Here is a 57671-nt window from a genome sequence, read left to right as displayed (position 1 = left end):
AGTAGCAGAATGAAAAATAAGTAAAGTAAAAAGGAGTTTTTAATATGTTAGAAGCAGCCATGTGGGGGGCAATTGCTAGCTCTTCATTGCTTGCAGGTTCTGTCATAGGATTATTTCTTTCCATTCCAAAAAGAATTATTGCCTATTTTATGGCTTTAGGAACAGGTATTTTAATAGGTGCCTCTTCTTTTGAACTTTTAATTGAAGCTGTAAATAAAAGTGGTATGTTTACTACTGCTATCGCTTTTTTAGCAGGAGCATGTTTATTTACCATTATTGAAATTTTCCTTTATCGAAAAGGCGGATCTAATCGAAAACGATCACATAAAAATCCAGAGGGACATTCAGGTTTAGCGATTTTTGTCGGTACTTTAATGGATGCTATTCCAGAATCCATGATTATCGGTCTTAGCTTGTTATATACACAAAAAGTGGATCTCCTATTTTTAATAGCAATTTTCATCAGTAACTTTCCAGAATCTTTATCTTCCACAGTAGGATTAAAAAAAGATCAATATTCACATAAAAAAATATTAATGCTTTGGAGTAGTGTGATTGTCATTTCTGCTATTAGTAGCTCAGTTGGGTATTTATTTTTAGAAAATGCTTCCCCTACTATGCTTTCAAGCATTCAGTCATTTGGGGCTGGTGGATTAATTGCGATGGTTTGCTCAACTATGTTGCCAGAAGCATTTGAGCAAGGAGGATCTACCGTAGGATTTGTTGCATGTGTAGGATTAATTTTTTCATTAAGCATGAGTCATATTGGATAGCGGCTGCCGAAAAACATGCTATGTTTTTCGGCAGTTTTACTAGAGGTAAATATAATTAGTATTACTTTGCAATAGATCTTGATGTAGTTACATGTAAAGCAGGATCTTTTGCTTTTCCTTTTTTCTTAGGAAAAATATATAAGTTTAGTGCACCTACAAAGAATGCCCCTCCAACAATGTTACCAATCGTAACTGGGATGAGATTGTGCAATGCATTTGCAACGGTAATTGTTTCTGGATGAGGAACAATTAGAGAAATGGCGAAAAGAGCCATATTTGCAACACTATGCTCATAACCTGAAATCATAAAGGAAAATACAATTAATAATGTTGCAATTATTTTCCCGACATCTCCTTTAATATTCATTGGTATCCAAATAGCTAAACAAACCAACCAGTTACAAAGGATTCCTCTAATAAACAATTCTAGTGTTGTAGCACTCATTTTTGAATTGGCTACATCCATAAGCCAAGTTGTTTTGGGAGCTAAGCTAAATAATCCAGAATAAAAGATTAATAAAGCAAAAAATAGCGCGCCAACTAAATTACCAAAATACGTAGTAACCCAATTATAAATGGTATCCTTCCAACTTGTTGCTCCAGACAAGGTGCTCATTGCAAAAGCCATGGTGTTGCCAGTAAATAATTCACCTCCACCATAGGAAATAAGTACAAGAGCCATACCAAAAAATAAACTAGTCATCATGTATGTTGCAGGTGAATGAACATCAAAAAAGGGTTGTGCTAAACGATAACATAGCATTAAAGCAAATCCGATATATATTCCTGCTAAAATTGCTTTTACAAAATAACGGAAAAAGGAATCATCAATTGTTTCTTTCTTTTTCATCGCATAGTTGATCGCTTTATCGATAGGGTGTATATCCATTGTAAAACCTTCCTTTCTGTATATAATAATTATACAAAAGGGAAAATGAATTACATTGTGAAAATATGAACATTTCTTAACAATTCATTTATTCCAAAAAGGCACACCCAATACTTTCAATATGATATGTACTTTTTGACCACATCCACTTACACAGCATAAGTTATCTTGATTAGTGTGTCGTGGTTGTTAATTTATTGTTCTGTTGAATGGCTACAGAAAACTGAGATCTTGGCTTTGTAAAGCTAATTTTGATACCGGATTTTTTCATTTTATTTACCAATTCAACTAGCTGTTTTTTAGCCATAGTAACTACTCCTTTACTTCTTATAATAGTTTTAGTGTACTAGAAATTTATGAAGAAATTATGAACAAATCATAAATAAATTTAGACATTATTCTTGTTATTTTAAAAATTTCTTAACCAAGATAATACGTTCTATATTATACATTCTATCCTTGGAAAGAAAACCCTTTATTTTTTGATTATTTTTTACCCTATCCACCTATTATGATAAACATGTTTCCTTTTTTCCATCAGACATATTACATATTTTTATATAAGAAATTCCTATACCGAACCTGGAAACTCTAAAACCAATTGCAATTAGACGCACTTCCTCTAAGAATATATTATTCCCTACTGTTATTTAAATAGATAGAATAGAACGAAAGAACAATTTGATATGTAAGCTTATGAGTATGAGTAAAATGTTTGTGGGTAGAAAATAATTTACCCTCTGGTTTGGTTGGTGGTCGTTAGACCGCCAACCAAACGCAAGCGCGGTAGTATGAGCAAAAATAAAGAAAAAGGGACTTTCTTTTTGTATAGTAGTGTTTGCGGACAAAACATACAAAAGGAGAAAGTCCCTATGAAACAAAATACCATAAAACTACCTACATTAAAAGAAATAGAAAGTGATTTATTTAAAACATTACAGGAAACTTTTTCGGAAGTTCTCGAGGAGCTGTTAACTGGGTATGACAGAGAAATAGCTGAACAACGAGATAAAGGAAGATATCAACTCAAAGATAAGAGAGCGATTCAGATGGACACCTTATTTGGATCTGTTTCAATTAAGCGAAATTACTATTGGGATCGTATCGGCAACAAATATGTCTATTTATTAGATCAATATTTACAGTTTGAGGGCGGTAAAGGATTTAGTCCAGTTGTGGAAGAAATGGCGATGGAATTGGCGGTTACTGGGCCATCATACAGACATGCATCTTCTACGTTAGAAAAATTACTTGGATACTCTGTAGCTAGTCATGAAGCGATTCGTCAACATTTATTACAAACAGAAGTTGTACCGAGCTTGCCAATCGAACCAAAAAGAAAGGTATTATTTATCGAAGTAGATGGCTTATTTATTAAACGGCAAGGTGGTAAGAAGCGCGGACGAGAAGAAAAGATCGCAGCTATCCATGAAGGTTGGTCTATGAATGGAAAGAGAGCCAGTCTTGTGGGAAAACGGCATTTTATTCATAAAGCAGAAGCACCTTTCTGGGAAGAGTTAGAACAATTTTTAATGGATACGTATCATTACGATCCAACTACTCATCTTTTAGCTATCAATGGGGACGGAGCTAGTTGGATAACTGCGTGCAGAGAGTATTTTCAAAAGAAAGCTTTTTTCACGATAGACAGATTCCACGTAGCTCGAGAAATCCAACGTATTTTTAAAGAACATCCTAGATATAAAGCGATACGAAAAAAGCTAGCTAAGTATGATGGAGAGGGATTATTAGTAGAGTTAAATAGTGCAGTGGCGACCCTGGATACAGAGAAAAAAGAAGAACGATTAGAAGCATTAATTAACCAGCTTTCTCCATATCCCGAGGCACTTGGAGACTATAGAATTTGGTTACAGGAACAAGGAATAGATACGAGTGATATGCGTCCGATGGGCAGCGCAGAAGGAACCATGAGTGTGTTTGCCAAGCGTCTGAAAAACGGAAGGGCATGGAGTGAAAAAGGAATAGATGCATTTATTCGATTCATGGTTGGCTTAAAAGATGGATTAGATATTAAAACACTGATCGGAACAATGACGAAACGATTGGAAGAGAAGGAATCAAATCATATAAAACCAAAATACTACCGTGAAAAACTAACCAAAACAGCAGGACAGGCAACAAGACAAAACATTGCCTATTTGAGTCAAACAACAGGAAAGCCACTATATCATGCGTTAAAAGCATTACAAGGATTTTAAAAAGGATTGTCGACGTTTAACTGTAAACTGTATTCTAAAAGGTTATGGATTTTAACAACATAGAAAACGCAGAGTGGATTGGAGCGAAAGGCACTTGACTCCTGCGGGACATAGAGGAAAGGTCGAGACCCCACAGCCGGAACGGCGAGGAGGCTCGACTTCCTCCCCGCGGAAAGCAAGTGCCTGTAGCGGAAAGGAACGGTCTATTGATCCCAAAAAATTTTACGAAAACAGCCTGACTATAAATAGAGTAAGTATAGAAAGCGTTAACAATAGAGATAGCAAACACACTGAAAAAGAGAGAAATTCCGACGATAAAAAATTTCTCCCACAAATACTTGACTCAAACAGCTTATGAAAATAATTCGCGCTTCTATTCTAAAAATGATATAATTTGAAGGATATTGTAGTTTGGAGGATTTTAAATGATAACAGTTACGAATGTAGGTCTTCGATATGGTGATCGTAAATTATTTGAAGATGTTAATATTAAATTTACACCAGGAAATTGCTATGGATTAATTGGAGCAAATGGTGCTGGAAAGTCCACTTTCCTAAAAATTCTTTCTGGTGAGCTAGAAGCACAATCTGGAAATGTTTCTTTAGGTCCTGGTGAAAGACTTGCTGTTTTAAAGCAGAACCACTTTGAATACGAAGAACATGAAGTGCTTAAAGTAGTAATTATGGGTCATGCAAGATTGTATGAAGTTATGCAGGAAAAAGATGCTATTTATATGAAAGAAAATTTCACAGATGAAGATGGTATGAAAGCAGCTGAGCTAGAAGGAGAATTCGCAGAACTTAATGGTTGGGAAGCCGAATCTGAGGCTGCCATTCTTTTAAAAGGTCTAGGAATTGGAGAAGAACTTCATTCTAAGACAATGGCTGAATTAAACGGTTCCGATAAAGTGAAGGTCTTACTTGCACAAGCTCTTTTCGGTGAACCAGATGTTCTTCTACTAGATGAGCCTACTAACCATCTTGATATAAATGCGATTAAGTGGTTAGAAGAATTTTTAATTAACTTTGAAAATACGGTAATTGTTGTGTCCCATGACAGACATTTCTTAAACAAAGTTTGTACCCATATTGCCGATTTAGATTTCAGCAGAATTCAAATTTATGTTGGTAACTATGATTTCTGGTATGAATCTAGTCAATTAGCAGCTAGAATGGCAAATGATGCAAACAAAAAGAAAGAAGAAAAGATCAAAGAGCTTCAAAACTTTATTGCTCGTTTTAGTGCAAATGCTTCTAAATCGAAACAGGCAACTTCTAGAAAGAAATTACTTGATAAAATTTCGTTAGATGACATTAAGCCATCTTCTAGAAAATATCCATATGTCGCCTTTACACCAGAGCGTGAAATCGGCAATGACTTATTAAGAGTTGAAAACTTATCAAAAACAATTGATGGAGTAAAAGTACTTGATAATGTAAGCTTTATTATGAATAAAGATGATAAAATTGCGCTCGTTGGTCCAAATGAAATTGCTAAAACCACTCTTTTCCGTATTTTAGCAGGCGAATTGGAGCCAGATAGCGGCACTTATAAATGGGGAGTTACCACTTCTCAAAGCTATTTCCCTGCTGAAAACTCAGAGTACTTTAGCAATGATGATGCTACACTTGTGGATTGGCTCCGTCAATATTCTCCAAATGACCAAACAGAAAGCTTCTTAAGAGGATTTTTAGGTCGTATGTTATTTTCAGGTGAAGAAGTGTTGAAAAAGCCTAGTGTTTTATCAGGTGGAGAAAAAGTTCGTTGTATGTTATCTAAAATGATGCTAAGTGGAGCAAATGTACTTCTTTTAGATGAGCCCACAAACCACTTAGATTTAGAATCTATCACAGCTTTAAATAATGGTTTAATTAATTTTAAAGGTTCGTTGATCTTCACTTCTCATGACCACCAATTTGTATCTACAATCGCTAATCGTATTTTGGAAATTACGCCTAGTGGACTTGTTGATAAGCAAATGAATTATGATGAGTATTTAGAAGATGCCGATTTACAAAAAAATATAGCTGCTATGTATAAGTAATAAAAAAAACCGGGATTCCCGGTTTTTTTCTTATCCTCTAAAAGAATGTGTTATGCTCTTCTCTAATTTAGCTATTTACAAATGCCCTTGTTTCCCATACTGGTTATCTACTTTATTTAAATACTCAGGTGATATAGACACTCGAAGCGCCGAATAGGATACGAGCGATTACATATTATATTTGCTATTTAGTTTATTCTGCCTATCGAGGTTACCGTCTAATTGCTCTTCTCTTCATATAAAAAAGAAAGAATAACGCTAACGGAATAATAAAGACGATTCCGGGAAATGAAGATTTCTTCTCTTCTCTTACAGCTTCTTCAGGAATATCTTCTTTAAATGTTTCCTCTGCTGGCAACACTTTTGCTAATTGTATCGATTGTAGAATATCGCCTTTGTCATTTTCAATCATTAATACACCACTTGAGGATACTTCTTCTTCCCCATTTGTCCGAGCAACTGTAATTTTCTCCTCTTTCGTTGTTTCATAAGTTGTCCCATTTACAAAAAACGATTTTCCAGCAGGAATCACTTTATGTGTATATTGATTAAAACCAAAATCAAATAAATCCTCCGTATCATTATATACATCCCGCTTATAATTCCCTTTTAATACAATAGCTACTAGTTGTAGCTCTCCATTATCTGCTGTTGTTGCCAATGTTTGTTTCGACTCATTAACAAATCCGGTTTTTCCACCAGTAACCTTATCATATGGTCTAGACCCATTTACCATTTGATGATGACTAACTAAGGTCGTGTCCCAAGATAATCCATCCCATTTTAATTCATTTGTTCCAAATATCTCTCTAAACGTTTCATTTCGCATTGCATATTGCGTAATTAATGCTAAATCGTTAGCCGTTGTATAATGCTCTTTATGAAAAAGACCATTGGGATTTTTGAAGTTTGTGGAATGAACATTTACTTCTTCTTTTAAAAACTGATTTATATTCTTTTCAAAATTACTAATTGAACCATCAAGATATTCTGCAATAGCTACTGCTGCGTCATTTCCAGAATTAATTAACATTCCATCAAGCAAATGTCTTAATGTTACTTGTTCCCCTTTTTCTAAATAAACTCTTGTCCCTTCTGTTGAATATGCGTTGTCACTAACTGTAATGACATCATCCATATTACCTTTTTCTATTGCATAAATTGCTGTTGCTATTTTGGTTAAACTCGCAGGATACATTCTCTTATATCCATTCTTTTCATATAATACTGCTCCCGTATCACTATCTAATAAGAATGCCGCCTCGCTTACTAGTTCTGGTTCCCCATTTTCTTTTGCTTGACTTATTGTAGGAAGACATACTAGTAGTAATACGAAACAGATCGTGCTGATTGTTTCTCTCATTTTCCCCCACCTATTATTTTTCTGTGTTTAAATACCATGACTATTGTACCAAATAAATTTAAATAATAAAGAACATCTATCATTTTGTCACAAAGTTGAAATCCTTTTGTATTTTAAACAATAAATATTGATCTATACGTAAAGGGTACTACTCACTTGTTAAGCCCCTTAGAATAGCTGTTGCATTTTTCTTGATCTTTTTACTGACTTCCATTAAGAGAAGGAATACTGCCATTAAAAATGGTAGGAGATAATAGCCGACACGATACAAAAATAGGACAATTAGCATCTGTTCTGACTCTACACCTAATGATTCAATCCCCCATAAAAATATTAATTCAAAAGAGCCCATTCCCCCTGGAATCATACTGATAATGCCTGTACAGGCAGCAACTAAAAATAACAAAAAGAAATCCCCGACAGAGACAGGAAGCGCAATTAGTTTTGCAATTAAAAATAAATAGGAAAACAAGAAAATCCATTCCATGAGCGACACACATATTAAACCAATGATTTGTTCTCTTTCAAAAACAAAGTTATGTAATTTTACCTTCTGATAACTAACGACCAAAACAGGAAATATTAAGCCTACAACAATAATGCTAGCAAATATCCAAATATGTTCATCTATTAAATTTAATCTTTTACTATATAAGATAGCAATCCATGCCAAAATACTAATCCCTGTTAAATAAAATAAAGTTACAACAGCAATCCCTTTTAATAATTTCTTACGATCTGTTTCATATTGCTTGTAAAAAAAGTTTCGTAAAGCGATACCTATTAGTCCACCAAAACCAACTAAGTTAGAAATTGAATTGCTTATAAAAGAATATTTCCCTAATTCTACAAAGGGAATATCCTTCTTTAAATGCTTTGCAAGATAAAAATCGTAAAAAAACATTGGTAAGGTTGCCATGAACCCCCCTATCACAATATAAAACAAGCTCTGAATAGGGATTATCTGCAAGTATCCATATATAAGGTGTATATCTGTTGAAACAATCATATTCTTTATTTCTCGCACAACGATGATAAATAGGACAATTGGTAAGAGTATCTTAGCCATATTAATCCAGATTTTTTTCATACCGTTTGACATATTTACCACCTCTTACATGATGTTTGAATAATTCTATCCATTCTGACCTAGGATTAATCATATATTAAAAATATTAGTAAAGAAAAGGAAATTTTTAAAACTACTTTCTTTCTATCAATCGTTTATTTCTTATCAATAGTATGGTCAAAATGTAAATCACTATTCTATTAAAAGGAAAACTTCTCCTCTTCTCCAATTTTTACTGTATAAATTTTATACACCTTCACACTATTGTATAACAGTTTGATAAAATAACCAAAAAATTATATAACAGTTGTTTTCGATTTTTTTTACAACCCCTCCTTAACCATCTTTGCTTTTTCGTCTTAATCCCTTGATATTATTGATGTTCACATTTATGCCACAGAATATTCGCAAGATGTACACATTTATTGTGATAGTTATCACATAAAATCTGTTATAGTTAAAACAGAAAGAAAAAAGCTTTCTGTTATATATTTTTATTAAATCATGAGGTGATTATAATGGAAAAAGTAGAAACAACTAATTATTGGGAAGGCTTTAAAAAAGGTTCTTGGCAAAAAGAAGTAAATGTTCGTGACTTCATCTTAAAAAACTTTAATCCGTATTTCGGAGATTCTACATTCTTATCTGGTCCAACATTAGAAACTACACAATTATGGGAACAAGTAATGGAATTAAGTAAATTAGAAAGAGAAAGAGGCGGTGTTTACGATTTAGATACTGATATCGTATCAACGATTACTTCTCACGGTCCTGGTTACTTAGATAAAGCAAAGGAAAAAGTTGTTGGTGTTCAGACAGATGAGCCTTTCAAACGTTCTTTCCAACCAAACGGTGGTATTAGAATGGCAGTTCAAGCTTGTGAATCTTATGGCTATAAAGCAGACGAAGAATTAGAAAAATTCTTTACCGAACACCGCAAAACTCACAATGCTGGAGTATTTGATGCCTATACTGATGAAATGAGATTAGCAAGAAAAGCTGCAATCATTACTGGTCTTCCAGATGCTTATGGCCGCGGAAGAATTATTGGTGACTATCGCCGTGTTGCACTATACGGAGTAGACTTCTTAATCAACGAAAAACAAAAAGATAAAAAAGCTACAAGCTCCGTTATGACAGAAGAAACTATCCGATTAAGAGAAGAACTTTCTGAACAAATTCGTGCATTAAACGAATTAAAAGAATTGGGAGCAAGCTACGGATTTGATTTATCAAAACCAGCAGCAAATGCTCAAGAAGCTTTCCAATGGGTATATCTTGGCTACCTTGCAGCAATTAAAGAACAAAACGGTGCAGCAATGAGCTTAGGACGTGTATCTACATTCTTAGATATTTATGTAGAAAGAGATTTGGAGAATGGCACCTTAACAGAAAAAGAAGCTCAAGAAATTGTCGATCACTTTATTATGAAGCTTCGTCTTGTAAAATTTGCTCGTACTCCTGACTATAACGAATTATTTAGTGGTGACCCAACATGGGTAACAGAATCTATTGGTGGTATGGCTAATGACGGAAGACCTTTAGTAACAAAGAACTCATTCCGCTTCCTTCATACATTAGACAATCTAGGACCTGCTCCAGAGCCAAACTTAACAGTTCTTTGGTCCACTCAGTTACCTGAAAACTTTAAAAAATTCTGTTCTCAAATGTCTATTCAAACGAGCGCTATCCAATATGAGAACGATGATATCATGAAACCTCAATGGGGAGATGATTACGGTATTGCGTGCTGTGTTTCCGCAATGGCAATCGGTAAGCAAATGCAGTTCTTCGGTGCACGTGCTAACCTTGCGAAATGTTTATTATATGCAATCAATGGTGGTAAAGACGAGAAATTTAAAATCCAAGTTGGTCCTAAATTTGCGCCAATAACTTCTGAATATCTAGACTACAAAGAAGTAAGTGAAAAATTCGATAATATGATGGAATGGTTAGCTGGACTATATATTAACACATTAAACGTTATCCATTATATGCATGACAAATACAGCTATGAAAGAATAGAAATGGCTCTTCACGACACAGAAATCCTTCGTACAATGGCTACAGGTATTGCAGGATTAAGCGTTGTAGCAGACTCATTAAGTGCAATTAAATATGCGAAAGTAAAAGTTATCAGAGACGAAAATGGTCTTGCTGTTGATTTTGAAACAGAAGGCGATTTCCCTAAATACGGAAACAATGATGATGCGGTTGATAGCATTGCGGTTGGTATTGTTGAAAGCTTTATGAAAAAATTACGTAAACATCAAACATATCGTAATTCTATGCATACTATGTCTATCTTAACAATCACTTCAAACGTTGTGTATGGTAAGAAAACTGGTAATACTCCAGATGGACGACGTGCAGGTGAACCATTTGCTCCAGGAGCTAACCCAATGCATGGACGTGATACAAAAGGAACTTTAGCTTCTCTATCTTCTGTAGCTAAATTACCTTACGATTACTCATTAGACGGAATTTCAAACACATTCTCTATTGTGCCGAAAGCATTAGGTAAAGAAGATGATATCCGTGTAAATAACTTAGTATCTATCCTTGATGGCTATGCAACAAAAGCGGGTCACCACTTAAATGTTAACGTATTTAACAGAGAAACATTATTAGATGCTATGGAACACCCAGAATTGTATCCACAATTAACTATCCGTGTATCTGGATATGCAGTAAACTTTATTAAATTAACACGTGAGCAACAACAAGACGTTATTAGTCGTACTTTCCACGAATCTATGTAATGTAAGTTTGGTCGAGGGATTATTCTTAATCCCTCTTCCCTACCTCTTACAGTATTACTTCGAAATTCCGTGGGTCTATTATAAGGAGGAATTAATCATGAACGGCAATATACATTCAATTGAAACATTTGGAACGGTAGATGGTCCTGGTATTCGCTATGTTGTGTTTACACAAGGCTGCTTACTTCGCTGCCAATTTTGTCATAACGCAGACACTTGGGAAATTGGTACTGGGAAACAAATGTCGGTTATGGACATTATGAATGATTTAAAAACATACCTTCCTTTTATCGAACCTTCTGGTGGAGGTATTACTGTAAGTGGCGGGGAACCGTTACTACAAATTCCATTTTTAATCGAGTTATTTAAAGAATGTAAAAAACTCGGTATTCACACAACCATTGACTCTTCTGGCGGTTGCTATTCTAAAGCTCCCTTATTTCAAGAACAGTTAGACGAATTAATGAAATATACCGATTTAGTTTTACTCGATTTAAAACATATCGACCGTAGAAAACATATTAAACTAACAGGAATGGGCAATGATCATATATTAGATTTCGCCAAATATTTATCAAACAAAAAAATCCCTATCTGGGTAAGACATGTATTAGTACCAACTATTAATGATACGGAAGAAGACCTAACAAGATTAAGTGATTTTATTGCCACATTAGAAAACGTAGAAAAAATCGATATTCTTCCTTACCACAAATTAGGTGTCTATAAATGGGAAACACTAGGACTAGAATATCCTCTACAAGGAATTGAACCACCTACCCAAGAATCTGTTGAGTTCGCTACTACTATTCTGAATAGAAGCATGTAGATAAAGCTTAAATAAAAGAGGCATGGTTTTGAACTGACCTAGCCAAATGAGACATATATAAAACACCTATCCATATTAAATTTAACACTTTTTCATTAATTTGATATTGGTTCTTTACTGGAAATAGTTCAGGCACTTTGTCACTTTACTTGGAGCCTCTGCGGGCATAGATTCTTTAGCCAGGAAGCCAGATATCTCAAAGAGAATCTGGCTTAGCCATAATAGGCTATCATGCCCGCATCTCCAAATAAAGTGCATGTCTTTTCTACATGCAAAGTGGATAACCCCGAAATCCTTTAAGCTGCCTTTAATCCAAATTCTATTGGAGTTAAGTAGCCTAATTTTGCTTGAATCCTACCCTCGTTGTAATGATGAATGTACCCATCTATTCTAGAAATAACTTCTAAATTAGCTAGGGTATTAAACTTACAATATTGGAATTCCTCTGTCTTTAAATTTGAATGAAATGATTCAATCACCGCATTGTCCCAACAGTTCCCTCGTCTGGACATACTACCTACTAAATGATGTTCCTTCAAATAATTTTGAAAAGTATACGATGTATACACACTCCCCTGATCGGAGTGTATAATAACTCCTTCTGGCTGATTGCGTTTATCCAAAGCATCCTGCAGTGTATCAATTACTAATGTCGTTTGTTGATGATTATAAATCTTATAAGCTACGATTTCATTATTATACAAATCCATAATCGTAGACAGATATAATGTTTCGCTGCCATACTGGATATACGTAATGTCCGTTACCCACTTCTCATTTGGTTTACTTGCACTAAAATCACGATTAAGAATATTAGGTACAATGACTTCACTTTCTCCCTGCGATTTCCACTTGCGTTTTGGTTTCACCTTACACTGCAAATGATGCTTCTGCATAATGTTTTGAACTGTGTTCCTATTAAGATGAATATGATGTTCTCGCTTTAGAATAGCTCTAATTTTCCTATGACCATTTCTATATTTAGTAGCCTTACAGATTTCAATAATTAAATCTTCATGTTCATTCCGATATTCACCAAACCCTTTAGTCCAACGATAATAGCTAGCACGTGGAATCCCTAAAACTTTTAAAATGGAAGTAACGGTATATTTTTCACGAAATTGTTCAACCAATTGTACTACTAGCCCTTTATCGACTCCTTTCTCATCGCCATATACTTTTTTAGAATTTCATTCTCCATTTTTAGGTGAGTTAGTTGATTACTTATTCGCTCGTCCTTACTTAAAGAATCGGGCCCATGCCCAAATGTATATTGTTTACCAATTGGCTGATCAAACCGATACATTTCTCCATTTTTGTACCATCTCATCCAAGTTTCAATTTGAGTTTTATTTTTGATTTTGTATTTGTTCATAATTTCCCGTGTTGTTAATTTTCCTTCAAGCTTATCTCTTACTACCGCCCATTTAATCTCTTTTGTATATACAGTTTTTTTGCCCACGCAAAAACACCTCCGAATAATGTCACAATACTTATCTCAAGTATTGCCATTTTGGAGGTGTTTTATATTGTCTCACTATTTTAGGTTAGTCCAGTTTCACAGCATGAAACCATACCTCTTTATTATTCCTCTAATTAAACATTTCTGTTTGCATATGGAGGATAGGGCGGAAATGGTGGCTGCGGTCGGTTACCATGGTGTTTTTTTCCTATCTTAAATTCATATTCAAAGGATACAGGAATATTTAAAAAAACAAAATCAACATCAAAACCAAAAATTTTAAACATTTATTTCCCTCCTTTTGATTTTTTCGTACAATATATTATCATATTTACATATTTTGTACTTTCATTATAGAATATGCTAAATCTAAGGACATGCTTGTGCAAAGTTCTTATATTGATAAAGAAATAATAGGATAAATTGCTTTTTATTAAAAAAGGAACCGAATAAATATTCGACTCCTCGTTTTTTCTATTATGCTTTCCACCATTCGTCAAACATAGAAACTGGAACTTGTCGTTTATGCTCTGTTACTAAATAGCGTGCTTCTATTTTTTCAGCAACGTCTGAACTAACTTCTTTTCCTTCTAAATAATCATCTAGTTGATCGTAAGTTATTCCAAGCTCTGTTTCATCAGCTTGTCCCGGTTTATTGTCTAATAAATCAGCTGTTGGAACTTTTAGATAAATTGCTTCTTCTGCATTTAATTCTTTTAATAGTTGCTTCCCTTGTCTTTTAGACAAGCCTGTTAAAGGTAGAATATCAGCACCACCATCACCATATTTTGTAAAGAAGCCTGTAACAGCTTCAGCTGCATGGTCCGTACCAATAACAAGTAGATTCTCCTGGCCGCCAATTGCATATTGAGCAATCATACGCATTCTAGCCTTTACATTTCCTTTATGATAATCGGATAATGATGTTTCACTCATTCCATCAAATACTTCTTTTACACCATCGACCGGCGTTTTTACATTAAATACATATTCTTTGTCCGCTTTGATAAATTCTAATGCACGTATCGCATCTACTTCATCTGCCTGAACTCCATATGGTAGTCTTACCGCAATAAAGGTTGCGTCATATCCTTCCTCACGTAATTGTTCCACTGCAAGTTGTGCTAATCTCCCAGCTAATGATGAATCTTGACCACCACTTATTCCTAAGACAAAGCCTTTCGCTTTCGCTTTTTTTGCATAATCCTTTAAAAACTGGACTCTTTTTTCAATTTCCTCTTTCGCATTAATTTCAGGTTGGACATTTAAATCCTTCATAATTTTTTGTTGTAAGCTACTCATGATTTTTCCTCCTTATTTTCGATTTTGAATAGTTACCTTTACTTTTTCTAAAAGATTCATTTTATTTTCCCAACATAATGGGCTTAAATCTACAGGGTATTCTTCTGGATTTAAAGAACGCTTATATTCATCCCATAGTATTTCTAAGCTTTGCTGTGAATACTTTTGAATCGCAAAGATATCAGGCGTATCATATACTAATTTTCCATTTATAAATATATCTTGGTGAATATCTACAGCTGTAAAATTCGTAACGAATTTACTGATATACGTATGGGTTGGATGGAACATCTTTAAACGCTCTTCCGTTTCTGGATGTTCCGATTCTAAACAAATATAATCCCCTTCTGACTTCCCATTTATATCGTTTATAATTCGATATACCCTTTTTAGCCCAGGTGTAGTCACTTTTTCTGGGTTGCCACTAATTTTTATTGTATCTTGCATCGTACCATCCTCGTCTTCTATCGAAACAAGTTTATAAACACCACCAAGAGCTGGTTGATCATATGCAGTAATTAATTTCGTGCCAATTCCCCAAATATCTATTTTTGCACCTTGTGCTTTTAAGTTAATGATTGTATATTCATCAAGATCATTACTTGCAACTATTTTTGCATCTGTAAAACCTGCTTCATCGAGCATTTTCCTTGCTTCTTTCGATAAGTAAGCAAGGTCTCCACTGTCTAAGCGAACACCGCGAAAATTAATGCTTTCTCCTAATTCTTTCGCCACTTTAATTGCAGTTGGCACACCAGAACGCAAAGTATCATAGGTGTCTACTAAAAACACACAGTCCTTATGTCTTCTTGCGTATTTGTGAAAAGCAATATACTCTTCATGATATGCCTGAATCATGGAATGGGCATGTGTTCCAGAAATAGGTATTCCAAATAGCTTCCCTGCTCTAACATTCGAAGTGGAACTAAAACCGCCAATAAAGGCAGCGCGTGTACCCCAGAGGGCTGCATCTAACTCATGGGCACGTCTGCTTCCAAACTCCATTGCTATTTCATCACCAATCACATTTTTAATTCTTGAAGCTTTAGTCGCAATCAATGTTTGGTAATTCACAATATTTAAAATAGCTGTTTCTACGATTTGTGCTTGCGCAAGAGGTGCTTCTATTCTCATTAATGGTTCATTTGCAAAAACAACTTCGCCTTCTTTAACTGAACGCAAGCTGCCAGTAAACTGTAAATCCTTTAAATAAGCAAGAAAATCCTCTTTAAACCCTTCTTGTCTTAAATAGTCAATATCATTTTCTGAAAAATGGAGACTCTCTAAATACTGAATAACTCTCTCCAGTCCTGCAAATACGGCATAGCCATTATGAAATGGTAATTTTCTAAAATAAACTTCAAAGACAGCATTCTTTTCTGCAATACCATCTTCCCAGTATGTTTCTGCCATATTAATTTGGTATAAATCGGTATGTAACATTAAACTGTCATCTTCATAATTAAAACTCATTATAATCCTCCTGCAACCCTTAAACGACTAAAGGATCCTTGCTCCTAGTACATTTTTAAAGTGCTCCAATGCCCACTGATGGCCAATTTCATTAAATGTTGCTACGGCATTTTCATATATATGGATATTATACCCATGATTATAAGCATCAACAGCAGTATGCAATACACAAATATCTGTACAAACGCCAACTAGATAGATATCTTTTATTGACCTTTCTTGCAATTTAATATGTAAGTCTGTGCCAGCAAAAGCACTGTATCTAGTCTTATCGATCCAATAAACATTGGTTAACTCTTTATTATTTTCATATGTTTTTTGAAGTGCTCCATACAACTCTCTTCCCTTGGTTCCAGCTATATTATGAGGTGGGAAAAGCTTAGATTCTGGATGATAATTATCATTTAATGTATGCAAATCAATGGCAAACACCGTATAATCTCCATTTTCGATAAAACGCTCTGTTATACTCACAATTTCTTTTTCTATCGCAATGCCAGGTATCCCACATGGTAAATTGCCCTCTACAAAGTCAAAAGTATAATCAATATTAATTAGAGCTTTCATTAAATCCCCCTTCATCTTCCACTTATGATAATAAAATAAGATGATTTCGCAAATTTTGTTTTATCTGAACAAATGGGAGTATATCTTATAATTGCTGATAGTTGATGCACTATTTAATAGTTACATCTATTACATCAAGTTCAGTAATAAACGAATTTATGAAACATCCGCGGTTTTATTTAAACTATCCTTTATTATACCATTCATTTTATTTTTTCCTATTGTAAATACTCAATTCTTCTGATTTTATTGAAAGGAAATCCTCCGCTTTTTATAAAATGGTAAATAATCACATTGTTTTTGTGTTACTAATAAATTGTCATAAATATTTCATAATCTCTTTAAAATTCTACTATAGTCCCAGTTGCAAATTGCTTTTCAACGGTGATTTCGATATAATTTTATTGTTCACTAATAATGAGGTGTATAAATGATTGATTTATTATTAGACTTTACATTTTTTCCTAGTTATCAAACGGTTTACTATACATTTTTAGTAGGTCTAGTACTGAAATACTTATGGGATTGGAATATAAAGACTACCATCCAACAGGAATTCTTTGCGACAGAACAGAAATTGTCGCTAGATGTTTCAATCACAACAATAAATATGAATGTTCAAAAATATAATACTCCTATTTTGCACTGGATTGTTAAAAATATCCGTAAAAGAATAGAGAGTTCTCATGATGATCCTGAAAAACCTAATTTCTCCATTGTTATCTAATATTTAACTAACAATTTGGAGGAATTACATTGAAAAAATTATCTAAAAACACTTTATTAATTATGCTGTTAAGTTTTTCAACTATTTTACTGAGTGCATGTTCATCTTCAACAACAGGAAATAATGATGGGTTTTTCCATAAAATATTTGTTGAACCTTTCATTGCAATTATTCATGGTACAGCAGACATCTTTGCTGGAAGCTATGGTCTTGCGATTATTCTTATCACATTAGTGATCCGCTTAGTCCTTATGCCATTAATGCTAAAGCAATATAAAAACCAACAGCATATGAAAGGAAAAATGGAACTTATTAAACCTGAAATGGATGCTATCCAGAAAAAAATCAAAAGCACAAAAGATCAAAAAGAGCAGCAAAAACTACAAATGGAAATGATGGATTTATACAAGAAGAATAATATTAATCCCTTAAATATCGGTTGTTTGCCTATGCTGATTCAAATGCCAATTTTAATGGGTTTCTATTATGCAATCCGCGGTTCTCATGAAATAGCTAGCCATTCTTTCTTATGGTTTAATTTAGGTCAATCTGACCTTATTTTAACTGCATTAGCAGGAATTGTTTATTATCTGCAGTTTAGAGTTTCTCAAAGTACTATGACACAAGAACAAAAAAAGCAAATGCGCATAATGGGATTACTATCTCCTGTCATGATCGTTATGGTTTCTTTAAATGCACCTGCAGCTTTACCGCTCTATTGGACTGTCGGCGGTATCTTTCTAACCTTTCAATCCTTGTTAGGGAGAAAGCTATATCCTCCACAACCCATTAACGCAAAAGTAGTTACAGAGAAATAATGATAAAGGACAAATTTTACTGAAAGCTATTCTAGTAAAATTTGTCCTTTTTCTTTCTTCCTATTTGAAAGACTTATTTATAAGATTAAAGCAAGTTTCCAACCTGCTAGACAAAATAAAATCCCTCCAAAAAAGGTTCCTAAAGAATAAAGGAAAAAAGCTCCATTTTTCTTTTCTCTCATTAATGTTACAGCTTCAACTGCTAATGCTGAAAAGGTTGTATATGCTCCCAAAAAACCAACTGCCATAATAAAATATATACTTGTATATACCTTCAATCCCACTAGTAATCCTAATAGGAACGATCCACTAATATTTACAATCATTGTTGGAATAGGGATACTTGACTGTATTCTTTTTTTCAATTCATTAATAAGTGCAAATCGACTGATGGCACCAAGAAATGCCCCCAACCCGATTAATAGAAGGTTATTAAGCATTTGATCGACTCCACTTTCTTTCTCCCAATTTTAATCCTATAACTGCAAACATAAATCCGAATACAGCACTACCAGCTACGTAAAATGTTGCAAGTAAATAATTCCCTACAGCTACTAACTGTACAGCATCCATGCTAAGAGTGGATAAAGTAGTAAAAGAACCAATCATTCCTGTTCCAATCGCTGTTGCATATACTGATTTAATCTTTTGTTTTTTGATAATTGCACTGGTGAACCATCCTAAAACAAAAGAACCAATAGTATTTATCACCATTGTCTGAAAGGGAAATTCATACGGAAAAGGAACTTGGCCAACTACATATCTTAATATACTTCCAATTACTCCACCAAGCCCAACATAAAAATAACTCATGATTTATTCATCCTCTTGACTATTATATAAATTATAAAAAGGGTTGTATTGAAAAACAAAAAAGATGTCTCTAAAATGATATTCGTTATGTTTAAGGAGAGGGATTCTATTAGCGAATTGGTCCTCCTATTCATAACTGAATTGCTCATTTAAGACATCTAATCTTCTTATATTGTTTGAAAGTAATCCTTGTAAAATCCGCCGACTTTACCGGTATTATCAACTACAAAGTAAAATTCCTCTGTTTCGTTTTTCACTTCATATTCTTTTCCAACAGTTAACACTCTATTAACAATGTATTTGCTTGCATCGGTATGTATACATTTTACTCTTTTAATGGTTTGTTTATTTTCCCAATTTTGATGTATCATTTCTTTGCTCCTTTCATTCTAGTACTATCCTAGTATAAAGGGAAACCGATACATAGTGCAACATGTTCTCATTATGAGATTGAGTCAAGTTTTTGTGGGAGTTTTTTTTAGCTCCCTTTTTATAAAGTAAAACTTTTAATTTTGTATCCGTTTTCTAAATGTTTTCTTTCATCAAAATTTCGTTTTTTTCTTTTTTAAAAACCTTTTAATCCCTGTAAGGCAAAGTGAATGGGTTTTCCAATCGCTTGATTTAAGTATGGCAGGTTCTGACGCACGGTTTCTGTTACTAATTTTGTGGGTATTTTTCTTTTCGGTCGATGTTCTTTCTTTGATGTATTTAGGCTTTTTTCTTTTTCCCATTTCCCATATATCGTTTGGATGGATAGGTCATCCTTCAATCCAATCCACAAGCGCGCCATGCTCATGACCCCTTTTTTGCTCCATGCTCTTCCATTTTTTAATCGTTTGGCTAATTGATTCATCATCGCCTCTGCACTTCCCATTGGACGATACGCTGTCGTGTCCACACCTTTTTCCTGTAACCAACTACGGTAATCTTTTATGGTTTCCTGATGATGCGTTAAAAAGCCGAGGAAATGCTCTAGTTTTTCTTCTTCTTCTGGTGTATCCATTGTTCCTACTGCGCTATTCAACTCTAGAAGTAATGTTTCTACCTGGTAGTTTTTTAACGCTCTTTTCATGTAGCGGTATCGAGGATGGCTCTTCATTAGTTGCTTCATCGAACGAGCGACATGAAAACGGTCCATGGTGAAAAAGGCGCGTTCCCGAAAATACTCCCGACATGCCGTTATCCAGCCTGCTCCATCGCCATTAATAATAAGCAAGGTTTGGGTAGGATCATACGCATAATGATTCTGTAAGAACGTTTCAAAGGCTTCCCAAAAGGGTTCTTTTCCTTCATAAAGAAAATGCCTTTTATTTCGGAGCCTGACTCGCTTTCCGTTTTCTTTCCATCCCTCGTGTACAGCGGCGAATTTCAACTCCCATCCACGCTTTTTCTTTTCTTGACTCTTCACATATAATCCATCTACTTCTACAAACAATACCTTTTGAAAAGGGCGTTTTTCCTTAGCGGGAAGTACGCTTGTTTGAAGAAGATGTTGCCGTAATGCTTCGTGGCTCATCGCCGAATAGCCTAAAAATTGTTCGAACGTTTCCACCGCCTTTCGATAGGAGGAACCATTCGTCGCTAGTTCTAACCCCCATTCTTCTAGTAGCGGACTAAATCCCTTATTCCCCTGAAACTGTAAATAGTGATCTAATAGACAAATATATTTTTTGGTCACACGATCAAAATAATAATTACGCTTCAGCTCCACAGCTCCAAACGCTGTATCTACTCGTATTTCTCGTTTATCACGTAAAGCAAATCTTCTTTTGTCTCGTTGCTGGGCAATCTCTTGATCCCAATTTTCTAACGTTTGAACAAGGATTTCTTGAAACGTCATTTGGAGTGTTCGAAATAAAGTCTTTTCCAATTCTTTTAATGATGGCATTTTTGTGTTACATTGATTCATGAGAGCCTCTCCTTTTCGTAGTGTTCTAGGCAAACTCTACTTTACAAAAGGAAGCTCTCTTTTTTAATACTTAATTTTTTCCAGCTACCGCGCTCTCGCTTGGTGGCCTTTTTGTCTAGTTGGGGGACTCGTCCCCCAACTAGACAAAAAGGATATTTATTCTCCCACAAACATTTTACTCATACTCATTATGAAACTAAATTCTCTTTTTCCTTTACCATCCACTTAATCTTATTTCTTTCAAAAGTAAACCATTTTCCTGTATATGCTTGTAAAAAAGTCACATAGCAAACGCCATTTATCCAATCTAAGCGTTTGAAATCCATTGCATAATAGGATGTATGATCATACTTGATAACATATAAATTATTATGTTCTTGAATATACATATTATGACCTTCTTTCTATGATGTCGATAATAATCTATACCACAGAAGGAGTATCCATTAAACCAAAAGAGTTATTATGTTAGAAACATTTTTTTGACTGTTTGTTTCTATATGCTCGCCAACTTTCCTCTGTTATTTCTTGTTGCAGCATTTCTTCTTGATTACAGACATATACAAATGCTTGCCAAGTTTCATTGTCCCTATATACTGTCACTTCTTTCCGTACATAGAGATTATCCTTTCCTTCAGGCTCATAATCTTCAAATGCATCAAGTAAAGATACTTCTTCTACTGGGACTTCGTATAATTCGCCATATACTTTTTTATGATTATCTATGATTAAAAAAGGATATTCTAAGCTAGCATCATATAATCTCCCGTAAATCCAAACGTCTTCAGCAACACATGTATAATTTGTCATCATAGAATGATTCAATTCATTCTTTAACAAAGAGCCATATACAAAAACTAGTACGGTGTCATTGTCTTTCATAATCTACTCCTTTCTTTTTAAAATTTTAGATGAAAAATTATTCAAGTATAAAAAGAATACAGGTGGTTTCTTATGTGAAAACCACTTGTATCTATTTAAATCATTACTTATGCTTCAAATAATAAAGATTCTGGATCCTCTAGTAATGCTTTAATTCTGGCTAGGAAGGTAACGGCTTCCTTCCCATCGATAATTCGATGATCGTAGGAAAGCGCAAGATACATCATTGGACGATTTTCCATTCTTTCTGCATCAATTGCGACAGGGCGTAATTGAATTTTATGCATTCCGAGTATTCCAACCTGTGGCCCATTAAGAATTGGAGTAGATAACAAGGAGCCGAACACACCACCGTTAGTAATGGTAAATGTACCACCTTGCAAATCGCTCAAGGAAAGTTTATTATTTCTAGCTTTACTAGCAAAACCTAAAATTTCCCCTTCAATTTCTGCGAAGTTTTTTCGGTCCGCATCTCTTAATACAGGTACAACAAGTCCTTCGTCTGTTGAAACGGCAATACCAATATCATAATATTTTTTCAATACGATTTGATCGCCTTGAATTTCTGCATTTAGTAGCGGCGCTTTCTTTAAAGCAGCTACAACAGCTTTTGTAAAGAAAGACATAAATCCGAGCTTCACATCATTCTCTTTTTGGAACGTATCTTTCCGACGATTTCTAAGTGCCATAATATTTGTCATATCTACTTCATTAAAAGTAGTCAGCATTGCTGTATTTTGTTTTACTTCTAATAGGCGATTAGCAATAGTCTGTCTTCTTCTTGTCATTCTAACTCTTTCTACTCGGTTATCTGTTTCAACGGCAGGAGTGGATGTAGCTGCTTTGGGAGCTTGTGATGGCTGAGCTGCTGGAACTTCAACTTGCTTTTGCTCAAATGCTGCTACATCTTGTGCTCTAACTCTTCCTAACGGATCATTTGTTTTTACAGCAGCTAAATCAATTCCTCGCTCACGTGCCAATTTGCGAGCTGCTGGAGAAGCAATCGGAAGTTGTTTCGTACCCGATAAATCTTCTTGTACCTTAGGCTGTTCTGCTTGTGGAGCTTCTGTTATTTCCTCTGCAACTTGCTTTTCTTCTACTACTTCTACTGCTTTTGGTTGTTCAGCTGCTGCCCCTTGTGCATTTACAATCGCAATTGTTTCCCCAACTTGGACAGTGTCTCCTTCACTTGCTTTTAATTCTTGAATAATGCCACTTTCTTCCGAAATAATTTCCACATTTACTTTATCTGTTTCTAGTTCAACAATATAATCTCCCTTTTCTACGTACTCCCCAGTTTTCTTCAACCATTGTGCTACTGTTCCCTCTGTAATGGATTCAGCTAATTCTGGTACCTTAATCTCTGCCATTTTATTTTTCCCCCTCAATTCATTCCATTGTCAATCAATGCTTCATTTACAATTCTTGCTTGATCTTTACGATGAACATTTGGATCCCCTTCAGCAGGACTTGATCTTCTTCTTCTACCAACATATTGCAAGGAAACAGAATTTGGAATCAGCTTTCTAATTCTTGGTTCCATAAAGCTCCATGCCCCCATATTTTTTGGTTCCTCTTGCACCCATACAATTTCTTTTAAATGAGGAAAACGCTGAATAATTTCTGCTAGTCTTTCTTCCGGGAATGGGTAAATTTCTTCTACTCTTGCAAGATGAATGGCATTCGCGTTTTCAAGATTCTGATATGCTTTATATAAATCAATGGAAACTTTCCCTGTTGACAGAACTAATCGAGTAACAGCTTTTTGATTTTCCAATCCATCCTCTACTTCCAAAATAGATTGGAAAGCTCCATCACTGAATTCTAAACTATTTGAAGCAACATCTGGATTACGCAACAAGCTTTTTGGTGTCATAATAACTAGTGGGCGAACTTCTTCTTTTTTTAGAATAGCTGCCTGTCTTCTTAAAATATGAAAATATTGAGCTGATGATGATAAATTTGCCACTGTCCAGTTGTTTTCTGCTGCTAAAATTAGGAATCTTTCTAGTCTTGCACTGGAATGCTCTGGACCCTGCCCTTCATATCCATGTGGCAAAAGCATAACTAGACCGGATTTTTGTCCCCATTTCGCTCTGCCTGCTGCAATAAATTGGTCAAACATTACTTGAGCCGCATTTGCAAAGTCGCCAAATTGTGCTTCCCATAACACAAGCGTTTCTGGTGCATGAACATTGTAACCGTACTCAAATCCTAAGACGGAACCTTCTGACAATGGACTATTATGAACAGCGAACGATGCCTTTGCAGTTGATAAGGTATGTAATGGTGAATACTGCTCTCCTGTCTGATAGTCATGTAGGATAATATTACGATGAGCGAAAGTACCACGTTCCGAATCTTGACCAGATAAACGAATAGGTGTCCCATCCTCCAAAATCGTAGCAAATGCTAATGTTTCTGCTAAAGACCAATCAATTTTGCCATTTCCCTCTAACGCATCATTTCTTCGTTTTAATACTTTTCCTAATTTATCAAAAATTTGAAATGGAGGAGGATAAGAAAGCAATTCATTATTAATATGTTTCAGTTGTTCAATCGAAACAGCTGTGTTTATTTGTGGTAATTGTCGTTCCACTGAATTAGGTGGATTTGTAATGATTGGATCCTCATGCTGTTTCGGCACTCGTTCATGTGCTTCTTTTAATTTTCCAATCACTTCATCCTTGATAGCTTGAACTTCCGTTTCTTGCATAATATTTTCTGTGACTAGTTTTTCACCATACAGCTTTGTAATAGTAGGATGTTCATGGATTAACTTGTACATTAATGGATTTGTTGTCATTGGTTCATCCATTTCATTATGCCCGTATCTTCTATAGCCAATTAAATCGATTAAGAAATCCTTTTTAAATTTTGCTCTATATTCACATGCGAGCTTCGCAGCTTTAATACAAGCCTCTGGATCATCTGCATTGACATGAATAATCGGTATTTCGAACCCTTTTGCTAAATCACTTGCATAGCGAGTAGATCTAGAATCACTCGATTCGGTCGTAAAGCCAATGGTATTATTGGCAATGATATGAATGGTACCTCCAGTTCGATATCCCTTTAATCCTGTAAGATTTAATGTCTCAGAAACAATCCCTTGCCCTGGAAATGCTGCATCCCCATGAATTAAGATAGCTAAAGATTTGTTTGAATCTTCTTCTGGAAATCCTGGTTTCGTTCTATCATCCTGTGAAGCACGTGTGAAGCCCTCTACAACTGCACCAACAAACTCGAGATGACTCGGATTATTAGCAAGTGTTAAACGGACATTCGACACATTATTCGCTTTAATTTGGCGATCTAAGCCTAAATGATACTTAACATCTCCTGTCCATCCAAAACTGATTCCGATGGATCCTTCAGAAGGAACTAATTGCTTATTTGGAGCATGCTGAAATTCAGAAAAAATCATTTCATATGGCTTTTCTAAAACATGTGCCAAAACATTTAATCGACCTCTGTGTGCCATTCCTATATTAATATTTTGTGCACCATTGATCACTGATTTTGAAATAATCTCATCAATCAACGGTACCATTGCATCAAGACCTTCAATAGAAAATCTCTTTTGCCCTACATACGTTCTATGTAAAAAACTCTCAAATTCCTCTACTTCAATTACTCTTTTTAATAATTTCTTTTTTAATTCCTTATGACACGCAGGCTTTAGGCTTCCAGACTCCACTTTTGCCTGCAGCCAATTCTTTTCTTTAATATCATTAACATGATAGTATTCAAACGCAATCGTCTTCATATAAATATCTTTTAAATACTGAACAGCCTCAAAGCCATTAAATACATGCTTTGGTGCGTCTGGACAAATTAAAGAGGCTGGAATTTTTACTAAATCTTCTTTTGTAAGATTAAAGCGCGATAGTTCAAATAAATCATATTCTCTTTTATGGTCCTTTAAAGGGTAGATATCTGCGGCTAAATGTCCATAAGCCCTTATCTTATTTACTAATGTAACCGCTGCAATAATTTTCTCAACTTGAACCTCGGATTGTAAAGATAAATGATTTGTGCTAGTTTGTTCTTGATGATCAATCGGGGGACCCCATTGATCGAAGTGCTTTTTCATTTCTTCATCAACTGAATTCGGATCTTGAACATATTGCTCATAAAGCTCCATTACAAGCCCTAAATTGGGCCCGTAAAACTTTGGTTGGTATGAGACTGTACCACCAGATGGCTTCTCCATGAAAATTTCCCTCCACCACTTTTAATATCATTTTTATCTTCCCTTTGTTATTGCACAATACACCTTTTATTAAAAAAACTTTTTTAAAACGTTTACATTACTATTCTATCATGGTTTAATTACAGCTTCAAAAGTTTTACACATTTTTATAGTAAAAAAATTAAAAATATTTTTTGCCGCTCCTATCTTGGCAAAAAAAACAATCTTACTAGTAATCTTATGCGGCTTTCATCATTACATGACAAAGGAAAAAAGGAAGTTCAAACCACGTATTTTACACGGTAGAACTTCCTTTTCTTCTATATATGAAATCGAACCATGACTTTTGTCCCTTGTCCAACTTTACTTTTAATCGTTATCGTTCCTTTATACAATTCTACAATTTTCTTAGCTATAGCCAATCCAAGACCTGTTCCGCCCTGCTCTCTGCTTCGGGCTTTATCTACACGATAAAACCGATCAAATACTTTATCAATGTCTTCTTTCGGGATACCAATTCCTTGATCACTAATCTCTAGAACAAAATGGTGGTCTGTTTCATACGTATGAAGAAAAATATTTTTTTCTTGAAAAGAATATTTCACCGCATTATCCATTAAAATTGTAATGATTTGCTGTAAATGCTGTTCAGACACTTTATAAAGATGAAGGGAATCAAGCTTCATTTGAAAGGTAAAATCCTGATGGAGCATTGTAAAATCACGGATTGTGTGTTCTAAAACCAACTTTACTCTTTCCGGCGTTAAATCGGATTCTCCTCTATTTTGTTCTAATCTCGATAAGTCTAATAAGCTGATGATCAATTTTTTTAATCTAGTTACTTCCTCGGTAGATGCCACAAGGGACTCTTCTAAAATGTCTTTATTATTTTTTCCCCATCTATTTAGCATAGAAAGATGTCCCTCTAGCACAGAAACTGGTGTTCTCAGCTCATGGGAAGCGTCTTCAATAAATTGTTTTTGTTGCTGAAAGGACTGTTCAATCACATCCATCATCTCATTAAAAATAATCGTTAAATCGGATATTTCATCTTTTTGACGATAAACAGGCATTCTTTCTTTAAAGCCAGTATTCTTAATTTTTTTCATGGTTTTTGTCATGGAGTTGACAGGTCTTAATAATAAATAGGAAATAAAGTACCCAATAAGTCCACTTATTAATAACGCAGCAATTGTAAACAACATCATGGCAAAACGTAAATGTTCACGAACCTTATCTAATGATTGCAGAGATCTTATGATTTCAACTCTTCCTTTAAATGATGGCAGCTTTAATTCCTTACTGTATACTATTGAGTTCTGCTCACCAATAGAAATATAATGAAATTGCTCATCATTGTATATCTGATTAGGTTCAATGATGGGGAAATCACCATTCATATCAGAAAGGATGGCATGTCCATCATCATCCAATACACGAATAAGCTGATTGTTATTATTTAATTTCTCCAATAAAGCAATATTATCTGTCAGTTCTTCTTCTGTAAGATCTCTTTCCTTTATATTCAGCTGTTGGACGACTTGCTCCATCGCTTGCTTCATATCTGTTTCTTCCTGATTTAATAACCAAGAAGAAACAGTATGGAACTCAAAAAAAGAAAAAATAGAATAAGTTAAAAAAATGCTAACAGATAATGCTAGTGTTAATTTCCACTTCCAAGGTAAAAGAGACACTTTTTTTATAAATTTCATCTCATCACATATCCTATTCCTCTGACCGTTTCTATATATACTTCTTGTCCAGATGGATCAAGCTTATTTCTTAAATATCTTACATATACATCAATCACATTTGTTTCTACTTCTGATTCATATCCCCATATCTTTTCTAATAATTTATCTCTAGATAAAACGATATTTATATTGGTCATAAACATATAAAGTAAATCATACTCTCTTTTCGTTAAGGATAGAAGTGCTTCGCCTTTTTTGGCAATATGCGACTCCACCTCAAGCGTAATGTCTTTGTATGTTAGCTTTGTCACTACTTTATTGGAAGAATTACTTTGTGGATCAATTCTGCGAAACAACGCACGGAGTCTTGCAAGTAGCTCTTCAATAGCAAATGGTTTAATTAAATAATCGTCTGCGCCACTATCTAATCCAGATACTCTATCTAGAACACTATCTCGTGCAGTTATCATTAATATAGGGGTGTTTTTTGTTTGGCGGAGTCTTCTGCATACCTCAATTCCATTTAATTCTGGCAGCATAAGATCTAATAAAATGATATCCCAATCTTCCTCTAATGCCTTTTGAAGACCGCTTCTACCATCTGAACAAACCTCTGTTTTGTAACCTTCATACGTTAATTCTAATTCAATAAATCTCGAAAGATTTTTTTCGTCTTCAATTATCAAAATTTTTTTCATCATACCACGCTCTCTATATGTACATAGGTATCGTTATAAGCGTAATGTTGAAATTTGGGAGAAAAAAATTTCAACAAAACAGCTTTAACTTACCTAAAGATATCGTTATTTTATCATGTTAGAAGCTTGATATACAAAAATTGTTTACGACATTTAATTTTCTTTTGAAAACATAGAATCCATAATTGCGTGCGCTATTTCAACAAATTGAAAGCCAAATAAAGACGCAGCAGTTATGGAACTAAATACGATCATTGCGATGCGAAGAAAATTCATGTTTCATCTCTCCTTTTAATGAAATTTTTGCTTAATGCAATAAGGATATTTCCTATTTACCCATTGCAATGGGATAATTAAGCAACTATATTACTTCTGTTGATAATATAAACATATTTTTCAATGTGCTTAAGTGAATAAAACAAATGGTATACCTCTTTTTGTAAAAAGGCATGAAAGAAACATTAAAATATGATGAGAAGAAAAAATCGGGCATAAAATTTTAGAAATTTAGCCATTATAAAGAAAGTATTATTCGTTCTTTAGAATAATTTGGAAAAAATAGCATAAGAAAATAGGTTTTTTTTAAACTGGTATGTCTATTGTTTTAATTTATTATTTAAGATGAAAGTATTATTAGGAAGTTTAGGAGGTTTCACAATGAATATTGGACGTGCGATTGAAATTATGAATGCGGCGGATATTGTGGATGTTAGTTATCAGGGAGAAAAGATAATCATTCAAAACGTTGATGAGAAAACGAAAAAAGCAAGAATATATACGAAAGCCAATCCTGATTATGAATTAGATGTAGATGTATATCAGCTTATTGAAGAAATATAACTTTATTTTCCGCTTATTTAAAATAAGAAGAATAAAGATTCTTTTCAGAAATAAAAAATAATTGTTGCTAACTTTTAAAATATATAGTAAATTAAGAAACAATTACATAAGTAATTCTTATCAAGAGAGGTAGAGGGAATGGCCCGAAGAAACCTCAGCAACCTTCAGTACCCTACAAAATACTGAAAAGGTGCTAATTCCATCAAGCATAATGGCTTGAAAGATAAGAAGAAGGACCAATAAATAATCAAAGTCTTCTTCTTATAAACGAAGGAGACTTTTTTTATGGATTTTTTCTTCTATTCTTTCTTGGTACGTACTTATTACATAAAAAATCCACATAAAAGAATAGGAGAGTTATAGAATGTATAATTTAGAAACGAAGTTAGCACAAATTGGAAATCGCAGTGAAACAACAACGGGTGCGGTAAATCCACCTGTCTATTTTTCCACCGCTTATCGTCATGCCGGTATTGGAGAGTCAACTGGCTACGATTATACTCGTACTGGAAATCCAACTAGAGAAATTTTAGAAAGAGCGATTGCTGATTTAGAAGAAGGAGATCAAGGATTCGCTTGTAGTTCAGGAATGGCTGCCATTCAAACAATCCTTTCTCTTTTCCAAAGTGGTGATGAGTGGATTATTTCCAAAGATTTATATGGAGGAACATACAGACTGCTAGAACAAGGCTATAAAAAATGGGGTCTGCGATGTACTTACGTCAATACCTCAGATACAAATGCCCTGCGTGCGGCAATATCCCCTAATACAAAAGCGATCTTCCTTGAAACTCCTACTAATCCTTTAATGGAGCAAACGGATATTTCTGAAGTTGCTTCCATTGCAAAAGAAAACGATATTTTACTTATTGTAGATAATACTTTTTATACTCCTATTATCCAACAGCCGATTCGCTTAGGAGCTGATATCGTCATCCATAGTGCGACAAAGTATTTGGGCGGTCATAACGATGTCCTTGCAGGTCTTATTGTAGCTAAAGGAGAAGCACTTTGTAAGGAGCTTTTTTTACATCATAATTCCGCTGGTGCTGTTTTAAGTCCCTTTGATTCTTGGTTATTAATGAGAGGAATGAAAACATTAGCGTTAAGAATGGAGAAACATGAAGAAAATGCAAAAACACTCTCTTCCTTCCTTCAAGAACACGAAGCTGTTGTAGATGTTCTCTATCCTGGTCGAGGTGGAATGATCTCATTTAGAATTCAAAACGAATCTTGGGTAAATCCATTTCTGCAAAATTTAACTCTCATCTCTTTTGCAGAAAGTTTAGGTGGTGTGGAAAGCTTTATTACCTATCCAGCTACACAAACCCATGCTGATATTCCATTAGAAGTAAGATTAGAAACAGGTGTTGATAACCAGCTATTGCGTTTTTCTGTAGGTATTGAAAATGTAAATGACTTAATAAAAGATTTGGATAAAGCATTTTCCATTGCAAAGGGAATTGCCAAGGAGGTAACAATATGAGCACACCATATACATTTGAAACGAAACTACTTCATAATAAGCATAAATTCGATCCAGAAACAGGAGCCGTTAGCGTGCCAATTCAGCACGCTTCTACCTTCCATCAAAAGGATATAGATGAATTTGGCAAATATGATTATAGCAGAAGTTTGAACCCAACAAGGGAAGCCCTAGAAGAAGTCGTAGCAGAATTAGAGGATGGTACACATGGATTTGCCTTTTCTTCTGGAATGGCTGCTATTTCAACTGCCTTCCTCTTATTATCACAAGGTGACCATGTTGTGATTTCGGAAGATGTTTATGGCGGTACTTATCGTATGGTTACAACTGTGTTAAATCGCTTTGGCATAGACCATACCTTTGTTGATATGACAAATTTAGAAGCTGTTGAAGCAGCGGTTTTACCAAATACAAAAGTTTTCTATGTAGAAACTCCTTCTAATCCGTTGTTAAAGGTTACAGATATTGAGGCAATTAGCCTTCTAGCAAAAAAGTACAATGCGTGGACATTCGTTGATAATACCTTTTTAACACCAGCCCTACAAAAGCCATTAACACTTGGAGCTGATGTCGTCTTACATAGTGCAACTAAATTCTTGTCTGGACATAGTGATGTTATTGCCGGCGTTGCAGTTGTAAAGGATCCATCCCTTGCCAAACAAATTGGCTATTTGCAAAATTCCTTTGGTGCTGTTCTTGGTGTACAGGATTGCTGGTTACTGCTTAGAGGAATCAAGACTTTACATGTCCGCATGAAGCATTCAAGTGATGGTGCTCGAATTATTGCAGAGCATTTACGAAATCATCCTTTAATCAAAAAAGTACATTATCCTGGATTTGAAGACCATCCACAATATGCCATCCAGCGAAAACAAGCGTCAAATCCAGGTGCTGTATTTTCCTTTGAGTTACATTCAGAAGAAGCAATGCGGACATTTGTTGAAAATGTGAAACTACCGGTTTTTGCTGTAAGTCTCGGTGCAGTCGAATCAATTCTTTCGTATCCTGCAAAAATGTCTCACGCGGCAATGGATCCTGCTGCTCGGGCAGAACGTGGAATTACAGATGCTCTTCTTCGCCTTTCCGTTGGACTAGAAAATCCTCAAGACTTAATCAATGACTTTGAGGCTGCATTGAAAAAAACAGCGGAGCTACATTATATTTAATGGAGGAATATGATGAGTTTTCTTGATCGACTAAAAAGCGAAATTTTAATAGCGGACGGTGCTATGGGTACCCTCCTCTATTCTTACGGAAAGGATACTTGCTTCGAAGCATTAAATATTTCTCATCGAGAACAAATTGAACAGGTTCATCAAGCATATATCCATGCAGGTGCAGATATTATTCAAACAAATTCATATGCTGCCAACTATTTAAAGTTACAAAGATATGGGCTTGAGGATAGCGTAAAGGAAATAAACAGTACTGCCGTTAAAATTGCCAAACAATCTTCAAAAGATAAGAATGTGAGTGTTTTAGGCACAATTGGCGGAAATAGAGGAATGAAGCCTCAAGCCATTAGCTTAGAAGAATTAAAGCGAAGTTTTCGAGAACAGCTTTATTGTTTACTTCTAGAAGGTGTCGATGGTATTCTCTTAGAAACATTTTATGATATGGAAGAATTAGAAACAGTATTACAAATTACAAAAAAAGAAACAGACCTTCCAGTCATAGCGCAGGTCTCCATACATGAAATCGGCGTGTTGCAAAATCAGTCGCCACTAAAGAATGCCTTTGAGAGATTAGAAGGTTTAGGAGCAGATGTCATTGGGCTAAATTGCAGATTGGGCCCACACCATATGATTGCATCACTCGAGCAGATTCCACTGCCAAAGGATGCCTATTTATCAGCATATCCAAATGCTAGTTTACCAACTTATATTGACGGAAAATTCGAATATAAGGACAATGCGGAATATTTCAGAAAATCAGCTGAAGAGTTCCGTAAACAAGGGGTTCGGCTATTGGGAGGATGTTGTGGAACAACACCTGAACATATAAAAAACTTCGCGGAAGTATTGAAAAATGCTTCCCCTATTACAGATAAACCTGTTACATCTAACAAAGCTATGGTAGATTCTATTGTCCTTCACTCCCCTCCCCCACGGGAATTCACACCCTTGGAGGAAATTGTAAAGGAAAGAGCTTCGGTCATTGTAGAATTAGATCCGCCAAGAAAATTAGATACAACACGTTTTTTTGAAGGAGCAAAAAAATTAAAAGAAGAAGGCATTGACGCCATTACGCTTGCAGACAATAGTTTAGCATCTGCTCGTATTTCCAATACAGCAATCGGTACATTAGTAAAGCAGAATATTGGCCTACGTCCCCTTATTCACATTGCTTGCCGGGATCGGAATATGATTGGATTGCAGTCTCATTTAATGGGATTACATACACTTGGCCTTCATGATGTCTTAGCAATTACAGGCGATCCTGCAAGAGTTGGCGATTTTCCAGGTGCTTCTTCCGTTTATGATATGACATCTTTTGATTTAATTTCGATGATCAAGCAGTTAAATGAAGGTCTCTCATTCTCTGGAAAAAACTTAGGACAAAAGACAGCTTTTTCTGTCTCTGCGGCATTTAATCCAAATGTTCGCCAAGTGGATAAGGCTGTTAAAAGACTCGAGAAGAAAATTGCCTGCGGAGCTGATTATATTATTACACAGCCAATTTATTCAGAAGAAAAAATAGTTGAGTTATATGAAGCTACTAAACATATTGATATACCAATTTATATCGGCTTAATGCCTTTGACGAGCAGCAATAATGCCGAATTTCTTCACAATGAAGTACCTGGTATAAAAATAGAGGATTCGATTCGTCAGGCAATGGCAAATTTAAAAGACAATCCAGAAAAAGCAACACAAGAAGGTTTAACTATTACAAAGTCGCTAATTGATACTGCATCCACCTTCTTTAACGGTATCTATTTAATAACGCCTTTTTTACGATATGAGCTTTCAGTCGAATTGGCTCGCTATACTAAGTTACGAACTGCTGCAACTAGGAGGAAATGTGATGCAACAAATATCATTAGCTGACAAACTCAAACAAAAAATCATGATTATGGACGGCGCAATGGGCACAATGCTCCAACAAGAGGATTTAACAGCTTCCGATTTTGGTGGCGAGGAATTAGAAGGTTGTAATGAAAATCTAACATTAACAAGACCAGAAATCATTTCCAAAATTCATGAAGCATATCTTGAGGCTGGCGCTGATATTATTGAAACAAATACATTTGGCGCAACTAAACTTGTCCTAGATGAATATCATCTAGGACATCTTGCTTACAAACTGAACATAACTGCAGCAAAACTCGCCAAAGATGCTGCTTTGAAATATTCAACTCCCGATTGGCCGAGGTTTGTCGCAGGTGCAATGGGACCTACAACCAAAACATTAAGTGTTACTGGTGGCACTACATTTGATGAGCTTATCGCATCATATGAAGAACAAGCAACTGGTCTTATTGATGGAGGCGTAGATATTCTCCTCCTAGAAACAAGTCAGGATATGTTAAATGTAAAAGCTGGCTTTCTCGGAATTAAGCAGGCCTTTTCAAAGACAGGAAAAGAACTACCGTTAATGATCTCAGGCACAATTGAACCAATGGGAACAACCCTAGCTGGCCAGTCTATCGAAGCTTTTTACATTTCTGTTGAACATATGAATCCAATTGCAATCGGATTAAATTGTGCGACAGGGCCGGAGTTTATGCAGGATCATATCCGCTCTCTTTCTGGTCTTTCAAAGTATGCCGTAAGCTGCTATCCTAATGCCGGCTTACCGGATGAAGAAGGACATTATCATGAAACAGCATCCTCTCTTGCGAATAAATTAAGCGGTTTTGCAAAAGAAGGCTGGCTAAACATCGTCGGTGGTTGCTGTGGGACAACGCCAGAGCATATTCGAGCAATATCGGAAAAAATGAAGGAGATTTCCCCTCGGAAAGTAGCGGAAACAAACTATCATATGGTTTCTGGAATTGAGCCATTCATTTATGATGACCCTACATTAAGACCGATAATGGTTGGAGAACGTACAAATGTCATCGGTTCCCGGAAATTTAAGCGGTTAATAAATGAAGCGAAATTTGAAGAAGCATCAGAAATTGCAAGAGCCCAAGTTAAGGGCGGAGCACATGTTATCGATATATGTTTAGCAGATCCTGATAGAGATGAACTGGAGGATATGGAGCTTTTTATGAAAGAGGTTGTAAAAAAAGTGAAGGTGCCTCTTGTCATCGACTCAACTGATGAAAAAGTAATTGAAAAAGCCCTCTCCTATTCACAAGGTAAGGCAATTATTAATAGTATTAACCTAGAAGATGGGGAAGAAAGATTTCAAGCCATTGCCCCTCTCATCCACAAATATGGTGCCTCTGTTGTTGTAGGAACAATCGATGAAGATGGAATGGGAGTAACAGTGGAAAAAAAGTTAGAAGTAGCAAAACGCTCTTATGAATTATTAACGAACAAATATAAGATAAATGGCCAGGATATTATTTTTGACCCCCTTGTTTTCCCTGTAGGTACTGGCGATGAACAATATATTGGTTCTGCTAAAGCTACTGTAGAAGGAATCAAACAAATTAAAGAAGCTTGTCCAGATGTTCAAACGATTCTTGGAATAAGCAATGTTTCCTTTGGTCTCCCTCCTGTTGGCCGAGAAATACTAAATAGCGTCTTTCTTTATCACTGTACGCAAGCTGGTCTAGATTACGCCATCGTCAATACGGAAAAGCTAGAAAGATTCGCGTCCATTAGTAAAGAAGAAATTGAGTTAGCTGAAAAGCTATTATTTGAAACAACAGATGAAACATTAGCAGTTTTTACCGATTTCTATCGGGATAAGAAAAAAGAAAAGGTTAATTCACTAGAACATTTAACATTAGATGAACGATTGGCTTATTATGTCGTGGAAGGAACAAAGGAAGGTTTACTAGATGATTTGGCAATTGCGCTAAACAACTATAGTGCACCATTAGATATTATTAATGGACCGCTAATGAACGGAATGAAAGAAGTCGGTCGCTTGTTTAATGATAATCAGTTAATTGTGGCAGAAGTTCTCCAAAGTGCAGAAGTAATGAAAGCATCTGTTTCTTTTTTAGAAGGCTATATGGACAAAAACGTTTCAACCTCAACGAAAGGTAAAGTTATCTTAGCCACCGTAAAAGGAGATGTTCACGATATTGGGAAAAATCTTGTCGATATTATTCTCTCAAATAACGGCTATGATGTCATTGATCTAGGTATAAAAGTTCCACCAGCAGAGTTAGTTTCTGCAATTAAAAAGGAAAAGCCAAACATTGTTGGTTTATCTGGTCTCCTTGTAAAATCAGCCCAGCAGATGGTTTTAACAGCAGCCGATATGAAACAAGCAGGAATAGATATCCCTATATTAGTCGGCGGGGCTGCTTTATCAAGAAAATTTACTGATACGAAAATTACAAGGGAATATGATGGATTAGTACTTTATGCAAAAGATGCCATGAATGGACTCTCACTTGCAAATCAACTTACAAATAATGAAGAAGTGCTTTTACTTAAAGAAGAACATAACAGAAAAAAACAAGCACTTTTAACAAAGCCAATCAAGGACCCTGTAAAACCTATTATCACAGGCATAAAAAGAAAAACAATAAATCAAAATGCGCCTATCTTCATACCACAGGATACCAAAAGGCATTTATTAACCAATTATACACTTGGGCATATTAAACCATATATTAATAAACAAATGCTGCTAGGACACCATCTAGGTTTAAAAGGAAAAGTAGAAATGCTACTCTCTGCTAAAGATGAAAGAGCGGTCCAACTAAACAATATGATTGAACAGCTTTTACAGGAAGCAGAACAAAATAACTGGATATATCCTAAAGCCATTTACCGCTTCTATCCTGCTCAATCGGATGGAAATAAAATATATATTTATGATCCAGAGAATGCATCTAAGCTATTGGAAACCTTTGACTTTCCAAGACAAGAAAGAGAACCATATCTTTGTCTCGCAGACTATCTAAAGCCAGTCGAAAGCGGAATGATGGACTATGTTGCCTTTTTTGCAGTTACAGCTGGCACAGGAATACGAGAAGCAGCAGAACAATTAAAGCGGGATGGAAGATTTCTTGAATCCCATGCCCTACAATCACTAGCCTTAGAAACAGCAGAAGGTCTGGCAGAATTAATTCATCGCCAAATTAGAGATAGATGGGGATTCCCTGATCCAGCAACCTTTACGATGAAGGAACGCTTTGCTGCGAAATATCAAGGGCAACGATTTTCATTTGGATACCCAGCATGCCCTGAACTAGAAGACCAAAAAAAATTATTTGGACTACTTTCTCCAGAGGATATTGGCATTACTTTATCGGAGGAATGTATGATGGAACCAGAAGCATCTGTTTCTGCAATGGTATTTGCCCATCCAGATGCAAGATATTTTAATGTATTATCTAGTTCACTGTAATTTAGTAGAATGACCTTTTCTTTATTTGATATGATCGGTAATGAAAACCAGCTGATATTGTTGTTTCAGCTGGTTTTTATTTGTGTTTTGTCTAGACTTTTTTAAACTCCCTTTTTAGAATATATCTTTGGAGTTGTAATTTTTTTGATGTGGATGTTATATTCGTTGGTTTATTTGCATGTGGATTTTATCGCTTGTTTTTAATATTAGTTTATGTTGGTATTGTTGCGGTTTTGGTTTTCATCTTGCGGATGAACGCCATTTTCTTTGACTCCTACTGCTAATATGGTGTTCATCTCCCTAATGAACACCACTTTCCACGCTTCTACTGCTAATGTAGTTTTCATCCCCCCCTCTTGACGCCACTTTCCTTCCCTCATCCAAGCAATACTATCCAATCTCTTTACAAAATCATTAATAAAACAATTCTTAACTCTATTTAAATTCTAAATATTATGGTAAACTTACAAATAATTATTTTATAGACAGAAAGAAGGTTACATAAATGATTCGAGAACTTACAGAGAAAGATCATTCCATTGTCATGGAATTTTTGTTCCAGAATCCTTCAATCAATCTATTTATTATTGGCGATATTGAAGCGTTCGGCTACCATGCAACATTCCAAAAGCTTTGGGGAGAATTTAAAAATGGGGAAGTAACTGCAGTTCTGCTAAAATACTTTGAAAGCTATATATTTTATTGTCAAGATAAGGACAATTTTGATGTAAACGGCTTTGCTACAATTATGTATTCTAATAACAAGCCTGTTACCTTGTCTGGTAAAGCTGAGTTAGTGGAGAAATTTGAAAATCACCCTAACATTACATTAGGAAAGAAAAGAGTCACATATTTTGCACAATGTGGAACAAAAAGAGAATTACAAGCAACCGAAACAATCAAAAACGCAACGATTGTTGATATTGACAGAATTGTAGCATTACAGCATTCCATCGATGAATTTAGCACGACAGATGAAACAAAAGAAATGTTAAAAAAAGCAATTGAATTTAAAACCGGACGCACATATTTTCTTGAAAATGATAGAGGAAATATTATTTCAACTGTTTCAACTACAGCCGAAAATTCCCAATCGGCAATGATAGTCGGTGTATGCACACACAAAGATTATCGGAATAATGGGTATGCTAGTAAGTTAATGACAGCACTTATTAATGATGTATTAGCTGAAAAACAATATGTCTGCTTGTTTTATGACAATCCAGAGGCAGGAAAGATTTATAAAAAAATCGGATTTGAAGATATTGGATTATGGACGATGTATCGTTAAATTATAAATAACAACAAATCCCTTTTGCTGATGTTAAAAAGCAAAAGGGATTTCTCAGTAATTTCCTATTAATTTTATAAGGCTGTTTTCGTAAAGTTTGTTGCGATTACCCGCAGCCGGAATAAACTTCGCTTTCCGTGGGGCTAAGCTTAAGCCTCCGGGGTCTCAGACTGTCTCGCTAATCCCACAGGATTCTTCATGTATTCCGGCTGCTAATTGTTTCCAACTAATTCTTTTTTTCCTATTGAAAAAACAATAATCCTTTAGAAAACAGCCTTTTATAAAAATAAGAACATCAATTTCCCCACTGATATGCTTATCTCCACTACTTAAGCAGCAATTCTAAATCTGTAAAAAGGGAAATGATTTTCTGTAAATGTCTCCATTCTTTTGATTGTATATTTACTAAATCAACAGTGTAAGAGGCATTTACAGTAACTAACCGAACTGTACATTTAACTGAATCAATTCCCAAGAGCTCTTCTTCCCAATTCCAAATTTTCAATCGATATAATTCCATCTTTAAAGCATCGTATTCGTATGGCTCGATTTTATTAAAAACTGGTGGAATGACAATTGGAAATTGACTCCATTCTTGAATTAAATAATTGTGAAGGTCAAAATCGATATGAATACTAAAAGAGTGTTCTTGATTAACCTTATATTCAACAATTAATTTTGTAATTTCTTTATCTGGATGAATCGATACAATATCATCACAAACCTCGAATAAGTCTTTCTTGCGAGAAAGGACAGACTTAATGGAGGACATTGAAATCGGTGTATCATCCTCTCCTAAATAGCGATTTAATTCATTATAAATGACGGAAAGGGTTGTTGGTCCATTAAGCTGCAAAACATCAATTATTTTTTCATACAAAGTATTCATCCGTTTTTCCTCCACTATTTAAATCGATGTATTGATAACTGTTTGTCTCTTTATCTTAAAGCAATATCCAATAATATTCCACAGCTAGTTTTGCTAAATAATGGATAGATAGGTTAAAACGAAAAAGTCCGAATGCTATTAGGATAACTGCTCTTTTTGTCCACCAGTTAAGCGCAGCATTTCTTCAAAAATAACATTACTCATTTTTTTATAACCCGCTGAATTTAAATGAATGCCATCATCACTAATAAAATCAGCAATATTCCCAGCTTTTATAAGAGCTGTTCTTACATCAATGCTAGGAAGATTTAATTGTTCAATTAAATTATTCAAATGAAAATTATATAAACCATGCCAATGTTCAATGCCTCCACAGCAACTTATCCAATGACTAATGGTTGTCCCATATCGATCAGCAATAAACTTATAATAACGTACTGGATCGAGCGGTGGTAATGTTAACAAAATTGGCGTGATATTAGATTGTTTCATTTTCGCTACCATATTGCCGATATTTTCAATGTATTGATTAATTGGCACAATTGGATCGTGGTTACTATCAGGATTTTCCGCCACTTCCTGCCATTTAAAATTGCAATCATTTCCGCCAACATTTAACAATACATAATTTGGTTCTTCTGAAAGAACATCTTTCTCCAATCGTTTCATTAATAAATCAGAATTATCATTAAACACACCTTTATTTAAAATAATGGTGTCTTCTGGATTCCTTACAGAAAATAATTTTTCAAGTATAGCGGGATAATTATCTTTAATGATTCTTACCCTACCTTTTACAAAGGAGACACCCCTTGTTAAGCTATCTCCAAAACAGATGATTTTCATTTAGCATCCCTACTTTTTTTCATTCAATTACTATAATTTATTATAACAGAAAAAAGGTTGTGCGAAAAAAATTTCGATTGTAACAAATTTTTCATAATTATTCTAAATAAAAAGGCTGTATCCAATTAATTTGGATGACAGCCAATATGATTCTTCTTAAGAGTTTTGTATATCGAGTACTTTATCTTCTTCTTTCTCCTCTTTAGGAGTAGCCTGATTTGTTGTACGTAGCGGGATTTCTTTTAAGAAAAACACTAATAAAAAGGCTACCACTAATACGATTGTACCTGTTAAAAATACAGTTGATAACGTATCACCTAAAGCGTCTCTAATACCCTCAATCATTTTTGTAAAAATCGGTTGAACATCTGCAGGTAGACTTGCTTCTGTTTGTTCAAGTAATGGCTTATTCATTAGAGCTTGCGGATTTGCAAAGCCAACAATTTGTTCAGTAATCTTAGGATCAACAGTTGCTAAATCTTTTACTACTGAAGAATTTTGCATCGTATTCTCCAAGTTTGTTTTTAAATTGTTGGACATAACTGTTCCCATTACTGCAATCCCGATTGTACCACCTAGGTTTCGGAATAGCTGTGTAGAAGCAGTTACTACACCTAATTCTTTATGAGACACAGCGTTTTGTGTTGCAATCGAGAATACCGGCATTCCTATACCAAGACCTAAGCCAAATACTATCATACTTAAAATAGCCATTGGTACACTATTCATAAAGATCATAATCGCCATACCAGCTATCATCGTTGGTACTCCAATTAATGCAAAGCGTTTATATTTCCCTGTTTTCGAAATTAATTGACCAATGATAGTACTTGAAATAACCATTACAATAGACATTGGCATTGTTACATAACCAGCATAAGTCGGTGAAATACCTAAAACTCCTTGAACGAAGAACGAAAGATAAATCATTGCACCCATCATCCCAAAGTTCATAATAAAGCCTATTATATTTGAAACAGTAACGATATTATTTTTGAATAAATGTAACGGTAATATTGGATTTTTCGCATTTTTTTCTACCAACACAAATACAATGGCGAAAATGATACTAGCAGCAATTAATCCAAGGATTTGAACAGATCCCCATGCATAATCTGTTCCTGCCCATGAAAAAGCTAACAATAATGGCACAATTGCAATCGTCATAAAGAACGAACCAATATAGTCGATGCTTTGTTTGCCGCTACCCTCTACTTTAGGGAATAATACCATAATCATTCCAAATGCGATAATACCAATCGGTAAGAAGATCCAGAATAGCCAATGCCAATCTAGGTGATCCACTAAATATCCACCTAATAGAGGTCCAAGCACACTGGAAAAACCAAATACTGCTGTTAATAAGCCCATCCATTTTCCACGCTCGCGTGGCGGGAATAAATCTCCAACTGCTGTGAAGGCTGATGATTGAATTATTCCGGCTCCAATCCCTTGAATACCACGGTATGCGATAAATTGAAATACATCATTAGAAGTACCCGTTAAAAAAGCACCAACCATAAATAATAAAATACCAATCAATAAGAATGGCTTACGGCCATACATATCAGATAGCTTTCCAACTAAAACGGTAGCAATAGTGGATGTAAGCATATAGATATTGATCGTCCATGTATAATAATCCATACCATCTAGTATAGATATAATTTTTGGCATTGCAGTACTTACGATTGTTTGGTTAATCGCTGCAAAAAACATCGCTGCCATTATGGCAATCATAATCGACAGTTTTTTCTTTTGTGTTAAATGTTCCATTGCATTCTCTCTTTTCTTTATGAAATTATTAGAAATTCTCGTTTAATAGCTTGAAAATTCGTTTTAAGTGTTGAATATCTTCCTCCGTTAACTTTCGGAAATGTTCCTTCATCTTATTCTGCTGCTCTTTTTTCATATTATTTACTATCTTTCTTCCCTTATCGGTAATAGTAATATTGACCACTCTTCGATCAGTCTTTGATCGATCTTTAGTAATATAATCATCGGCCAATAATTGATCGGTAATAGTGGTAACTGCAGCATTTGTAATGTGTACGCTTTTCGCAAGATCTGAGACATTTTGGGCGCCTTCTTTTTCTAAATGAAAAAGAAGTTTATATTGTGTAATATTTAAATCATTGCTATTTTTATTAAAATCACTTGTTAAATTTTTTATAAATGTGCCAAACATTGCTGCGACTTCAAAAAGCTCTTCGCCATTATGCACTTATCCCCCGTCCTTTCTGTAATTAATTCACAAATAAATAATTAAGAAGTTAATTATTAAGCAATAAATAATATATAACTTAATTATTTACATGTCAATTATTATTTTTATGTTTGTGGCAAATTCTTTTTAGACTATATGAGGAAGGGGACTTCCATTAAAATGATTTGCTCCTTAACTAAGTTTTTTAGTACATAGACACAGAGAAATTCACCGTTACGGAAAAACAAAAAAATGTCTTATTTAACCATCGATTAGAAGCGGGATGTTTATCCCTCTCCATCAATAAATTAGATAAGACATAACGAATTTTATTTAGTTTTAAAAGGGTTTTTCCATTCCATTAAAACTGCATGATTCATTGATTCTTCGTCTTCCAAATATTGTGGCAATATGGTAACAGGTGTTCTTCCACACCGCAATAAAAACGTAATAACAGGATCTTTTACATGACCTGCGAGAACCTGCTCCAAATATTCCTCTGGGGAGAGCTCCTTTCTATACCTTTTATAGCCAGGCATCCTTCCCCCTCCAAGTAATCGGTCTAATCTTAATTCAATAGTTAAGTAATAAGCATGTTGCAAAAGTATCTTTCCAAAACCGAGTTTTCGGAATTTTGGGCGAATGCTGATATCCACCACATATAAGGCATCTCCATGTTCATCATTTGTAGTAATATATCCATTGTCCGTTATTTCTTCCCATGTATGATAAGGCTGATTTGGATTATAAGCGACTTGAAGACATGTTAAGGAACCTGCAAGCTCCCCATCCACTTCCACACAGATTGCTCCTTCAGGAAAATGAGAAAGATGACTAGATAATTGCTCAACATTCCACCATAGCTCCTCTGGAAATGGTGGTGGGAAGCATTCTGATTGAATAGCAATTAATTCGTGAAAATCTTTTTCCAGATAATTTCTGACCGTACATGGAATTGGCTGACCTGTGTCAAAAAGATAAAATTCACTATGAAGCGTCATAATTAGCCTTCCACGGTAGAATTCCAGTCAGGATAAAGATCTGTTCTTCTATCTCTCCAAGTTGTTACAGAACCTTTTTCTCTTACTTCATACAATAAAGACAAATCAAGGTCCGCTGTTACAACCATATCATTATTAAGTTCACCCTCTACAAGAATTCCTTTTGGTGGAAACGGGATATCATTAGGCGTAATGACTGCTGCCTGCCCAAAATTTGCACGCATAAAGTCAACATTTGTAAGCGTGCCAATTGTTCCAGTTACTACAACATATACTTGATTTTCAATTGCTCTTGCATGGCAAGTATAGCGTACACGATGAAAACCGTGGCGATCATCCGTACATGATGGGCAAAAAATCACATCTGCTCCTTTTGCCTTTGCCATACGAACGATTTCAGGGAATTCAATATCATAACAAGTTAAGATGGCAATTTTTCCTTTCTCTGTATCAAATATGCGAAAGGAATCCCCTTTTTCCATATTCCATTCATATTCTTCTGTAGGCGTGATATGAAGCTTTGCCTGCTCTTCTATTCTTCCATCTGGATAAAATAGATGTGCTACATTATACAATTTCTCTTCTCTGCGAATGACATGAGTTCCACCGATAATATGCATTCCAGTTTGAACAGCAAATGACCTGAATAAATCTTGATATTGCTCTGTAAATCCAGGTAGTTCATTAATCGTTAACGCGTTCGTCTCATCCCCCATTGATAAAAGCTGTGTTGTAAAAAATTCAGGAAATAAAACAAATTCCGCACCAAATTCACTTGCTGTTCGAACATAATGCTCACATTGTTTTGCAAATGCTTCAAAAGACTTAATGTTTTCTAATTTATACTGTACGGCAGAAACTCTTATTTTCATTTTCCATCTCCCTTTATATAGCGTATTTTTTTATCCCCAGCCCAATGTTACAACTAACCATTACTGGGATTTTAAAAAAGATCTTCCCCTGCACTATATCCCGATTAACGGGTAATATCACTTCTAATGAATTAGAAGTGTTTTTTATTAAAAGAATGTTTCAAAATAAGATTATGAGTTATTTTTCTATATTTTTCAATGGTTTCACACCAATTTTTTTATGAATTTTCTTTTTATATTTATGTTCTGAAAAGTGAAGTTGTTCATATTATTTTATAATCGATCATTGTTTACATTACACAAAAAAGAATAGAAAAGTAGCTGAAGATTTAAGGAGGGAAATGAATTTGATTGTTTTTATTTATACTTTCCTTGGTTTGATTTTGATAGAAGAACTAGTAGTTATCGGGCTAAAAAGATACATAAATGGATCGTTTAGAATGGAAACATATTTCCGTCATCTTTATCGAACATACAAAGTAAGAGCTGATTTAAAAAAAGTGAGTTAAACCCTGGTTTCTGAACGAAATCAACAATGAAAAAAAATAGCCAAACTACCTTATCAAGTAATTTGACTACCATTATTTAAAGATTGCTCGTTGGCAATCTTTTTTACTTGCTTTCGTTCATTTCATTTCATTTAGTGATTTTACTGTGAGCTGTTCGATTGTCATATCGTCCATTGGTGGATTATGTAAGCCTGCTCGTACGTCTCGGTAGTATCTTTGTAGTGGGCTTTTTGCGGACAAGCTACGTGCACCGACAATGCGCATGGCGATATCGACTACTTCGATTGCTATGTTTGTTACAACTAATTTCACTGCACTTAATTCTGGAAGAAGATGAGATTGCTGTTCTACAGATGATTCATCCCATTTTTTACTTACAGAATATAAAAAGTGTTTCGCTGTTTGCATTTTCAATTCCATTTCCCCAATTTTTGCTCGTACACTTGGGATATCGCTAATGGTTCCGTTTATACTATTTGGAGAATAATTTTTCGCAAAAGTCACTGCTTCCGTTTGTGCAGCTCCTGCGATTCCTAAATAGCATGCTGGAATATGCAATAGCCATGGATTAACTTTTTTCCGTCTTTCCAATTTTTCCACAAAATAATGTGCAGGAATTTCTACTGCTTCAAAATACACATCATTGCTTCCAGTACCCCTTAAAGCAATGCTATCCCATGTGTTTTCTATGCGTATTCCATTACAATCCTTTGGTATCAAAAAATTGCCTACTTCGTCTGTACCCTTGATAGATGCAGTAACAAGAAAAAAATCCAATACAGGAGACATAGTGGTAAAGGATTTATGTCCATTAATCACCCAATTTTCTCCATTCTTTTCGGCAGTAGTTTGTGGTTTTCCACCTCTTGTTGGACTTCCTGTTTGTGGCTCTGTTGCGGCACCATTTATTAATGCACCATTTAGCAATTGGTTATAGACTTCTTTAAGCGTCTCCTTTTGCCAGTTTGCCTCATACATATTTCTAACAACGCCCATATGCCATCCGATAGATAAGGCAGTAGATCCATCCCCTTGTGCAATTACCTCTTGGAATCTTACTAATTCATACAAAGAAATTTCTTGTCCGCCAAATTCTTTAGGTATTGTTAAGGTTGTGTAACCAGATTGCTGCAATTCCTTCATGTTTTCAAAGGGAAACGATCCATTTTCATCAACTTCCTTTGCTCTCTCAAAAAAATTTCTACTTAATTCAGAAAGCTTACTTACTCTTTTTGTGAAATCTTTTTCTTCATTAAAAAAATCAGTCACTATACCGACATCTCCCTTATCAGTTCATTTATAAAGCTATCATAGCATTATTTCCATTGACTGATAAGCAAAATGCAATGTCAGCATTATAGAAAGATACTTAGCTTCTATTTATGATATTTGTTCTATTTTCCATGCCCGGTGGTTCCTCTGTATAGCCTTTTTTGGCCATTAACTCTGCCCCATGTACCCCATAATCATAAATTTGCGTAATAAGGGGGATAAAGGTTACCGATAAGTCCTTCCGCAAACTAAATGTTGTTCCAATAGCATTACTGCCTAGTCCAAAACTACAAAACAAACTAATGCAATACAACATTAATTTGTCTGAAAAGGGAGCAATGGTAGAAACGGTTGGGCTTCCTACCCAGGCTATCGGAACTTGAATATCATCATCCATTAATTTTTTCGAAAGCTTCGTAATAATTTTCTTGGAAAGCTCTTTTCCTTGTGTGAAGAATTTTTTTATCTCTGGGTCTCTAGTTACTTGGGCAAACCCAGTAATTAATTGTTGTCCAATACTGTTGCTTTCAATGGATTGATAGAGAAAAGAAACTTCTACTGTATTTAACACTCTTTTATCCCCAAAGATACTATTTCCTTTTAAGTATTGTGTACTTACAACCATGTCCACTTGTTCTGGCATAGACACTTGTGGTGGACGGCTCAATGCACCCTTTTCAATTAAAAGCTCGGTGCACTCTTCATAACAACGCTGGGTTGTTACAGATAATTCTTGGAATAATTGAATAATGTCTTTTCGATAAGATCTTGCTAAATGTAATGCATGTAGCCCCATGCCAATTTCTGAAAGCATTCTCATTATTTGCAGAGAAAAAGTTGGTTGAAACAGTGGGGGTGCTTGTTTATTTACATCTTTCTCAGAAAATCCATTTGGAATTTTCGCTCCCTCTGCTTTTAAAATTGTTTCAATTTTTTGTATCTCCTTCGCTAGTTTAAGCATATGGCTTTCATAATAGTTTTTTTCTTTTTTATCTTCATTAACAGAATGGAAATATTCTACCATTCGCAAAAACATCGTTTTTTCTTGATAAGTCATCCATAAAGTTGCGAGTTCGGATGATGTCAATATCTCTTTTTTATTCATACAGTACCCTCCAATTCATTCATAGTATTATTATTTGAAATGAAATAGAAATTATGAATAATAAAATTAATAAGTTGTGAACCATAAAACCCTCTGTAATCGATAGACAATATAGCGAAAGAAAGGTAATTTACTTTGTGTATCTACATCCCTTGTATATTCTGCACCATCATTTGTCCATAATCTTTGAAAGTAGGATTTCGTTTCTATCGCTACTTTTGTTTCTTTTTTGGCGATAATTTTAATGTCTGTTTCCAAGTTAAAATCATAAAGATTTCTACGCGTAAAATTAGCGGAACCACTAATAATGGTATCTGCTGTTTCTCTTTCTATTAGCATAATTTTCGGATGATATTGTTCTTTTCCTGTGTTATACCATTTAATATGAATATTTTTAGATACTTTTGATTTTCTTAGCTCTGCTACAACTGGAATATTGGGCAAGCCACTTTTTTTATTGCCAAAGGAATTTTGATTTGGATCCAATAGTAAATAAATATGCACCCTTCTCGCTGCCGCTGCTTTGATTTCATCGATAACATTTCGATCTGCTAAATAGAGGATTCCTATCCAAATAGAATCTTTGCTATCTGTTTTACTGATTTCTTCTAATACATGTTTGCCTATTTTCCCTTCTGTCAGTAATTGAATTTCTATCTGTGTATTTGTTTCAGGTTGTTTTGGGATCCGTGGCAAATGGAGATGTTCATTCAATCTAGCTGCACTCTCTTCACTTTCAAGTAAATCATTAATTATGTTTCCGTCAACACGAAAAGCTATGTTTGAATGATAGCCACTTGCATTATGAATATTCCCACTCGATATGATTGCAGCATTTTCCGTAATTAATAGTTTTCGATGATTTGCTTTTACGTTTAATAGTTCTAAATAGGATAGCACGGTAATCTTTTGCTCACTTTTTGCTAAAAGATTAGGTAAATGACCATTCCCATTTGTTTTCCCCCACTGTCCAAACATTCGCCAAAAAGCAGAATAAAGTGGATTAGAATCTCGCAGCTTCTTTACATTTGTTTCGATAACTTTAATACCTATTTGTTTTAAATCATTTAATTCCTCTGATGGATAGGAACCATAGATTGTATTGATTTTATCCGTTAATAAAACAATACTAATGGAAGGATTATCCGTTTTTTTCTTTATTAGCGCTTTTGTAAATTCTTCTACTAAGGGTGGATAGACTTGGTCTTCATTTGTATCTTTATTAAATAACTCAACTTTCGCAGAGTGATATCGGCAAATAAGCCTTGATATAATTAGGAAGGCCAGCGATCCACTGTTCAAGTTGACTTTGAATTATTTTTTTGATTTTCTTATTCGTTTGTTTAAGTGCATCTTGAAGAAGCTCGATCAATTGCTGTAATGCGACAGCCCAATCAAGTTCATTTACTTCATCGCATAATTCGTAAAACAGACCACCTATTGTGCGTTGATCGGTATTACAGCGATTCTGCCACGACAGAACGATAAAACGAGAAAACACAATCGTTGTATGGCAAATAAGCGCGTCATATGAACGGCTTTGGAATTCTTTTTCAAGTTTCAAAAGAGATTTGGCCGCCTTAAAGAATACCTCGATATCCCAGCGCATTCCATAGATTCGGACGATCTCCTGTTCTGAAAGAGTGCAGTCTGTGCTGAGGATGGCAAGCCAGTCGCTTTTCTTATTTCTGTTTTGAATGAATACCACTTTAATTGGTGTTCCATTAGCCATCATCGTATGGATGGAACGAAGAATTCCTTTCTTGGATTGAATGGGTCCAGCTAGGTGGTATAGTTGCTTTAAAGAAACCATCTCCCCGTTTACGTTATAACGTTGTTTTGTTTCTTTGACCATACCAATTACGTCTAATCCTTGATCCACAATAGACTTTACAAGTGGTGGCAATGTAAACCAAGAATCCATAAGGACATAACTTGCATCTATCCCATTGGCTAATGCACGTTTAATCATGTCAGGAACTTGTTCAGGCTCAGTTTGTAATGCATTTTCTCGACGCTTGTATCCACAAGTACGTTTATCAATTTTTTCAGAGATACCATTGATTTGAGACTTTTTTGAACTGACTAAAGAAAAGTCAATTGGCATAAATGTATAGCCATCTGACCAGCCCAAAGTGAGCATACGAAACCCCTTAAAGAAACGCATTTTCAGGGAAGCATGATCAAAACAACGAGCGAGAAGCTCTACCTTTTTACTACGATTTCGGTCATACGCAGAATCATCGATAATCAGTACTTTTGGACGCTCTTTATTCGTAAGGCGAGTCACCTTTTGAATAGTAAAAATGCTCAACAGTAGTAAGAAACGGCGCCAATTAAAAGTTGATTGGTTTAAAAAGCGATAGACGGCATCTTTGGCTGGAAACTGATCGGCTTTCTTTGAATCAAGAAGTGAAAACCAATTTTTGTGCTGGAAAATCAAACAGAAAACAAGCTGAAATAAGTAGGAACAGCTGAAACCGAAGGATTTTTTAATTCCTGCTTGGCGCAGGTGTTTATTCATTTCAAGCTCAGAAAAAACCGAATTAAGTTCTTTTGGTAGTTGATTGTTTTGGCTATTTTGGTCTATCATATAGGGAGCACCTCTTCTGTATGGTAGTGTTTTCTCGACAATTACACTATACCAAAGAATGAGGTGTTTTTTCATTTTATTAAACACTGTCAAGCAACATATTTAATAGACCATAGACGCAATACAACTAACGATTTGCACTTATTTTTTTGGTGCGAAAGTTGAGTAAATAAAAACATATCCACTACTATAAATTTCTTCGCTTGTTGAATGTCCTTTAGCATCGTATGAAACACTTCATGTTGAACAACTCTTTTATTCTGTTTATTTTTGTAGGTGATGTCTGTTAATAGCTCAATATCTTCTACTTGATGGATAGCTCCCTCTACTGACATCCCAATTGGAAGAGGTTTTTTCACATGATAATATATAGTACTACTATATATAATGATAAAAAGCAGGAATAAAATACCAACTATCCGTTTCATCATTTTCCTCCCCATTTGCTTCATTTCTAAAGCGGTTTTCGTTGTTAAAGACTTGCCATTCACTTTTCACGGGGCTAATTCTCAAAATCAGTGATTTATGGTTGCTTAATATCTATTTAGTTTTTGCAATAATAGGAAGGATAATCATCTGTGGATGTAGAATATTTTTTTGAAAAAATGATGAGTTTTCGCAAATACATGATACAATATAAAAGCAAAAAGCATTTACATAGGTGAAGGAGATTACGAAAATTGATTATTGGACTATTAATTATACTCGCTTATTTAATTGGATCTATTCCTTCTGGACTAATAATAGGCAAAACCTTTTACAATAAAGATATACGAGAACACGGTAGTGGGAATTTAGGCGGTACCAATTCATTTCGAGTTCTTGGCAAGAAGGCAGGCTTTGCGGTAACAATTTCCGATATATTGAAAGGGACAATCGCAACATTGTTGCCAATACTTGCTACTCTTATATGGAACATTGACATAGAGATAAACCCGCTAATTTTTGGGATATTTGCAGTAGTTGGTCATATGTATCCAGTATTTGCTGGTTTTAAAGGTGGAAAAGCAGTTGCTACGTCTGCTGGCATTCTTCTTGGTCATGAACCACTTTTATTCCTTATTATTTTAGCGGTATTTTTTCTTACACTATATATATCAAAATATGTTTCTTTATCTTCCATGGTTGCTGGTCTCGCGGGACTTATCTATTCCCTTATCCTTTGGGACGATAAATTATTAATTTTTATTCTTGCCGTACTAACGATTTTTGTTGTTTATAGACATCGTGCCAATATAAAAAGAATCATTAATAAAACGGAGCCAAAAGTAACCTGGCTATAAAAAGGACCGATTTCGGTCTTTTTTTTATTTTACAAGTTTAATTTGACATTAAATGATTTATTTCGTCATACCTTTTACTATAATCGTTAAAGGGGCGAATAAGGATGACCAATCATACTGTAAATTACAAGAGTACTATTGAAGGTGCAGAAGACTTTGAAAATAAATTAGAAATGGTGGAAACGAAACTCCAGGAACAAAAAGCAAATATGGAGCATTTAATCGAATGTCTACAATCTTTAACTCTTTCTACAACCTATAGTGAAAATATAGCCAAAATGGTTTGTAGCATAACACATGAAGTACGTAACCCGCTTACGTCTATTAGCGGATTTTTGCAACTAATAAAACAAACAAATAATCTTCATTCCATTCATCAATACACGGATTTAGCACTAAGTGAATTAACACGAGCCAATGACTTAATTACCGATTTTTTAAATTTATCTAAATCTGAATCAAAGGAAAGTCACCCACTATCTATAAATAAATTAATCAAGGAAATGTCTTCTGTTTTTAAGAGCGAAGCAAATTTAAAAGGAATAATCTTACATATTGACTTAATATCAGACGAACCATTATGTATAATTCATGAACAGCATCTTACCCAAGTAATCGTAAATGTTGTAAAAAATGCCTTTGAAGCAACGGAAGCAAATCATTCATCCAATCAAAAAGAGGTGGTTATTCAAACAAAAGTTTCTAGGGACCATCTCTTGGTTATAGTAAAAGATAATGGATGTGGCATGACAGAGGAACAGCTGAATCATTTATATACTCCGCTTAAAACGACGAAAAAAAATGGAACCGGCATGGGCCTTTATGTCTGCAAAAAGCTGATTGAGAAATATAATGGTACTATGAAGGTCCAAAGTGCTATAGAAAAAGGGACAACCATTACCATACAGCTGCCATTCTACTTTTTAAAGGAACAATAACTTCCTTTGTGATAGAGAACAGTGGCAGAAAAAAATCAATCAATTCCTTGTTCTTTACTTACAAATGTATCAATATTTGTTATGCTATTATTTGTAAAGTGATTTTAAAATTGTTTTAAAGAGGCTGATGATGAATAAAAGAAAAATAATCTACATGTTCTTCCTGATTGTTGCATTATGCATACTAGTGAGTGTGGGGATGTCAAAGTTTTCCCCTTCTACCAGCAAAGAATCTCATTCTATTTCAGGTAGAAACATTCATGAATTAGCAAAAGAAGAAAATAAAAAAATTACAATAGCAGCTATTGGCGATATACTTATCCATGATCGAGTCTATAATGATGCTCGAGAAGGAGATTATTATAATTTTGATAAAATGTTAGCTAATCTATCCAGTGAATTAAAAAAACCTGATTTATTGCTTGCAAACCAAGAAACAATTGTCGCTGGAGAAACGATTGGGTTATCTGGCTATCCTACTTTTAATAGTCCCCACGAAATTGCCGATACCATAAAAAAAGCAGGTGTTGATATTGTTACTACTGCAAATAATCATGCTTTAGATCGCGGAGTAAAAGCGCAAAAGCTTTCCATTGATTATTTAAATCAAATAGATCTTCCCCATGTTGGAACCTATTTAAATAAAGATGATCAAGATAAGATAGTTGTTTTAGAAAAAAATGATGTCAAGATTGCTTATTTAGCTTATACCTACGGTTTAAATGGGATTCCCGTTCCAAAAGGAAGCGAGTATATCGTTAATGTAATAGATAAAGAAAAAATGAGTAACGAAATTCAACGGGCCAAAAAAGTTGCAGATGTTATAGTAATGGCAGTTCATTGGGGTAACGAATACGAGCGTTATCCATCTAATGAGCAAAAAGAATTGGCACAGTTTTTTATCGATGAAGGTGTTCATATTATTTTCGGAAGTCATCCGCATGTTCTTCAGCCAATCGAATGGCTAGAAGGAAAGAATGGGCAAAAAGGTTTAGTTGTTTATTCGTTAGGGAACTTTTTATCTGGACAGGATGAAGAATATCGAGATATCGGTGGAATGGTAACTATTACGGTGAATAAACTGCAGAGAGGAAATTCGACTACTATTACATTGGATCAGCCTACCTTCTATCCTACCTTTGTTGCAAGTAAGAATGAAAGCAATTATATCATGCATCCATTGGTTACTTCAGAAGAAGCCGTTGATAAATACGGTGCTTCTATTTATAAAAAAATAATGGATCATATGCTAATAGAAGGACAAGCAGAGTAAAACCAAATGCAATTATTCGATAATTATAATAGAATCCTTTATAATTGAAATATACCAATAGTAATAGATTGCTTCCTTAGCATTTAAGGAGCAAAATTCATAAGAGGTGTGAAAACATGAAAATTGTGATTAGTGATAAAGCTGCCGAATGGTACAAGGATGAAATGCTGTTAAAAGATGGAGACTTTATTCGTTTCTTTGCTCGTTACGGCGGATGCAGTACAGTGCAGCAAGGTTTTTCTTTAGGAATTTCCAATGAACAGCCTGTAAATATTGGCGTAGAAACGGTAAAGGATGGAATTCATTATTATATAGAAGAAAAAGATTTATGGTATTTTGATGATAAAGATTTATTTGCAGATTTCAATGAAGTAGCAAACGAACCAGAATATCGTCACGCACAGTAAGTTTTGAGCTAATGATAAAATACCTAAAAAACAGCGAAAAGGTAAGTTTCTCTCACCTTTCGCTGTTTTAATTTTGGTTATTTCAAAAAATAAGCTCGATATAATAAGCGATTCTGTATTGTTTATAGTTTGAACATTTTCCATTCCATACATTTACGCTTTAGAAAGTAGCATTCAAAAATCTATTTTAAACGCTCGGAAATACCCTCTTCTTTCAAAATTTTCTTTTGTGTATCACCCAATAAGTCAAAATGAGAATAGCCATCTTTCCGATAATGGATCCATTCTTCCTTTAACCCATACTTTTCGCCCCAGCTTTTTAACTTTTTTATATCGGAACATCCTACTTTTGTAACTGTCTTACAATCTGGGAAGCGATCATCTAACCAGTAATGAGTTAAAAATGCAATTTCCCCATTATCTATTCTTCTTTTCCACTCTGTCAGCTCTTGTCTTTTTAATCCAAAGGCCATGAAAGTAATCTCCTTTATATGGCTTTACTTGTCTGTTGGTTGCTTTTTAATTTCTTCATATTTATGAAACCATTCGGGAAAAATCTTCTTAAAAGGTTTCGGTCTAAATGTTTCCTTCGATACGATAATATGTGTCGTAGTTCCTTCCACACAGATTTCTTCATTCTGGTTGATAATCTGATATCCGTAAACTGTTTTTATCCCATCATTTGTTTCCACCCAAGTTTTAACCTTTGCTTGGTCTCCATAACGTAACGGCTTTTTATACATTGCATAGACATCATAGACTGGTGCAAAATACCCTTTATTTTCCATTTCTAAATAATCATAGCCAATGTCCTCAATTAGCCCTGTTCTACCTCTTTCAAAAAATTTAAGATAATTCGCATGATATACAACACCCATAGCATCTGTGTCTGCATAATATAATTCAATGTCTCTTATTGAAATAAAAAAATTATCCATTTGTTTCATACCGTCCTATTCTTCGATTTTCCGTTTATATCCTTGTAAAACATTTTCTATATCTTCAGCAATCAGTGTAGAAACATCTGCTTCCATTCCTTGCTCTAATTGCTCGGACAGTCGTAATGCTTGTAATTGCACTGCTTCATCGATAATATTAGTGGCAAATCTTCCATTTCCTTCAGTTGAAACTTTAGGCAGTTGATTCTTTAATATGGAGATAGCTTCTTCTGATAACGAATAATCATATTTCGCTGCATACATTTTCATTATGTCAATCAATTCCTCCGCTACATAATCAGCAAAATGGATAAACTTTTTAAACCTAGAAGTTAAGCCAGGATTGCTTTGTAGTAATGCAGTTATTTCATTTGGGTAGCCAGCCAGGATTACAACTAGATTCTCATTATGCTTTGTCATTTCCATCACTAATGTATCTATGACCTCTTTACCAAAATCTTGTCCACCATTTCCTAATAAGGAGTAAGCCTCATCAATAAATAACACGCCACCAAGTGCTTCTCTAATTTTTTTTCTTGTTTTTATAGCAGATTGACCTACATATCCCGCTACAAAGTCTGCCCTGCTTGTTACAACCAAATGTCCTCTCTTTAAGATTCCACAATCTTTAAGGAACTGAGCATATAATTTCGCAACAGTAGTCTTTCCTGTACCTGGATTCCCTGTAAATACAGCATGTAGTTGTATGGGCAAATTCTTTTGCGCCTTCTTTTGTCTTAATTGCTGAACCTTTACAAATGCTATAATTTTCTTTATTTCTTCTTTCACTTTCGATAATCCGATTAGTTCATTTAATTCTGTCGCTGGATTGATTGGTTTTTCCTTGTCATCACTAACAAAATCCGATTCTTGTAGCAATGTATATTTTAAGATTTCTTGTTGATTTGATTTACGGGAACCTTTGCTAAATATGGCATCAAGAACAATATTGCGAACAGCTCGAGCGTTTCCAAAGCTTTCATCCACTTGTTCCCTCTCAAGTCTTTTTAATAATGCTTTTTTACCATCTTCTGTCATAACATAGTCATTACTCGAAGCCATTCTTTCACCAATTGCTAATAATTCACTAGGTGTATAATCAGGTAAATGAATCATATTAGAGGCTGGAAAACGACTTCTTAACCCATGATTACCATCTAGGAATTGACGCATTTCCTCTGGGTAGCCTGCTAAAATAACAGCAAACTTACCACCAAACTCAGACCCTGTCATTAAGGAAACAAGCGTATCAATTGCTGTCTGGCCATAATCATTACCAGATTGTCCCTCACGTTTTAAGCTATAAGCTTCATCAATAAACAGAACGCCGCCAACTGCTTGTTTAACAACAGAACGTACATTTTCTTCTGTTTGTCCCATATAGCCACCTATTAATTGGGATCGATCTGTTTCTACAACCTCTGCGCTAGGCAATACACCTAGTTCATGATATATCTTGGCCATTAGACGGGCAAGCGTAGTTTTTCCAGTACCTGGATTACCTGTAAAGATCATGTTTAGACTTAATGCATCCTGAATCATATAGCCTAATTTTTTTCTTGCTTTTTGGTAGCTTAAAAACTGATAAAAATCCTGTACTCTTTTTTTTACTGTTGCAAGACCGACCATTTGCTCAAGTTGCTCTAACGAGGAAAGTGTCGTCTGTTTTTCTTCCTTTTCTTCTACAAAAAGGCTTGCCCATTCCTTTTTAAGTTCTTGAAGCTCTTCTATTAACGTTTTTACACTTTCATAGTAAATCGATGTATGAAACACACCACTAATAGATTCGGCATACTCTTCAGCAGATTTCAATAGCTCAGACGTTTTCTCAATCACTATTTTTAGCGTTTGTTCAATGGTTTCATATTTCGCAACTGCCTCTTTATTATCGTAAACAGTAGCATTTATTCTCTGTTTCTTAATATGTGCCACTTCATCTTCCATTTGCTCTAAAAATGCGCGACAATTATTTATATATTGCTCTGCAATTTTGCGTTTTGCTGTTCGATTATCGGTTTCGCGAATATTAGGGAAGACAAGCTGATCGAGCAAGTGGCTGAAATTCTTCCAATCATATTGGGAAAGATATTTAAGAGCCATTGTATTGTCTGGGTTTAGCTCAATAGCTTTGTTTAACCATGCGACCGCAATTGTATCCTTTTGATTCCCATGCATCCTGGATAATGCCGCTATCGTTAATAATTGGGAAATTTCTTTTCCATTCTGTGCTTCATTTAGCGTTTGAATCGCATCTAAGATTTTTTTTTCATTTTCTACGAAACCATGCTCTTCAAACTCTTTCTCTAACAGATAAATTTCTTGATCTTTTATATTTGGTTTTACTTGTTCGTTATTCATATGTTCACTTCACTTAATAAATTTAGGATATACCTTTTTAATACTAACATATTCCTTTATTTTCGTTAATGATTATGTACCTTTCTCATAGGATTTATCTTAGTAAAGTACCTTTCATCCCTAATATCATTAGTACAAGCATTTTTTCCTTTTTTCCGTCAAAAATAAAGACAGCAATTACTCATTCTTTTCATCAAAAAAATGAGTGATTGCTGTCTAATTATGGTTTATATTTTGAGGAGACAATTATTCCCCTTTTGTTTGAATTACTTGAGCATGTTGTCCTGATTTATCTTGCATTTGCTTTCCTTTGTTTCCACCAAAGCTTCTTGATTTTGTCCCAATATGGCTTGGTACAAAGTGTTTGCTATCTTTTTTAGGATTACTCATCTAATCAACTCCTTCTTTTATATTTTGTACAAAAGTACAAGCAGAATAGATGGTAATTTCTAGATTTTAATATTAACGAGCTTTTTTCAAATGCTTTCTTTCTAATCGTTCTTCAATTTTTTCAATTGCTTCTCTATCCTTTAATAATTGCATTTTATTCTCTAATACTAATTCTTGAAATGAACGTTTGCGAGGTTTTCTC

The 57671-nt window shown here is 34.8% G+C and carries 55 protein-coding genes and 1 riboswitch; of the genes, 18 read left to right on the top strand and 37 right to left on the bottom strand.

Annotated features, from left to right (window positions below):
• Positions 1-44 precede the first annotated feature (44 nt).
• Positions 45-773: a ZIP family metal transporter gene (locus ACWNMZ_RS22030; protein ID WP_251629638.1), complete on the top strand. Its 729-nt coding sequence runs from the start codon at positions 45-47 to the stop codon at positions 771-773.
• A 61-nt stretch (positions 774-834) separates the two neighbouring features.
• Here ACWNMZ_RS22030 and ACWNMZ_RS22025 read toward each other — a convergent pair whose 3' ends face one another.
• On the bottom strand, positions 835-1662 hold the full coding sequence (locus tag ACWNMZ_RS22025) for a formate/nitrite transporter family protein (protein ID WP_251629640.1): 828 nt from the start codon (positions 1660-1662) through the stop codon (positions 835-837).
• 172 nt (positions 1663-1834) lie between these two features.
• Positions 1835-1969, bottom strand: coding sequence for a hypothetical protein (locus ACWNMZ_RS22020; RefSeq protein ID WP_268817967.1), 135 nt, complete (start codon positions 1967-1969; stop codon positions 1835-1837).
• A gap of 565 nt (positions 1970-2534) precedes the next feature.
• On the opposite strand from ACWNMZ_RS22020, the gene ACWNMZ_RS22015 reads away from it, so the two are divergent.
• Entirely contained in the window at positions 2535-3881 is a 1347-nt protein-coding gene (locus ACWNMZ_RS22015) for an ISLre2 family transposase (RefSeq protein WP_048717475.1), read from the top strand.
• Between the two features lie 425 nt (positions 3882-4306).
• The gene (locus ACWNMZ_RS22010) at positions 4307-5926 is read left to right on the top strand and encodes an ABC-F family ATP-binding cassette domain-containing protein (RefSeq protein ID WP_031536557.1); all 1620 of its coding nucleotides are present in this window, start codon (positions 4307-4309) and stop codon (positions 5924-5926) included.
• Positions 5927-6137: 211 nt separating this feature from the next.
• Here the strand turns inward: ACWNMZ_RS22010 and ACWNMZ_RS22005 are convergent, their stop codons facing one another.
• Positions 6138-7289 carry a D-alanyl-D-alanine carboxypeptidase family protein gene (locus ACWNMZ_RS22005; RefSeq protein WP_251630136.1) on the bottom strand — a complete coding sequence of 384 codons (1152 nt, stop codon included), beginning with the start codon at positions 7287-7289 and terminating at the stop codon, positions 6138-6140.
• A gap of 148 nt (positions 7290-7437) precedes the next feature.
• The gene (locus ACWNMZ_RS22000; RefSeq protein ID WP_449598895.1) at positions 7438-8391 is read right to left on the bottom strand and encodes a lysylphosphatidylglycerol synthase domain-containing protein; all 954 of its coding nucleotides are present in this window, start codon (positions 8389-8391) and stop codon (positions 7438-7440) included.
• Between the two features lie 485 nt (positions 8392-8876).
• On the opposite strand from ACWNMZ_RS22000, the gene pflB reads away from it, so the two are divergent.
• Together pflB and pflA are read left to right on the top strand one after the other, a co-directional pair.
• Positions 8877-11120 (top strand): formate C-acetyltransferase, encoded by a 2244-nt coding sequence (gene pflB, locus ACWNMZ_RS21995; protein ID WP_235252703.1) that lies wholly within the window; start codon positions 8877-8879, stop codon positions 11118-11120.
• A gap of 97 nt (positions 11121-11217) precedes the next feature.
• A complete protein-coding gene (gene pflA / locus ACWNMZ_RS21990; protein WP_235252702.1) occupies positions 11218-11949 on the top strand; it encodes a pyruvate formate-lyase-activating protein in 732 nt (243 codons plus the stop codon).
• Between the two features lie 296 nt (positions 11950-12245).
• Here pflA and ACWNMZ_RS21985 read toward each other — a convergent pair.
• The 5 genes from ACWNMZ_RS21985 to ACWNMZ_RS21965 form a co-directional block, all read right to left on the bottom strand.
• Positions 12246-13411, bottom strand: a protein-coding gene (locus ACWNMZ_RS21985) for an IS3 family transposase (RefSeq protein ID WP_109769520.1) whose coding sequence is annotated in 2 segments (ribosomal slippage) — positions 12246-13096 and positions 13096-13411 — 1167 coding nt in all. Because the reading frame shifts where the segments join, the coding sequence is not laid out codon by codon here.
• A gap of 134 nt (positions 13412-13545) precedes the next feature.
• Complete coding sequence (locus ACWNMZ_RS21980; protein ID WP_251630143.1) at positions 13546-13698, bottom strand: hypothetical protein; 153 nt, start codon at positions 13696-13698, stop codon at positions 13546-13548.
• Positions 13699-13888: 190 nt separating this feature from the next.
• Positions 13889-14713 (bottom strand): ammonia-dependent NAD(+) synthetase, encoded by an 825-nt coding sequence (gene nadE, locus ACWNMZ_RS21975; protein ID WP_031538740.1) that lies wholly within the window; start codon positions 14711-14713, stop codon positions 13889-13891.
• A gap of 12 nt (positions 14714-14725) precedes the next feature.
• Positions 14726-16186, bottom strand: a complete 1461-nt coding sequence (locus tag ACWNMZ_RS21970; protein ID WP_031538738.1) for a nicotinate phosphoribosyltransferase — start codon at positions 16184-16186, stop codon at positions 14726-14728.
• A 27-nt stretch (positions 16187-16213) separates the two neighbouring features.
• A complete protein-coding gene (locus tag ACWNMZ_RS21965) occupies positions 16214-16753 on the bottom strand; it encodes a cysteine hydrolase family protein (RefSeq protein ID WP_031538736.1) in 540 nt (179 codons plus the stop codon).
• Between the two features lie 430 nt (positions 16754-17183).
• On the opposite strand from ACWNMZ_RS21965, the gene ACWNMZ_RS21960 reads away from it, so the two are divergent.
• The gene (locus ACWNMZ_RS21960; RefSeq protein WP_031538735.1) at positions 17184-17480 is read left to right on the top strand and encodes a hypothetical protein; all 297 of its coding nucleotides are present in this window, start codon (positions 17184-17186) and stop codon (positions 17478-17480) included.
• Between the two features lie 29 nt (positions 17481-17509).
• On the top strand, positions 17510-18298 hold the full coding sequence (yidC, locus tag ACWNMZ_RS21955; protein WP_251630142.1) for a membrane protein insertase YidC: 789 nt from the start codon (positions 17510-17512) through the stop codon (positions 18296-18298).
• Positions 18299-18375: 77 nt separating this feature from the next.
• Here the strand turns inward: yidC and ACWNMZ_RS21950 are convergent, their stop codons facing one another.
• The 11 genes from ACWNMZ_RS21950 to ACWNMZ_RS21900 all read right to left on the bottom strand — a co-directional run bounded on the left by ACWNMZ_RS21950 (position 18376) and on the right by ACWNMZ_RS21900 (position 28765).
• Positions 18376-18738, bottom strand: a complete 363-nt coding sequence (locus ACWNMZ_RS21950) for a fluoride efflux transporter FluC (RefSeq protein WP_251630141.1) — start codon at positions 18736-18738, stop codon at positions 18376-18378.
• Entirely contained in the window at positions 18731-19111 is a 381-nt protein-coding gene (locus ACWNMZ_RS21945) for a fluoride efflux transporter FluC (protein WP_031538730.1), read from the bottom strand. Before ACWNMZ_RS21945 ends, ACWNMZ_RS21950 begins: the two co-directional genes overlap by 8 nt.
• Before the next feature lie 167 nt (positions 19112-19278).
• Positions 19279-19482 (bottom strand): DUF6501 family protein, encoded by a 204-nt coding sequence (locus ACWNMZ_RS21940; RefSeq protein ID WP_031538728.1) that lies wholly within the window; start codon positions 19480-19482, stop codon positions 19279-19281.
• Between the two features lie 194 nt (positions 19483-19676).
• Complete coding sequence (locus ACWNMZ_RS21935) at positions 19677-21020, bottom strand: ISLre2 family transposase (RefSeq protein ID WP_449598894.1); 1344 nt, start codon at positions 21018-21020, stop codon at positions 19677-19679.
• A gap of 188 nt (positions 21021-21208) precedes the next feature.
• Positions 21209-21409 carry a hypothetical protein gene (locus ACWNMZ_RS21930; protein ID WP_031538726.1) on the bottom strand — a complete coding sequence of 67 codons (201 nt, stop codon included), beginning with the start codon at positions 21407-21409 and terminating at the stop codon, positions 21209-21211.
• Between the two features lie 79 nt (positions 21410-21488).
• Positions 21489-21902 (bottom strand): gamma-glutamylcyclotransferase family protein, encoded by a 414-nt coding sequence (locus ACWNMZ_RS21925; RefSeq protein WP_031538724.1) that lies wholly within the window; start codon positions 21900-21902, stop codon positions 21489-21491.
• A 107-nt stretch (positions 21903-22009) separates the two neighbouring features.
• Entirely contained in the window at positions 22010-23272 is a 1263-nt protein-coding gene (gene odhB / locus ACWNMZ_RS21920; protein WP_251629954.1) for a 2-oxoglutarate dehydrogenase complex dihydrolipoyllysine-residue succinyltransferase, read from the bottom strand.
• 14 nt (positions 23273-23286) lie between these two features.
• The gene (gene sucA, locus ACWNMZ_RS21915; protein ID WP_251629952.1) at positions 23287-26118 is read right to left on the bottom strand and encodes a 2-oxoglutarate dehydrogenase E1 component; all 2832 of its coding nucleotides are present in this window, start codon (positions 26116-26118) and stop codon (positions 23287-23289) included.
• Positions 26119-26417: 299 nt separating this feature from the next.
• Positions 26418-27809 (bottom strand): HAMP domain-containing sensor histidine kinase, encoded by a 1392-nt coding sequence (locus ACWNMZ_RS21910; protein ID WP_031538719.1) that lies wholly within the window; start codon positions 27807-27809, stop codon positions 26418-26420.
• Entirely contained in the window at positions 27806-28489 is a 684-nt protein-coding gene (locus ACWNMZ_RS21905) for a response regulator transcription factor (RefSeq protein WP_031538717.1), read from the bottom strand. Before ACWNMZ_RS21905 ends, ACWNMZ_RS21910 begins: the two co-directional genes overlap by 4 nt.
• A 153-nt stretch (positions 28490-28642) precedes the next feature.
• Positions 28643-28765: a hypothetical protein gene (locus ACWNMZ_RS21900; RefSeq protein ID WP_268817820.1), complete on the bottom strand. Its 123-nt coding sequence runs from the start codon at positions 28763-28765 to the stop codon at positions 28643-28645.
• A gap of 381 nt (positions 28766-29146) precedes the next feature.
• Here ACWNMZ_RS21900 and ACWNMZ_RS21895 point away from each other — a divergent pair, with 381 nt between their 5' ends.
• From ACWNMZ_RS21895 to metH, 5 genes are all read left to right on the top strand, one after another.
• Positions 29147-29329, top strand: a complete 183-nt coding sequence (locus tag ACWNMZ_RS21895; RefSeq protein ID WP_031538716.1) for an H-type small acid-soluble spore protein — start codon at positions 29147-29149, stop codon at positions 29327-29329.
• Between the two features lie 114 nt (positions 29330-29443).
• Positions 29444-29559: riboswitch (SAM riboswitch) on the top strand.
• 134 nt (positions 29560-29693) lie between these two features.
• The gene (locus ACWNMZ_RS21890) at positions 29694-30815 is read left to right on the top strand and encodes a methionine biosynthesis PLP-dependent protein (RefSeq protein ID WP_031538715.1); all 1122 of its coding nucleotides are present in this window, start codon (positions 29694-29696) and stop codon (positions 30813-30815) included.
• Positions 30812-31981 carry a cystathionine beta-lyase gene (gene metC / locus ACWNMZ_RS21885; RefSeq protein ID WP_031538713.1) on the top strand — a complete coding sequence of 390 codons (1170 nt, stop codon included), beginning with the start codon at positions 30812-30814 and terminating at the stop codon, positions 31979-31981. Before ACWNMZ_RS21890 ends, metC begins: the two co-directional genes overlap by 4 nt.
• Positions 31982-31993: 12 nt before the next feature.
• Complete coding sequence (locus tag ACWNMZ_RS21880; RefSeq protein ID WP_031538711.1) at positions 31994-33865, top strand: bifunctional homocysteine S-methyltransferase/methylenetetrahydrofolate reductase; 1872 nt, start codon at positions 31994-31996, stop codon at positions 33863-33865.
• The gene (metH, locus tag ACWNMZ_RS21875; RefSeq protein ID WP_031538709.1) at positions 33843-37298 is read left to right on the top strand and encodes a methionine synthase; all 3456 of its coding nucleotides are present in this window, start codon (positions 33843-33845) and stop codon (positions 37296-37298) included. The genes ACWNMZ_RS21880 and metH overlap by 23 nt, the downstream gene beginning before the upstream one ends.
• A 206-nt stretch (positions 37299-37504) precedes the next feature.
• Here metH and ACWNMZ_RS21870 read toward each other — a convergent pair whose 3' ends face one another.
• Entirely contained in the window at positions 37505-37645 is a 141-nt protein-coding gene (locus tag ACWNMZ_RS21870) for a hypothetical protein (RefSeq protein WP_155986766.1), read from the bottom strand.
• A gap of 158 nt (positions 37646-37803) precedes the next feature.
• On the opposite strand from ACWNMZ_RS21870, the gene ACWNMZ_RS21865 reads away from it, so the two are divergent.
• Positions 37804-38589 (top strand): GNAT family N-acetyltransferase, encoded by a 786-nt coding sequence (locus ACWNMZ_RS21865; RefSeq protein WP_031538706.1) that lies wholly within the window; start codon positions 37804-37806, stop codon positions 38587-38589.
• Positions 38590-38914: 325 nt separating this feature from the next.
• Here ACWNMZ_RS21865 and ACWNMZ_RS21860 read toward each other — a convergent pair whose 3' ends face one another.
• The 6 genes from ACWNMZ_RS21860 to ACWNMZ_RS21835 all read right to left on the bottom strand — a co-directional run bounded on the left by ACWNMZ_RS21860 (position 38915) and on the right by ACWNMZ_RS21835 (position 44403).
• On the bottom strand, positions 38915-39478 hold the full coding sequence (locus ACWNMZ_RS21860) for a hypothetical protein (protein WP_031538705.1): 564 nt from the start codon (positions 39476-39478) through the stop codon (positions 38915-38917).
• A 138-nt stretch (positions 39479-39616) separates the two neighbouring features.
• Positions 39617-40324 carry an SGNH/GDSL hydrolase family protein gene (locus tag ACWNMZ_RS21855; RefSeq protein WP_031538703.1) on the bottom strand — a complete coding sequence of 236 codons (708 nt, stop codon included), beginning with the start codon at positions 40322-40324 and terminating at the stop codon, positions 39617-39619.
• 156 nt (positions 40325-40480) lie between these two features.
• Positions 40481-42100 carry an MDR family MFS transporter gene (locus ACWNMZ_RS21850; protein ID WP_031538701.1) on the bottom strand — a complete coding sequence of 540 codons (1620 nt, stop codon included), beginning with the start codon at positions 42098-42100 and terminating at the stop codon, positions 40481-40483.
• Positions 42101-42128: 28 nt separating this feature from the next.
• Positions 42129-42548 carry a MarR family winged helix-turn-helix transcriptional regulator gene (locus ACWNMZ_RS21845; RefSeq protein ID WP_031538699.1) on the bottom strand — a complete coding sequence of 140 codons (420 nt, stop codon included), beginning with the start codon at positions 42546-42548 and terminating at the stop codon, positions 42129-42131.
• A gap of 311 nt (positions 42549-42859) precedes the next feature.
• Positions 42860-43531: a GNAT family N-acetyltransferase gene (locus ACWNMZ_RS21840; RefSeq protein ID WP_031538696.1), complete on the bottom strand. Its 672-nt coding sequence runs from the start codon at positions 43529-43531 to the stop codon at positions 42860-42862.
• 2 nt (positions 43532-43533) lie between these two features.
• Positions 43534-44403, bottom strand: a complete 870-nt coding sequence (locus tag ACWNMZ_RS21835) for a carbon-nitrogen hydrolase family protein (RefSeq protein ID WP_031538694.1) — start codon at positions 44401-44403, stop codon at positions 43534-43536.
• A gap of 347 nt (positions 44404-44750) precedes the next feature.
• Between ACWNMZ_RS21835 and ACWNMZ_RS21830 the strand changes: the two genes are divergently transcribed.
• Entirely contained in the window at positions 44751-44912 is a 162-nt protein-coding gene (locus tag ACWNMZ_RS21830; RefSeq protein WP_155986765.1) for a hypothetical protein, read from the top strand.
• Positions 44913-45029: 117 nt separating this feature from the next.
• On the opposite strand, the gene ACWNMZ_RS21825 is transcribed toward ACWNMZ_RS21830, so the two are convergent.
• The 5 genes from ACWNMZ_RS21825 to ACWNMZ_RS21805 form a co-directional block, all read right to left on the bottom strand.
• Positions 45030-46184 (bottom strand): acyl-CoA dehydrogenase family protein, encoded by a 1155-nt coding sequence (locus tag ACWNMZ_RS21825; RefSeq protein ID WP_031538692.1) that lies wholly within the window; start codon positions 46182-46184, stop codon positions 45030-45032.
• A gap of 97 nt (positions 46185-46281) precedes the next feature.
• Positions 46282-47289 (bottom strand): DUF3231 family protein, encoded by a 1008-nt coding sequence (locus tag ACWNMZ_RS21820; protein ID WP_031538691.1) that lies wholly within the window; start codon positions 47287-47289, stop codon positions 46282-46284.
• Positions 47290-47355: 66 nt separating this feature from the next.
• Positions 47356-48591: a phospholipase D-like domain-containing protein gene (locus tag ACWNMZ_RS21815; RefSeq protein WP_081836683.1), complete on the bottom strand. Its 1236-nt coding sequence runs from the start codon at positions 48589-48591 to the stop codon at positions 47356-47358.
• Positions 48521-49882 (bottom strand): IS4 family transposase, encoded by a 1362-nt coding sequence (locus ACWNMZ_RS21810; protein ID WP_449598292.1) that lies wholly within the window; start codon positions 49880-49882, stop codon positions 48521-48523. The genes ACWNMZ_RS21815 and ACWNMZ_RS21810 overlap by 71 nt, the downstream gene beginning before the upstream one ends.
• An 89-nt stretch (positions 49883-49971) precedes the next feature.
• On the bottom strand, positions 49972-50310 hold the full coding sequence (locus ACWNMZ_RS21805) for a hypothetical protein (protein ID WP_031540130.1): 339 nt from the start codon (positions 50308-50310) through the stop codon (positions 49972-49974).
• Positions 50311-50562: 252 nt separating this feature from the next.
• Between ACWNMZ_RS21805 and plsY the strand changes: the two genes are divergently transcribed.
• The 4 genes from plsY to ACWNMZ_RS21785 all read left to right on the top strand — a co-directional run bounded on the left by plsY (position 50563) and on the right by ACWNMZ_RS21785 (position 53783).
• Positions 50563-51165: a glycerol-3-phosphate 1-O-acyltransferase PlsY gene (gene plsY / locus ACWNMZ_RS21800; RefSeq protein WP_031540131.1), complete on the top strand. Its 603-nt coding sequence runs from the start codon at positions 50563-50565 to the stop codon at positions 51163-51165.
• 104 nt (positions 51166-51269) lie between these two features.
• Positions 51270-52103: a two-component system sensor histidine kinase NtrB gene (locus ACWNMZ_RS21795; protein WP_031540132.1), complete on the top strand. Its 834-nt coding sequence runs from the start codon at positions 51270-51272 to the stop codon at positions 52101-52103.
• A gap of 199 nt (positions 52104-52302) precedes the next feature.
• Entirely contained in the window at positions 52303-53376 is a 1074-nt protein-coding gene (locus ACWNMZ_RS21790) for a CapA family protein (protein WP_449598893.1), read from the top strand.
• Between the two features lie 116 nt (positions 53377-53492).
• Positions 53493-53783, top strand: coding sequence for a HesB/YadR/YfhF family protein (locus ACWNMZ_RS21785; RefSeq protein ID WP_031540134.1), 291 nt, complete (start codon positions 53493-53495; stop codon positions 53781-53783).
• A 182-nt stretch (positions 53784-53965) separates the two neighbouring features.
• On the opposite strand, the gene ACWNMZ_RS21780 is transcribed toward ACWNMZ_RS21785, so the two are convergent.
• The 5 genes from ACWNMZ_RS21780 to ACWNMZ_RS21760 form a co-directional block, all read right to left on the bottom strand.
• On the bottom strand, positions 53966-54256 hold the full coding sequence (locus tag ACWNMZ_RS21780; protein ID WP_031540135.1) for a hypothetical protein: 291 nt from the start codon (positions 54254-54256) through the stop codon (positions 53966-53968).
• Between the two features lie 24 nt (positions 54257-54280).
• A complete protein-coding gene (locus ACWNMZ_RS21775; protein WP_035416767.1) occupies positions 54281-54721 on the bottom strand; it encodes an acyl-CoA thioesterase in 441 nt (146 codons plus the stop codon).
• A 15-nt stretch (positions 54722-54736) separates the two neighbouring features.
• Positions 54737-57079: an AAA family ATPase gene (locus tag ACWNMZ_RS21770; RefSeq protein ID WP_031540137.1), complete on the bottom strand. Its 2343-nt coding sequence runs from the start codon at positions 57077-57079 to the stop codon at positions 54737-54739.
• Positions 57080-57325: 246 nt separating this feature from the next.
• Positions 57326-57469 (bottom strand): acid-soluble spore protein N, encoded by a 144-nt coding sequence (locus ACWNMZ_RS21765; RefSeq protein ID WP_016205356.1) that lies wholly within the window; start codon positions 57467-57469, stop codon positions 57326-57328.
• Between the two features lie 72 nt (positions 57470-57541).
• On the bottom strand, positions 57542-57671 hold a 130-nt coding region (locus ACWNMZ_RS21760), incomplete at its 5' end, for an FbpB family small basic protein (RefSeq protein WP_449598896.1).

This window comes from Niallia sp. Marseille-Q9988 (genome assembly GCF_976954375.1).
This window is presented reverse-complemented; position numbering and strand designations above follow the sequence as displayed.

Coding starts and splice junctions, on each gene's coding strand:
- ACWNMZ_RS22030 (WP_251629638.1), top strand. CDS start 45: ATGTTAGAAGCAGCCATGTGGGGGGCAATTGCTAGCTCTTCATTGCTT.
- ACWNMZ_RS22025 (WP_251629640.1), bottom strand. CDS start 1,662: ATGGATATACACCCTATCGATAAAGCGATCAACTATGCGATGAAAAAG.
- ACWNMZ_RS22020 (WP_268817967.1), bottom strand. CDS start 1,969: ATGGCTAAAAAACAGCTAGTTGAATTGGTAAATAAAATGAAAAAATCC.
- ACWNMZ_RS22015 (WP_048717475.1), top strand. CDS start 2,535: ATGAAACAAAATACCATAAAACTACCTACATTAAAAGAAATAGAAAGT.
- ACWNMZ_RS22010 (WP_031536557.1), top strand. CDS start 4,307: ATGATAACAGTTACGAATGTAGGTCTTCGATATGGTGATCGTAAATTA.
- ACWNMZ_RS22005 (WP_251630136.1), bottom strand. CDS start 7,289: ATGAGAGAAACAATCAGCACGATCTGTTTCGTATTACTACTAGTATGT.
- ACWNMZ_RS22000 (WP_449598895.1), bottom strand. CDS start 8,391: ATGTCAAACGGTATGAAAAAAATCTGGATTAATATGGCTAAGATACTC.
- pflB (WP_235252703.1), top strand. CDS start 8,877: ATGGAAAAAGTAGAAACAACTAATTATTGGGAAGGCTTTAAAAAAGGT.
- pflA (WP_235252702.1), top strand. CDS start 11,218: ATGAACGGCAATATACATTCAATTGAAACATTTGGAACGGTAGATGGT.
- ACWNMZ_RS21980 (WP_251630143.1), bottom strand. CDS start 13,698: ATGTTTAAAATTTTTGGTTTTGATGTTGATTTTGTTTTTTTAAATATT.
- nadE (WP_031538740.1), bottom strand. CDS start 14,713: ATGAGTAGCTTACAACAAAAAATTATGAAGGATTTAAATGTCCAACCT.
- ACWNMZ_RS21970 (WP_031538738.1), bottom strand. CDS start 16,186: ATGAGTTTTAATTATGAAGATGACAGTTTAATGTTACATACCGATTTA.
- ACWNMZ_RS21965 (WP_031538736.1), bottom strand. CDS start 16,753: ATGAAAGCTCTAATTAATATTGATTATACTTTTGACTTTGTAGAGGGC.
- ACWNMZ_RS21960 (WP_031538735.1), top strand. CDS start 17,184: ATGATTGATTTATTATTAGACTTTACATTTTTTCCTAGTTATCAAACG.
- ACWNMZ_RS21950 (WP_251630141.1), bottom strand. CDS start 18,738: ATGCTTAATAACCTTCTATTAATCGGGTTGGGGGCATTTCTTGGTGCC.
- ACWNMZ_RS21945 (WP_031538730.1), bottom strand. CDS start 19,111: ATGAGTTATTTTTATGTTGGGCTTGGTGGAGTAATTGGAAGTATATTA.
- ACWNMZ_RS21940 (WP_031538728.1), bottom strand. CDS start 19,482: ATGATACATCAAAATTGGGAAAATAAACAAACCATTAAAAGAGTAAAA.
- ACWNMZ_RS21935 (WP_449598894.1), bottom strand. CDS start 21,020: ATGAATCAATGTAACACAAAAATGCCATCATTAAAAGAATTGGAAAAG.
- ACWNMZ_RS21930 (WP_031538726.1), bottom strand. CDS start 21,409: ATGTATATTCAAGAACATAATAATTTATATGTTATCAAGTATGATCAT.
- ACWNMZ_RS21925 (WP_031538724.1), bottom strand. CDS start 21,902: ATGAAAGACAATGACACCGTACTAGTTTTTGTATATGGCTCTTTGTTA.
- odhB (WP_251629954.1), bottom strand. CDS start 23,272: ATGGCAGAGATTAAGGTACCAGAATTAGCTGAATCCATTACAGAGGGA.
- sucA (WP_251629952.1), bottom strand. CDS start 26,118: ATGGAGAAGCCATCTGGTGGTACAGTCTCATACCAACCAAAGTTTTAC.
- ACWNMZ_RS21910 (WP_031538719.1), bottom strand. CDS start 27,809: ATGAAATTTATAAAAAAAGTGTCTCTTTTACCTTGGAAGTGGAAATTA.
- ACWNMZ_RS21905 (WP_031538717.1), bottom strand. CDS start 28,489: ATGAAAAAAATTTTGATAATTGAAGACGAAAAAAATCTTTCGAGATTT.
- ACWNMZ_RS21900 (WP_268817820.1), bottom strand. CDS start 28,765: ATGAATTTTCTTCGCATCGCAATGATCGTATTTAGTTCCATAACTGCT.
- ACWNMZ_RS21895 (WP_031538716.1), top strand. CDS start 29,147: ATGAATATTGGACGTGCGATTGAAATTATGAATGCGGCGGATATTGTG.
- ACWNMZ_RS21890 (WP_031538715.1), top strand. CDS start 29,694: ATGTATAATTTAGAAACGAAGTTAGCACAAATTGGAAATCGCAGTGAA.
- metC (WP_031538713.1), top strand. CDS start 30,812: ATGAGCACACCATATACATTTGAAACGAAACTACTTCATAATAAGCAT.
- ACWNMZ_RS21880 (WP_031538711.1), top strand. CDS start 31,994: ATGAGTTTTCTTGATCGACTAAAAAGCGAAATTTTAATAGCGGACGGT.
- metH (WP_031538709.1), top strand. CDS start 33,843: ATGCAACAAATATCATTAGCTGACAAACTCAAACAAAAAATCATGATT.
- ACWNMZ_RS21870 (WP_155986766.1), bottom strand. CDS start 37,645: ATGAAAACTACATTAGCAGTAGAAGCGTGGAAAGTGGTGTTCATTAGG.
- ACWNMZ_RS21865 (WP_031538706.1), top strand. CDS start 37,804: ATGATTCGAGAACTTACAGAGAAAGATCATTCCATTGTCATGGAATTT.
- ACWNMZ_RS21860 (WP_031538705.1), bottom strand. CDS start 39,478: ATGAATACTTTGTATGAAAAAATAATTGATGTTTTGCAGCTTAATGGA.
- ACWNMZ_RS21855 (WP_031538703.1), bottom strand. CDS start 40,324: ATGAAAATCATCTGTTTTGGAGATAGCTTAACAAGGGGTGTCTCCTTT.
- ACWNMZ_RS21850 (WP_031538701.1), bottom strand. CDS start 42,100: ATGGAACATTTAACACAAAAGAAAAAACTGTCGATTATGATTGCCATA.
- ACWNMZ_RS21840 (WP_031538696.1), bottom strand. CDS start 43,531: ATGACGCTTCATAGTGAATTTTATCTTTTTGACACAGGTCAGCCAATT.
- ACWNMZ_RS21835 (WP_031538694.1), bottom strand. CDS start 44,403: ATGAAAATAAGAGTTTCTGCCGTACAGTATAAATTAGAAAACATTAAG.
- ACWNMZ_RS21820 (WP_031538691.1), bottom strand. CDS start 47,289: ATGAATAAAAAAGAGATATTGACATCATCCGAACTCGCAACTTTATGG.
- ACWNMZ_RS21810 (WP_449598292.1), bottom strand. CDS start 49,882: ATGATAGACCAAAATAGCCAAAACAATCAACTACCAAAAGAACTTAAT.
- ACWNMZ_RS21805 (WP_031540130.1), bottom strand. CDS start 50,310: ATGAAACGGATAGTTGGTATTTTATTCCTGCTTTTTATCATTATATAT.
- ACWNMZ_RS21795 (WP_031540132.1), top strand. CDS start 51,270: ATGACCAATCATACTGTAAATTACAAGAGTACTATTGAAGGTGCAGAA.
- ACWNMZ_RS21790 (WP_449598893.1), top strand. CDS start 52,303: ATGTCAAAGTTTTCCCCTTCTACCAGCAAAGAATCTCATTCTATTTCA.
- ACWNMZ_RS21785 (WP_031540134.1), top strand. CDS start 53,493: ATGAAAATTGTGATTAGTGATAAAGCTGCCGAATGGTACAAGGATGAA.
- ACWNMZ_RS21780 (WP_031540135.1), bottom strand. CDS start 54,256: ATGGCCTTTGGATTAAAAAGACAAGAGCTGACAGAGTGGAAAAGAAGA.
- ACWNMZ_RS21775 (WP_035416767.1), bottom strand. CDS start 54,721: ATGGATAATTTTTTTATTTCAATAAGAGACATTGAATTATATTATGCA.
- ACWNMZ_RS21770 (WP_031540137.1), bottom strand. CDS start 57,079: ATGAATAACGAACAAGTAAAACCAAATATAAAAGATCAAGAAATTTAT.
- ACWNMZ_RS21765 (WP_016205356.1), bottom strand. CDS start 57,469: ATGAGTAATCCTAAAAAAGATAGCAAACACTTTGTACCAAGCCATATT.